The following is a 57,034-nucleotide window of genomic DNA, read 5'->3' as shown; positions in this document are numbered from 1 at the left end:
CCGGAGGGTCCCGCGGCAGAGGTGGTTGCCAGCGTGGCGTCGCTGGTGGTGTATGCCATAAACGACAACGCCGCCCGTGAGGGCGGCGTGTCGAGTTCTATAGCGATGGTTGCGGGGGCAGGATTTGGCCGCTGTAGAACGCGCATTCGGATTTTTGGCGTCGACTGGTTCTGCCCATGACCTAGCAAAGCCCGGATCAGCTGCGGATTAGCAGATCGCACGTTCGCCGACGACCTTAAGGCCATAGCCCTCCAGCGCAACCAGCGTGTGATGACTGTTGGTCAGCAGCACGATGTCCTCCGCGCCGAGTTTGGTGAGGATCATCGCGCCGACACCGTAATCACGTAATTCCTCCATGTCGGGGATCGGCGCGCCGCTGCGCGCATGGATCGCCAGCGTTAGGCCGTCGGAGCGGGGCCGATCGATCACGACGACGACCCCTGCCCCCTCCTCCGCGATGATCCGCATGGACTTGGCGAGCAGTCCGGCGCGTGGTCCGGTTTCGCCGAACATGTCGGTGAAGGGCGACAGCGAATGCATCCGCACCAAGGTCGGCTTGTCGGGCCGGATTTCGCCCTTGACCAGCGCGACCTGCTCGCTGCCCGTTGCCTTGTTCCAGAAGGTCATGGCGCGCCACTCGCCGCCCCATTCGCTTTCGAACACCGTCTCCGCGTGCTTTTCGACCAGATGATCGTGACGGCGGCGATAGGCGATCAGGTCGCGGATCGTGCCGATCTTCATATTGTGGAGCTGCGCGAAGGAGACGAGGTCGTCCATCCGCGCCATCGTCCCGTCCTCGTTCATGATCTCGCAGATCACGCCCGAGGGGTTCAGCCCGGCAAGGCGCGACACGTCGACGGCCGCCTCGGTATGCCCCGCCCGCACCAGCACGCCGCCTTCGCGCGCGACCAGCGGAAAGACATGGCCCGGCGTGACGATCGAGGCCGCGTCATGGTTCGCATCGATCGCCACCGCGATGGTCCGCGCGCGGTCGGCGGCCGAGATGCCGGTGGTGACGCCGTCGCGCGCCTCGATCGAGACGGTGAAAGCTGTTTCGTGGCGGGTGCCGTTGGTCTTGGTCATCGGCCCGATACCCAGCTGCTCGACCCGCGCCCTAGTCATCGCCAGGCAGACCAGCCCGCGCCCGTGCCGCGCCATGAAGTTGATCGCGTCGGGCGTCGCCATCTGCGCCGGGATGACCAGATCGCCCTCATTCTCCCGGTCCTCGTCATCGACCAGAATGAACATCCGGCCGTTGCGGGCCTCGTCGATGACCTCTTCCGGGGTGGAGAGAAAGGCGTGGCGGACGCGCGACAGTTCACATGTTTCCATGGACCTACTCCTTGACCAAAACGGGGGACACGGGGCGAAGCATCTCGAACGTATCGCTCTGGCGGCCATACCAGCCCGCCCCGTGCAGGCGGGAAATCAGGTTCATCGCGGCAATGTCGAAGTGCAGCCGCGTGGCATCGGAGACGAAGGCGTCGGCGATATGGGCGTGGACGATCTCCGCCAGCGCCGCGAACTGGTTCGCGCCGGTTTCGATGAGGTGGCGCGTCTCGCACTCGAACGCGACAGGCGCGCTGGCGATGCGCGGCGCACCGACCGCGGCGCCGGGCACCATGTCGAGACCCAGCAGCGCGCCTTCATCGACGCCCGCCGGATGGTCGATGCTGGTGTGGTTCATGCGTTCGGCATGGGCTTCGTCGACCAGATGGACGATGAATTCGCCCGTTTCGCGGATATTGGCGGCGGTATCCTTCACACCCTTGGCCGGATGCGACACCAGCCCCAGCACGATCATCGGCGGGTCGTTCCCGATGGCGTTGAAGAAGCTGTAAGGCGCGAGGTTGGGCACGCCCCCGGCCGATACGCTGGACACCCAGGCGATCGGCCGGGGCGTGATGCAGGCCCCAATGATCTTGTACCGGCTCGCCGCATCCAGTGTCCGCATGTCGACCTGCATCGGGGCCGCTCCCCTCAGTAACGACCGCTCAGCAGCGCACCCGCATCGGGCACGCGCCGCTCCAGCTCCAGCCGGTCGAGCATCTGGTGCGTCGTGCACACCGCCGCCGAGACAACCGGAATGCCGATCGCATCCTCCAGCCGCTGGATGATCGGCAGCGAGGGCATCTGGACACAGGCCGAGGCGACGAACGCATCCACGCCGGTCCGGTCGACGCGCTTGTAGATTTCCAGCAGCCGTTCGGGATCGTGCCGCCCGACCTCCAGATTGTCGGGGATTTCCAACGCGGTGAAGTCGTGGACCGTGATCCCCTCATGCTCGATATAATCGACCACCAGCTGGGTGAGCGGCTTCATATAGGGGCAGATGACCGAGATCTTCTTGGCGCCCATCCGCTTCAACCCGTCGACCAGCGCGCCTGCGCTCGTCACGACGGGCGCGGCGGCGTTGTTCTCGACCGTCCGGGCATGGAGCCTTGCTTCGGACTCGCGGTGATAGCCCTTGCCCATGCTCATGATCGCGACGAGGCAGGCATAACCAAGCACGTCGACCCGCGCATCGGACAATTCGGTGGCGCAGCGATCGCTGTCGCGGTCCATCGCCTCCAGCTCTTCCTTGACCACCTTCTTCATCCGCATCCGGCTGGAGTGGAAGGTGAAGCGTTCGGGCAAAATCCCCTCGCGCGTGCGGAGCATGGCGGGGATTTCGGTTTCCATGGTGGTGTTGGACGACGGCACGATCTGGCCGATGCGATAGCTGCGGGCGGTCATGGTGATCCTCTCAGACGTTTTTCGTTCAAGATTGGGCGTCGGCGCTCGGCTCGGGCTCGGCGGCGGGCGCGGGGCCCGTGTCGATCCGCACCGGCTGTTGCGGTACGGCGTTCACGCGCAGGTCGAACACGTCGAAGCGGTTATAATGGCCGATGATGTCGTGCATCTGCTTGGGCTGGATGCAGCGCGACAGGTCGATCTCGGCATAGACGATGCCCTCCTCGTCGATCAGCGGCTGGCCGACCACGCGCCCATCGGGGCCGAGGATGCCGGAAAAGGCGCTGTTCTTCCGCTCCAGCCGCGCGCGGGCGTCGGGGACCAACGTCTCCATCGCGGCGATGATCTCCCCCGACACGGTCGAGCAGGAGACGATGGTGAACAGCTTGCCCTCGAAACAATGCGCGGCGGCGCGCACCTTGATCGCCTCGGCCATATCGTAATCGGCGGGTGCGACGGGCAGCGCGATATAGCTGGCGACATGGACCAGTTCGCCCTGCGCCAGCAGGCTGAACCGCGCGAGCGTGTTGGTGTTCTCGCCGCACGCCAGGCCACCCAGCGGCCCGATCGCGGTGTGATAGACCTTCAGCGTCGACCCGTCGCCATGCGCCCAGGTCAGCTTCTCCGCCCAGGTCGGCACCAGCTTGCGATGCTTGCCCAGGATCGTGCCGTCGGGGCCGATAAAGACCAGCGTGTTGTAGAGCGTGCCAAGCGACACCGGGCTGCGTTCATTGACTCCGATGACGACATGCACCCCCCCCTCGCGCGCGGCGGTGCAGATCCGGTCGATCTCCGGCCCCGGTATCAGGATCGAGGCACGGGCCAGCTTTTCGAACCACGGGCTGCCCGACACCGGATCGGCGATCCAGCTCCAATAGGGATAGCCCGCGACGAACACTTCCGGAAAGGCGACCAGTTCGGCGCCGTTCGCCGCTGCCTCGCGAATCAGGCTGGCGGCCTTGTCCACCGTCGCGGCGGGATCGAGGAAAACGGGGGCGGTCTGGATCGCGGCGGCCTTGAAACGGGGCAGGTTCAGCATGGTGCTCCCTCACGGCATTCATTGCATTTGCAAGTTTTCTTTAACCCCGATTGACAGGGATTGGCAAGATATTTTAAGCCTGAACTAATTCGACGCGACAAGGAGATCGAACATGTCGACGGAGAGCTTTGACGCCTATCGCGAGGATGTCGCCGGGCGGGCCAATGTCAGCGACACGGCCGAGCTGGTGGACTTCTACCGTGATCTCGAAGACCAGCACGCGGGCGCATTGTGGACGGTCGCCAACAAGATTGAACCGTGGGAGCCCAAGTCGCAGTCGGTGCCGGTCGTCTGGCACTATGACCGCCTGCGCGACCATGTGCTGCGCGCGCTCGATCTCGTCAGCCCGGAAAAGGCCGGGCGCCGCGTCGTCTATCTCGCCAATCCGGGACGTCGCGACGTGTCGGCGGCGGTCGGCTGGCTCTACACCGGCCTTCAGGTGATGGGTCCGGGCGAGGTCGCCTCGGCGCATCGCCACTCCGCGTCGGCATTGCGCTTCATCATGGAGGGGTCGGGCGCGTTCACGAACGTCGATGGGCACAAGATGACGCTGGGCCGCAACGACTTCGTGCTGACCCCCAACGGCACCTGGCACGAGCATGGCGTGTCGGAGGACGGCTCGGTCTGTATCTGGCAGGACGGGCTGGACATCCCGCTGATGAACGCGCTGGAGGCCAATTTCTACGAGGTCCATCCCGATCTCAACCAGGCGGTCGGCTATGCGGTCGACGATTCCACCGCGACCTGGGGCAATGCCGCGCTGCTGCCGGCCGGGGAAAGCTGGTCGAAGCGTTACTCGCCGCTGCTGAAATATGAGTGGGAGCCGACCTATGAGGCGCTGCTCCGCTATGCCCGCGCCAGCGACGGGTCGCCCTTCGACGGTATCCACATGAACTATGTGAACCCGTTCAACGGCGGCCCGCCCATGTCGACGATCGGCGCGTCGATGCAGCTTCTGCGTCCCGGCGAGCATACCAAGGCGCATCGCGAGGTCGGCAGCTTCGTCTATCAATGCGCCAAGGGCTCGGGCCACTCGATCATCGGCGGCAAACGCTTCGACTGGAAGGAGCGCGACATCTTCGTCGTGCCATCCTGGATGTGGCACGAGCATGTCAACGGATCGGCCAGCGACGACGCCTGCCTGTTCTCGTTCCACGATCTGCCCGCGATGCGCGCGCTCAATCTCTATCGATCGGAAGCCTTTGCCGACAATGGCGGGCACCAGCCGGTCCTGTCCTGATCCCCCTATTTTCAGAAAGGAATGCCATGCGTCTCGTTACCTATCGCGTCGATGTCGAAGCCGAAGGCCGCTTGGGCGTTCTGGTCGATGGCCTGGTCATCGACGTCGCCAAGCTTGGCGCGCGCGCCGGTGTGCCGTTGCCGTCGCGGATGCTCGACTTCATCGATCTGGGGCCGGTCGCGGTCGCGGAGCTGAAGCTGCTGCTCGACGAGGCCAAGGGCCGCTGGCCGGTCGATGGCGCGCGTCCTCTCGCCAGCGTGAAATTGCTCGCGCCGATCCCGCGCCCGCGCAAGAACGTCTTCGGCATCGGCCTCAATTATATCGATCACGTCGCCGAGAGCGCCGCCGCGCTCGATACCTCGGCCGATCTCCCAAAGAAGCCGGTGATCTTCTCCAAGCCGCCGACCAGCGTCATCGCGCCCGGCGAGCCGATCGTCCACCGCGCCGACATCACCCAGCAGCTCGACTGGGAAATCGAACTGGGCGCGATCATCGGCACCACCGCCAGGCGCGTGGCGCGCGAAGAGGCACTGAATTACGTCTTCGGCTACACCACGCTGATCGACATGAGCGCGCGCGATTGTCGCCGGGCGGGCCAGTGGATTTATTCCAAGGGGCAGGACAGCTATTGCCCCATGGGCCCGTGCATCGTGACGGCCGATGAAATTCCCGACCCGCAGACGCTCGACCTTTGGCTGACCGTCAACGGCGTCGAGAAGCAGCGCAACAACACCAGCCACATGCTGTTCAAGGTCGATGAACTGATCGCCGACATCAGCCAGGGCATCACGCTGGAGCCCGGTGACATCATCGCGACCGGCACCCCCGAAGGCGTCGGCGCAGGCCGCTCGCCGCAGGAATGGGTGTGGCCGGGCGACGTGATCGAGGGTGAAGTGGTCGGCATCGGCAAGCTGCGCCACTCGATCGTCGCGGGGTAAAGCCAAACCGACCTTCACGGCCCCCGCCCCGGCTCAATCCGGTTCGGGGGCCGTTCCACGTTGATGCGTGGCCGCAACTCGCGCCGCCTGTTCATACATGCCCGACAACAGGTTCAGCATCTGCGCGGCCTCTTGCATCCGCTGGTCCACGCCCGTGACGACTTGTGTCGATTCCACCAGCAGCCGCTGGCGCAATTCCGCATAGCGGTCAGTCAGTTCCGTCCCCAGTGGCGTAAGCACATAGACCGCATTTCCACGCCCCCCGCCCTGTCGAATCAACCCCAGCCTTGCCAGTTTGCGCAGCGCATATTGGATGTTCGGCACGTCGTCCCGGTTCGCCAGCCGCAGCAAATCCTTGAGCGGCTTGGGCCTTTCGTGCAGCCGGACCAGGTGGAGCAGCGCATTCTCCACGCCCGATAGCGATAGCCCGCTGACGGCCGCAAAACACTCCCCCTGCCAGCGATCGAACGACTCGCGTACCCGCATCAGCGCGAACTCCAGTTCGGTCAGATTCACCTCATGCTCGGTCGTCGCCAGATGCCAGCGCCGATCGAACGCTTCGCCAGCAACCCTCTGTTTTTGCGTCGATTCTACCATCAGGCCGCCTCCTTCAAATTTATTATAGACTTCAAATGATTTCCTGAACATCATGATCCACGCTTGAATTTCAAACGTGATTTCTCGAAGCGAAGGAGAGGACCATGACGCGATCCATGACGCGTGCCAACCATTTCAAACTGGGCACGTTCGCAACCAACTGCTCGGGCGGCATGTCGGTGACGACCGTGCCCGAACGGTGGGAGGCATCGTGGGAAAACAACCTGCGGCTGGCCGGAATGCTCGATGCGGCGGGGATCGACTTCATGCTGCCGATCGCGCGCTGGGTCGGTTATGGTGGCAAGACCGACTTTCATGGCTCGGTGCTGGAAACCATGACCTGGGCCGCCGCCCTGCTCGCCGCGACCCGGAACATCAACATCTTCGCGACCGTGCATACCGTGGTCAATCACCCGGTCGTCGTCGCCAAGCAGATCGCGACCATCGATCGGATCGGTGGCGGCCGTGCGGGCCTTAATATCGTCGCGGGGTGGAACGAGCCCGAATATCGCGCCCTCGGCCTGACGCTGCCCGACAATCACGAGACGCGATACGGCTATGCGCAGGAGTGGTTCGACATCGTCGAGGCGCTATGGACGCGCGAAGAACGGTTCGACTGGAAGGGGCAGTTCTTCAATCTCGAACAGGTGCACAGCGATCCCAAGCCGCTGCCCGGACGTCCGCCCATCATCAACGCCGCCGGGTCCGCACAGGGACGCGACTTCGCGGTGCGCAATGCCGACTTCCTCTTCACCCCGGCCATAGACCTGGCGCGCTCGATCGGGGAAATCGCGCAGTTGCACCAGGCGGCGGACGCCATCGGGCGCAAGGTCGACGTCATGACGTTTTCCCATGTCGTCTGCCGCCCGACCGAACGCGAGGCCAAGGACTATGTCGCCCATTTCACCGGCGATGCGATCGACCACGCCGCCGTCGACAATCTCGTCCGGCTGCAATTCGCCCATGCCCAGTCCTTCCCGCACGACCTTCTGGCGCTGATCCGTGACCGCATGGCGATGGGGCATGGCGGGATGCCGCTGATCGGTATGCCCGAACAGGTTGCAGAGGGCATCATCGGGTTGCACAAGGCGGGCTTTGGCGGCTCGACCTTGTCCTTCGTCGATTATGCCGAGGAGTTTCCCTATTTCAGGGACGCTGTCCTGCCGCTTCTGGAGCAGGCGGGTATTCGTCAACCGATCGGCTGACGGACCATGAGCGGAAGCCGCTGGCGGCTTCTGCTCTCCCTTGGTCAGGCCGCAACGCTCAGCGCCTGCGGGCGCATATCGGCGGGCCACTCGGCCGAGCGGCCTTCTTTCAAATTCATGCAGACCAGCACCACGGTCGCGCGGAAGCGCAGTTCGCCGCCGCATTCCACCTGCACCGACATTTCCGCCGAGCTGCGCCCGACCCGCACCGGCGCGATCAGGAAGTCGAGCATGTCACCCAACCGGCTGGGCATGGCAAAGTCGGCCTCCAGCCGGACGGTGGGCACGCCCAGACCCCGCTCGCCATGCATCTCGGCGAAATCGACGCCGACGGCATGGGCGAAATAATCCTCCATCGCCGCGTTCAGCATCTCGAAATAGCGCGGATAGAAGACGATGCCCGCGCCATCGACATGGGCGAACCGGACCTGTTGGGTCGAACGGAATGTCATTCGCTTTCCTCTCCTTCGGACCCCAGCGACCGTTTCAGGATCGCCAGAAGGTCATAGAGTTCGGCCATCTGCGCATCGGGCACGCGGTCGAACATCGCCCCGATCCAGCCGTGATGCGCGGCGGCCAGTTCCTCGAAATGCGCCCGCCCTTGCGGCGTCAGCGCCACGATATAGCGACGGCGATCCTCGGGCGCGGGCTGGCTGGAGACATGGCCATCGGATTCCAGCTGGCGAACCAGTGCGGTGACGTTACCGTTGGACACGAGGAGCGAGCGGGACAGCTCGCCCATGGTGACGCCCTCATGATGCCGCTCCAGCGCCGCCAACACGTCGAAGCGCGGCAGGGTCGTGTCGAACTGCTCGATGAAGCGGCGACGCAGCCGCTTCTCGATCGTCATCGAACAACTCAGCAGGCGCAGCAGGACCTTGATGTCCAGCCGATTGCCCAGGGCCCCGTCATGCTTTTCGCGAATGCGATCCGTCAAAATCACTGTCTCCATAGGCGCCGTCACGCCGTCTCGGAATGGCGTTGGACGTTGCGCATAAGCTGTGCCTGGCCAAGGGCATAGGCCGAAGGTACCGACATCTTGTGCCCGGCCGCCGCCGCCGCATGGAGCGTCCAGTTGGGATCGGCCAGATGCGGGCGGCCCAGCGCCACCAGATCGGCACGCCCCGCTGCCAATATGCCATTGACGTGATCCGCCTCGTATATGTTGCCGACCGCCATGGTCGGGCAGTCCAGCTCATTGCGGATACGATCGGAGAAGGGCGTCTGGAACATGCGACCATAAACGGGTCGCGCATCGGGCGCGGTTTCGCCCGCCGATACGTCGATCAGGTCGGCGCCCGCCTCGCGCAGCGCCGCGGCGATCTCCACTGCCTCGGCCGGGGTCACGCCCGCCTCGCCCGCCCAGTCATGGGCGGAGATACGCACGGCCAGCGGTCGGTCTTCGCCCCACGCCGCACGCACCGCGCACACCACTTCCAGCGGAAAGCGCAGACGGTTTTCCAGGCTGCCGCCATAGTCGTCGGCCCGCTCGTTCATCAGCGGGGTGATGAACGACGACAAAAGGAAGCCGTGCCCGGCCTGAATCTCGATCATGTCGAACCCGGCCTCGGCGGCGCGCACGGCGGCGGCGACGAAATCCTCGCGCACCCGGTCCATATCGGCGCGGGTCATGGCGGAGGGACGCTGGCTTTCCGCCAGATAAGGCTTGTCAGACGCGGCGAGCAACGGCCAGCCGCCTTCGGGCAGCGGCCGATCCGGCTGGACCGATCCCGGCAGCGTCGCGCCGCGCGGGCCCGCGTGGCCGAGCTGAATGCACAATTTCCCGGAGCCTTGCGCATGAGCAAAGTCGGTGATCCGCCGCCACGCCGCCGTCTGCTCGTCATTCCACAGGCCAGGGCAGGACGGCGTGATCCGCCCCTCGGGCGACACGGCGGTCATCTCGGTCACGATCAGCCCCGCCCCGCCCATAGCGCGTGCGCCGTAATGGACCAGGTGGAAGTCGCCCGGAACCCCATCAGGCCCGGCGGCATAGGTCAGCACCGGCGACACCACGACGCGGTTCGGCAGGGTCAGCTCGCGCAGGCGATAGGGTGCGAACATTGGCGGCACCGCTTCGTTGCCCCCGGCACGGGCGGCGAACCATTGCTCGATGCTGCTCAGCCATGCGGGATCGCGCAGGCGGAGGTTCTCATGGCTCACCCGCTGCGACCGGGTGAGCAGCGAATAGGCGAACTGCTTCGGGTCGAAGTCGAGATAGCGGTCGAGCGTCTCGAACCATTCGGTCGAGTTACGCGCCGAATTCTGGATCTTCAGCACCTCGACATGGCGTTCGTTGCGATACTCGGCGAGCGCGACGGCCATGCCGGCGCGGTCCTGCGCGACATGGTCGCGGCTCATCACCTCGGCCAGCTTGATAGCATCCTCCAACGCCAGCTTGGTGCCCGAGCCAATCGAGAAATGCGCGGTGTGCGCGGCGTCGCCCAGCAGCACGACATTATCGAACGACCACTCCCCGCACAGGATACGCCGAAAATTGATCCATGCGCCCGAACCGCGCTGATGCGTCGCATTGGTCAGCAGCGGCTCGCCGTTCAGGTGGCGCGCGAAGATGCGCTCGCACGCCGCGATCGCATCGGCCTGTTCCATCGTGTCGAAGCCCAGGCCCCTCCAGGTCGCCTCCGAACATTCGACGATGAAGGTCGAGCGCGTTTCGTCAAACCGGTACGCATGCGCCCAGATCCAACCCACCTCGGTCTTTTCGAAGATGAAGGCGAAGGCGTCGAACAGGCGCGGCGTGCCAAGCCAGATGAACTTGTTGGCGCGGGTGTCGATATCGACGTCGAACTTGTCCTCATTGGCGGTGCGGACCCGGCTGTTGATGCCGTCCGCCGCGACGATCAGGTCGTAATCGGCCCATTTCGTCAGGTCGGCGTCGAAGTCGGTCTCGAACTGCAACCGCACGCCCAGCTCGCGCGCCCGGTCCTGCAGGATGTTGAGCAGCCGCTTGCGCCCGATGCCGATAAAGCCGTGCCCGCCGGAGCGTTCGACATGGTCGCCCACGACCACCTCGATATCGTCCCAATGCGCGAATTCCGACTCGATCGTCGCGGCGCTGACCGGATCGTTGGCGCGCAAATTGGTCAGCGTCTGGTCCGAAAACACCACGCCCCAGCCAAAGGTATCCCCGGCCTTGTTGCGCTCCACGACCAGCACGTCATGCGACGGATCGCGCAGCTTCATCGAGATCGCGAAGTAGAGCCCGGCAGGCCCGCCACCCAGACAAACGACACGCATCGGCATCTCCTCTATTTGTTTTAGACTTAAAATATATGGACCCGCCAATCAAGGGGTTTCGGGCGATCAGCCCTCCAGATTGCGATAGACGCGGTCGAGCAGGGTCAGCAGCCGGTCGAAGTCGCGCGCGGAAAGTCCCGTGATTACCTGCTGATAGATGGGCGACGTGGCGTGGCGCGCCTCGGCCAGTTTCGATTCGCCGGTGGCCGTGAGTGCAACCATGGTGACGCGTGCATCGTCCGCGCTGGGGGTCAGCGTGACGAGGTCGGCGGCGGCCATGCGCTGGACGATGCGGGTCATGGTGGACAGCGGAATCACCGCCGCCTCCGCGATGTCGCGCACCCCGCGCGGGGCGTGTTCGCCCAGGATCATCAGCACGCGCCAGTTGGGAATGTCGAGGCCGATGGCCCGCAGGCGCGGCTCGATCGTCGCATTGTAGCGACTCGCCAGCCGGTTGATGAGGAAGAAGGGATAACGCTCGACCTGGAACGCGGCCGTTCCGGGGTCGCCCTGACGACGATGGTCCAATTCGATAGCTCCCAATTCCCCAGGGCCTTATCCCCTGCCCCGGCGGCTCGCAACCGGGGCCGAAAGAATTTAGTTGCATATGCACGTTTTATTCGGCAGCTTTCGGTCAAGAAATACAAAATCGGAGAGCGACTATGGCCGAATCCGCCTTGTCTCGTTTCGCGGCCGCCCTGACCGGCGGGTCGATCGAGATCGTCGACCTGACGCAGGAGCTGTCGGAGGACACGCCGGTGCTGATCCTGCCCGAACCATTCGGCCAGACCGCAAGGTTCAGCCGCCAGGAAATCTCGCGCTACGACGAACGCGGTGTCGCCTGGGCGTGGAGCAACTTCACCACCGGCGAGCATACCGGCACCCATTTCGACGCGCCGCTCCACTGGGTGACGGGCAAGGACCTCCCCAACAACAGCGTCGACACGATCGACCCCGCCCATTTCGTCGGCCCGGCGGTCGTGATCGACGCCTCGGCGGAATCGGCGGCGGACCCCGACTTCCTGCTGACCGTCGACGTCATCACGACTTGGGAAGCCACGCATGGTCGCATTCCGGCGAAAAGCTGGGTGCTGCTGCGCACCGACTGGTCGAAGCGCGAGGGCGATGCCTATACCAACCGGCGCGAGGATGGCCCGCACACCCCCGGCCCGGACCCGGACGCGGTACGCTTCCTGATCGAAGAGCGTGACGTGATCGGCTTCGGCGTGGAGACGATCGGCACCGATGCGGGCCAGGCCCATGGCATGACTCCCCCCTACCCGGCGCATACGCTTCTCCACGGCGCGGGTCGCTATGGTCTGCAATGCCTCGCCAATCTCGACCGACTGCCGCCGACCGGCGCGGTGATCGTCGCCGCGCCGCTCAAGATCCGTGGCGGCTCGGGCAGTCCGCTGCGTGTCCTCGCGCTGGTGGAGCGCTGAGCCATGGCCGAACGCTCGTTCAAAAAGGAAGTCGAGAAGCTCCGCCTGGGCGCGGGTGAGGTGTTCGAGGGTGAAGGCATCCTCGCCGTGACCAAGGCGCTGCTCCAGGCCGGGGTCGCCTATGTCGGCGGCTATCAGGGATCGCCGATCAGCCATTTGATGGACGTGTTCGCCGACGCCGATCCGCTGCTGCGCGAACTCGGCGTGCATTTCGAATCCAACGCCAATGAAGCGGCGGCGGGGGCGATGCTGGCGGCGTCGGTCAACTATCCCCTGCGCGGTGCGGTCGCGTGGAAATCGGTGGTCGGCACCAACGTCGCCTCCGACGCCTTGTCCAACCTCGCCAGCGGCGGCGTGACCGGCGGTGCGCTGGTGATCGTCGGCGAGGATTACGGCGAAGGCTCCTCGATCATGCAGGAGCGCACGCATGCGTTCGCCATGAAGAGCCAGATGTGGCTGCTCGACCCGCGCCCCAATCTCCCCACCATCGTCGGCATGGTGGAGAAGGGCTTCGAACTGTCCGAGGCGTCGAACACCCCCGTCATGATCGAGATGCGGGTGCGCAGCTGCCACATGACGGGCAGCTTCGTCGCCAGTGACAATCGCCGGCCGACGATGACGGTCGGACAGGCCGCCTTGAACCCCCGCCGCGCACTCGACCGCATCGTCCTGCCGCCCGCCATCTTCCAGCATGAGATCGAGAAGGTCGAACAGCGCTGGCCCGCCGCGCAGACATTCGTGTGCGAGCAGCGGCTGAACGAATGGTTCGGGCCGGAGCGCGATGATGTCGGCATCATCGTACAAGGCGGCCTCTACAACACGCTCAACCGCGCTCTGGAGCTGGCCGGGCTGTCCGACACGTTCGGTGCGACGCGCATCCCGATCTATTGCCTCAACGTCGTCTATCCCCTGATCCCCCAAGAGGTCGTCGCCTTCTGCGCCGGAAAACGCGCGGTACTGGTGCTGGAAGAAGGTCAGCCCGAGTTTATCGAGCATGAACTCAGCACCCTGCTGCGCCGCGCCGATATCCAGACGAAGCTGGTCGGCAAGGACGTGATGCCGCGCGCGGGCGAATATTCGGGGCAGGTGATCGGCGACGGCCTCGCCAAGTTCCTGCGCGACCACGCCCCCGAGCGCGCGCCCGAACCCCGCGCCGTCGTGCCCGTCCCCGCCGATGTCGCCGCCACCGTGCCGCAACGCCCGGCGGGTTTCTGCACCGGCTGTCCCGAACGCCCGATCTTCGCCGCGATGAAGCTGGTCCAGCGCGAACTAGGCGAGATGCACGTCTCGGCCGATATCGGCTGTCATCTCTTCTCGATCCTGCCGCCGTTCAACATCGGCAACACGACGATGGGTTACGGCCTGGGTGCCGCCGCCGCGTCCGCGTTCAAGCCGGAGGGCAAGCGTGCCCTCGCCGTGATGGGCGATGGCGGCTTCTGGCATAACGGGTTGACGTCGGGCATCGGCAATGCCGTCTTCAACCAGGACGAGACCGTCACGGTCATCGTCGACAATGGCTATTCGGCGGCGACCGGCGGGCAGGACGTGCTGTCCTCGCGCGCGAAGAACGACACCCGCGTCACCAACCACCCGATCGAGAAGGCGGTGCGCGGCATGGGCGTCAAATGGGCGCGCACGCTGACCCGCACCTATGACGTGGCGAAAATGCGCGATCTGATCCGCGAGGCGATGACCAGTCCCGAGAAGGGCCCGAAGGTCATCATCGCCCAGTCGGAATGCATGTTGAACCGCCAGCGCCGCGAAAAGCCACTGCTGGCCAAGGCCGCCAAGGAAGGCCAGCGCGTCGTGCGCGAACGCTTCGGCGTCGACCCCGACACCTGCACCGGCGACCATGCCTGTATCCGCTTGTCGGGCTGTCCTTCGCTCAGCATCCGGGCGAACCCCGATCCGCTGCGCCAGCATCCCGTCACCCATATCGACAATAGTTGCGTCGGCTGCGGCAATTGCGGCGAGGTCGCGCATGCCGCCGTGCTGTGCCCCTCCTTCTGGAAGGCCAGCATCGTCACCAATCCCGGCCGCTGGGAAACATGGCGTCACCGCCTGAGCCAGCGCGTCATCGGCTGGCTGCAACAGCGCCATGGCCGCCACCTTGCCGCGAGGGCTTTCTGATGGAACTGGTTCTTCCCGATCGTGACCGGATCACCATCGCCATCTTGGCGCTGGGCGGCGAAGGCGGCGGCGTGCTCGCCGAGTGGGTACAGCATATCGCGCGCGCCAACGGCTATGTCGCGCAAGGGACGTCGGTCCCGGGCGTCGCGCAGCGCACCGGATCCACCGTCTATTATATCGAACTGGTCCGCACCCGCCCCAGCGGCGGCAACCGCCCCGACCCCGTGCTGGCGATGATGCCGGTGCCGGGCGACGTCGATATCGTCATCGCGTCCGAACTGATGGAGGCGGGCCGCGCCATCCTGCGCGGCTTCGTGACCGAGGATCGCACCACGCTGATCGGCTCGACCCACCGCGTCTATGCCATTTCCGAAAAGGCCGCGCTGGGCGACGGCACCGGCGCCAGCGAACGCATCCTCGCCGCCGCCGAGCGTCGGTCGCGGCGTTTCATCGGCTTCGACATGGCCGCCGCTGCGTCGAAGTCGGGCAGCGTCATCAGCTCGATCATGCTGGGCGCGCTGGCGGGCAGCGAGGCCCTGCCCTTCCCACGCGAGGCGTTCGAGGATGCTATCCGCCACGGCGGCAAGGCGGTCGAGACCAATTTGAAGGGCTTCGGCCTGGGCTTCGACTCCGCGCAGAAGGGTGAAGCCGCGAAGGATGCGCCCGCCGGGCCGCCGGTGCCGACCACCGCCGCCGGGCGCGCGTTGGCCGCGCGGATCGCGAACACCCTGCCCGCTCCCGCCCAGGCCACCGCGACCGAGGGCGTTCGCAAGCTGATGGATTATCAGGACGCCGATTATGCGGGCGACTATCTCGACCGGCTGGCGGCGTTCGTGCCGCTCGACGGGCCGGACGGCGCGCTGACCGAGGTGGCGGCGCGGCATCTGGCGCTCTGGATGGCCTATGAGGATACGATCCGCGTCGCCGACCTGAAGGTCCGCGCCAGCCGCAGCGAGCGGGTGACGCGCGAGGTGCGCGCCAAGGACGACCAGTTGCTCAGCGTCACCGAATATATGCATCCGCGCTTGCAGGAGGTGTGCGAGACGTTGCCTGCCGGGTTGGGACGCTTCATCCTGCACCGCGACTGGCTGCGGCGGCGGCTGGAGCCGTTCTTCACCAAGGGCCGCCATGTGCGGACGACCGGGCTGCGCTGGTTCCTGATGCTGCGCCTGCTGGCGGGGATGCGCGGCATGCGCCGCCGGAGCTTGCGCTATATCGAGGAGCAGGCGCGGATCGCCGCCTGGCTCGACCTCGCCCTGCAGGCCGCGCGCACCGATCGCGCCGCCGCCATCGAAATCCTGCGCTGCCAGAACCTCATCAAGGGCTATTCGGACACGTTCGAGCGGGGATTGGCGCATTTCCAGATGGTGATGGCCGCCGTTCCGGCCGCACTGCGCGGGCCGAATGCGGCGGCGCGGATCGCCGCGCTCCACGATGCGGCGCTGTCCGACGAAAAGGGCGAGGCGCTGGGCTGCGTGCTGGCGGCGACCGGATAATCCAGCAGCCAGCGAACAGGCCCGGCACTGGCTGCATAACGCGAGCGCGCCGCCGGGCCATAGACTGCCACGATAGATTGCTGGGAAGAGGATAACCGCATGGCCATGCTGGACGGAAAGGTCGCGATCGTCACCGGAGGCGGCGCGTCGATCGGCGGCGCGATCACGCGCAAACTGCATGCCGAGGGCGCGAAAGTGGTGATCGCCGCGCGCAACCAGGATCAGGGCGCCAAACTCGCCGAGGAACTGGGCGAAGCCGCCCTGTTCGTCGCGACCGACATCACCGACGATGCCGCCATCGCGCATCTGGTGGATGCCACGATCACGAAGTTCGGGCGGATCGACGTCTTGGTCAACAATGCCTGTTCCTATGGCGATGACGGTCCCGCCACTCCGCGCGAGACCTGGCTACAGACGTTGAACGTCAACGCGGTGTCGGCGGCGATCCTGGGCGAAGCGGTGCGCCCGCATCTCGCCAAGTCGCGCGGCAACATCGTCAACATCGGCTCGGTCTCGGGCAAGTTCGCACATATCGGCCGGTGGGCCTATCCGGTGTCGAAGGCGACGCTGGCGCACCTCACCCGCTCGCAGGCGATGGACTATGCCGCCGAGGGCATCCGCGTGAACATGGTGACGCTGGGCCATATCTGGTCCGACCCGTTCGACGGCCTGACGGCGGGCGACCGCGCCCATGCCGACAAGGTGGCAAGCGACCTGAACCTGATCGGCCGCGTCGCCGATGCTGCCGAAGTCGCCAATGTCGTCGCCTTCGTCGCTTCCGACGCGGCCTCCTATATGACCGGCAGCGAGACGTCGGTCGATGGCGGGTACGGAATGCTCGGGCCGGAGCGGCGGGTGCCGTTGATGCCGCTGCTCGCCGCGCACGGCTAAGGCCATGGCCGCGCCCAACCGAGACGCCGATATCGTCATCATCGGCAGCGGCATCAACGCGCTGGTCTGCGGCGCACGGCTGGCCCTGAAGGGCAAGCGTGTCGCGCTGTTCGAGCGGGAGGCGGTGGCAGGCGGCTGTATCCGCACCGAGGAGCTGACGCTTCCGGGCTTTCGCCACGACACGCTGTCGACGCTCTATCCGCTGTTCGTCACCTCGCCCCATTATGCCGAACTGGGGCCGGAGCTGGCGCGGCATGGCTTGCGCTTCCGCAATACGCAAACGCCCACCGCCTCAGTGATGGATGACGGCCGCAGCGTGATCTTCCGCACCGACCGCGCCGCCAATATCGCCGCACTCGACGCCTGCGCGCCGGGCGACGGACAGGCCTATACCCGTGCCATGGCCGAGGTCGAGGAAATCGCGCCAATGGTCTTCGGGCTGTTGGGAGGCGAACTCTGGTCCTGGCCGACCGCCAAGCTGTTGCTTGGTGAGGTGAAGCGGCGTGGCCCCAAGGGGCTGGGTCGGCTGTTCGGCGGCATGTTGCGCGCCTCACGCGACTGGTTGCGCAGCGAATTTGCCTCGCCGCTGTCGCAGGCCCTGTTCGCGCCCTGGGTCCTGCATGTCGGCCTGTCCCCCGAAAGTAGCGCGTCCGCGCTCATGAACCGGCTGGTCCTGATGTCGCTGGAGGCGGCGGGCAGCCCGATGGTCGAGGGCGGCAGCGCCCGGATCGTCGAGGCGTTCGTCCGGCTGATCGAGGAAAAGGGCGGGCGAGTCCACACGAACGCCGATGTTGCCGAAATCCTCGTCGAACGCGGCCGTGCCACCGGCATCCGGCTGGGCGATGGCGAGATCGTGCGCGCGCGCAAGGCGGTCGTCGCCTCGGTCACGCCGACCCAGCTTTACGAACGGCTGCTTCCCGCCAGCGCCACGCCCGAGCGCGCGCGGAGCGAGGCCAAGGCCTATCGCTATGGTCGCGGCGAGATGCAAATCCACCTCGCTCTGTCCGAGCCGCCGCAATGGCCCGACCCGACCTTGCGTGACGTGGCGATGCTGCATCTCAGCAACGGGCTGGAGGCGGTGTCGCGCGCGGTCAACGAAGCCGAACGCGGCCTGCTGCCCGCCGAAGCGAGCATCGTCGTCGCGCAACCCATCGCCGTCGACCCCAGCCGCGCGCCGGACGGCAAATGGATTTTCTGGATTCAGCTGCAGGAACTGCCCCGCGATGGTGCGATCAAGGGCGATGCCGCCGGGCTGATCCCTACGCCCGAGGATGGCCATTGGACGCCCGAACTGCGCGAGGCTTATGCCGACCGCATCGTGGATCGGTTGTGCAAGCTGATGCCCAATCTGCGTGCGAGCATCCTCGGCCGCCACGTCATCAGCCCGGCTGATCTGGCCGCGCTCAACATCAATCTGGTCGGCGGCGATCCCTATGGCGGTGATTGCTCACTCGACCAGTTCATGCTCTGGCGACCGCGTGCGACGCCGGGCAATCACGAGACGCCGATCAAGGGCCTGTACCAGATCGGTGCTTCGACCCATCCCGGACCCGGTTTGGGCGGCATGTCCGGCTCGATGGTCGCCAACCGGCTGACGTAGCGATATTTCCTCCCCTGCAAAGGGAGGTAGCAGTCCGAAGGACTGACGGAGGGGTGTCACGCTCTCGATAGCGCGACACCCCTCCACCATGCTGCGCATGGTCCCCCTCCCCTTGCAGGGGAGGAATAGAAAAAGGGCGCCCCGCTGGATGAGCGGAGCGCCCTGTCGACCAGAGCCTGTCAGCGACCGATCGGGATGACCGCCTTCAACCAGAATTTGTCGCCCTGCGGGCGGTTCTCGGCGTGGAATTCATGCTGCCAGGTGCCGATCAACTGGACCTTGCCCGCCTGATAGCTGGCGGTCGGGCCGACGCCGATCACCTGTCCCTTGAAGCCGCGCATCCGCTCGATAAAGGCCTGCGCGGTCGGGTCGGACACCTGATCCTTGCTGGTCTGCTTATAGACATAGCCCGACGCGCCCAGCTTCCACTTGCCGATCTGCTGGCCGACCGCGATATCGGCGTGCAACTCGTTGCCGCTGCGATAGCTGGCGCCCGTGGGGTTGAAGGGTGTGAACACCGCCTGGTTGTTGCGGGTGTTGATGTCGTACATGACCTTCACGTCGAGCGAGAAGCCCTTCTTGCCATAGTAAGCAAGCGCCACGACCGGCTCGAAGTTCAGATAGTTGCGGCCGATGTTCGACAGCTTGCGCCGGTCATAGGCGCCCAGCGGCAGGTTGATGTCGACGCCCGCGCTGACATGCACGCCGTTCTGGAAATGCCAGCCCAGCAGGATCGGGTCGATGGTGATGTCACCCAGCCCGGTCGTCTCGTCGCCCAGGCCCGCCGCGCCGACCTTCAGCTTCACGACCGGCACGATCGCCTGCATGCCCCAGGTTGCACCCAGGATCTTCACCGGCGTCATGTGCACCATCCGCACGATCGCCGCGTCCGACCGCGCGCGGAAATTGGGCAGCAGCCCCGCCTCGCCATCCGGCCCGTTGAAGCGATCCGCGTCATAATGCTGGAGATAGCCGAGCAGATAGGTGCCCGGCGGCGGCATGGCGGCGCCGGAAAAACCCTCCGCGCCATTGGGATAGACACCGCCGCCCAGTTCCGACGCCAGCGCCGGGCCCGACACCCCCATCGCCAGAGCAGCCGCCATCGTGGCGAAAACTTTCCGCATATACTCCCCCTTTTGTTGATCGTTATCGGATGCCGGTGGCCGCCCGATCAGGCGGCCATCTCGTGCAGTTGGCGATACGCGCCGCCGTAGAAGAGCAGCGGCGGCGTCGACTCGTCCTCATGGCGGTGGTCGACGACCTCGGCCACGAACAGGCAGTGGTCGCCCGCCGGGAATACGTCCTTCACCCGGCACGCCAGATGCGCCATCGCGCCGCGCACCAGCGGAATATCCTCATGCCAGTCGAAGTCGATCGGCTGGTCGCTGGGGCGGCCAGCAAAATGGTTGGACAGCGCCATCTGCTGCTGGGACAGGATGTTCAGGCCATAATGCCCCGCCTCGCGCAGCCGCGCGGCCATCTTGGCCTTGTTGTCGATGCTGATGAGCACCAGCGCGGGGTCGAGCGACACCGAGGTGAAGGAGTTGGCGGTCATGCCGTGCACCCCCTCATCGGTCGAGCAGGTGACGATCGTGACCCCGGTGGCGAAGCGGCCGAAGGTCCGGCGAAGAGCCATGCGGTCCATGTTATGCAGCCTCCTTGATGAAGTCCTCGGTCAGTTCGGGCGCGGTGATCGTCGGGAAGAACCGCCGCGGATCGTCGAAATTGTTCGCGAACCAGTGGGCCACGCGCGGCTGGGCCGAGGCGGCACCGAGCAGCTGGACCATGTGCGGGGGCGGCGGCTGCAACATACCGTTGGTCCAGCCGACTACGAACTGCGCATAGTCCCAATAGCGGTCGAAGGTCGCCTGCATCCAGGCGCTATCGAACGGCTTGCCCTCGTTCGCGATGATCGAGTCGAGATAGATGGCCGCGCTCTTGGCGGCGTTGTTCGCCCCCTGCCCCGTGATCGGATCGTTGAGGCAGACCGCGTCGCCCAGCCCCAGCGCCTTGGCGCCCGACGGCAGGGTCAGCACCGGCTTACGCACCGTCGGCGGAAAACGCCCGGTCAGCCAGCCCTGCTGGTCGGTCAGCGTACAGTTGCGAGCACGCTCGAATTCCTCCGGCACATAGCGCTTCAGGATGTGCAGGCTGGTTTCCAGATGCTCCTCGGCCGAGGCGCGCGGGTCCCACAAATCCATCGGGCCGCCGGGCAGCGACTCGAACACCATGATCTCGCACGGCCCGTTCAGGGTCAGCGCCGGGAAGACGAAATACTCGCCCATGCCGGGGATCAGGTTGAAGTTGACCGCACTATGCTCGGCGCGCGGGGTCATGCCGTTGACATAGGTCAGCGCCAGGCTGCGCATCGGCTTGTCGAAGGGCGACTTGTCGGCATCGCGTTCGAACAGCTTGCCGATCTCTCCCTTGCCCGAGGCGACAAGGACCAGATCGCATTCGCGTGCCAGTTCCTCCAGCTCGGCGATCCCGGCGTCACAGATACGCAGCTCGCCGCCGCGCGCCTCGAACTCCGCCAGCCAGCGTGGCATCTTCACCCGCTGATCGACCGACTGGGCGGGCGCATCGAGGCGCGAGGCCCAGGACATTTGCGAAGCGCCGTCCTCACCGACCAGCGAGAAGGCGATGCCCTCCACCGGCGGACAGGCATCGTCCCAGAAGTTGATGCCCAGCTTGCGCTCATGCTCGCGCGCTTGGTCGAACATGCACTGGCTGGAGGTGACGCGGCCGCCCGCAATCTGCTCGGCCGTCTGGTTGGACAGCATGATGACCTCATGCCCCCGCTCCAGCAAACCCATGCCCAGTTGCAGCCCCGCCTGGCCCGCACCGACGATCCCGATCCGCGTCATCTCTCCGGTCTCCAAATGCCTTTTATAATGGAGACAGGATAAGTGCGGGTGCCCCGCCGGGACTATGCTGCGACCGCCGACGCTGTTCGCGGATTGCATATTTTAGGTTTGAAATGTTATGGTCGGTCATGAGCCGGGCCAACCGGCCGAAACTTGCAGGCGTACACGACTCATGGCTTAATTCGCCGGTGACGGCGGGACCGATGGAGAGGCGATGCTGGACAGGATGACGCCATCAAAGGCCAAGGCGCAACCACTCGACAAATGCCGCGTGTTCGGCTCGTCGGACGTGGACGAGACGCGGGCGCATGTCGCGCGCCTCTATTGCGACCACCGACTCAGCCCGACCTCGCAAGACGCCAAGTTGCAGGCGTGGCAGAATGCCGTGACCATCAAGCAATCTTGCCTGGCGACGATGGGCTATGGCGCCGAAGTCCAGATCGATCCGGGCAAGCTCCAGAACTTCTATCTGCTGATGCTGCCCTATGCCGGACAGGCGCTGGTCGATGCGGGCGGACGCACGGTGCAGGCCTCCCCTACCCTGGGCAGCTTGTTGTCACCCGACGATCTGGTGACGATGCGCTGGTCGCCCGACTGCGCCAAGTACATGGTGCGGATCGATCGCGAGGCGCTGGAACAGCATGTCGCGGCGCTGCTGGGCCATCCGCTGCGCCGTCCACTCAACTTTCGCCTCGCCATTCCACGCGAAGGACTGGGGGCCCAATGGTGGCGGCTGACCGAGCTGCTGGTCGGCCTGGTCGAGTGCCAGGATCGCGCGCATCCCCAAAGCCTGGCGATCGAACAGCTGGAACAGGCGCTGCTGCTCAGCCTGATCGAGGGGCAGGAGCATAGCTACAGCGACGTGCTGCGCGACCGCGACCGCTCGATCGCGCCGCGCCATGTCCGGCTGGTCGAACAATATATCGAGGAACATGCCGCTGACCCGATCTCGATCGAACAGCTGGTCGCGGTGAGCGGCGTCAGCGGGCGGGCGCTCTTCGACGGCTTCAAGCGCTTCCGCAACACCTCGCCGATGGCGCATCTGCGTGCGTGCAGGATGCGGCGCGTGCGTGAGGCGCTGCTGAAGCCTACACCCGACGTCACCGTGTCACGACTTGCGCAGGACTGGGGTTTTTACGAATTGGGACGCTTCGCGGGCCAATATCGCAAACTCTATGGCGAGACACCTTCCGAGACACTCCGCCGCGCGCGATGATGTCACGACAATCGGTGGTGTGACAGGGGTATTTGGGTCAAGTGCCCCACGACCGTTTGACTTGCTTTAAGCTGCTGCCGGTTCCGTGGACACCGAGATAAGGTGTTTTTGGAACTGGAGGATGGGAATCCAACGACGGAAGTTCAGCCGCGAGTTCAAGCTCGAGGCAGTGAAGCTGGTGCGGGAACGCGGGGTATCGGTATCGCAGGCCGCCCGCGATCTGGATCTGCACGAGAACGTGCTGCGCAAGTGGGTGCGCGAGCAGGCGGCGGGCCTGGGGTCGGCGTTTCCCGGGTATGGCGTGATAAAACCGGACAGCTAAGAGATTGGGCGGCTGCGCCGCGATCTGGCCAGAATGAAGGCAGAGCGCGACATCTTGAAAAAAGCGGCGGCCTAGCATTACAGTTGCGTTTTGATCGTATTGTGAATCAATGGGTCAGCATGACGAGGAGGTCGTGGTGACGGGAGCATCGATCGAGGCGACGCTGGAGCTTTGGGCATCATCGCTGCGCGAGGTGAAGGCGCGGATGCGGCCCTTGTTCAGCCAGGCGCGTGTGGCGGCATCGGCGAACAGTTTTCTGGACGGCCTGCTGGGCGACGAGCGCCGCAAGACGGGGTGGATGCGTGCCGAGGCGGCCGGCGATGCGGGCCCATGGCGACAGCAGGCGATCCTGGGCCGCGGACGGTGGGATGCGGATGCCCTGCGCGACGTCGTGCGCGACTATGCGCTGGAGCACCTGGGCGCTGATGATGCGGTGCTGGTCATTGATGAGACCGGATTCCTGAAGCAGGGCAAGGCATCGTGCGGCGTGGGGCGCCAATATACCGGGTCGGCGGGCAAGGTGACCAACTGCCAGATCGGCGTGTTCGCCGCTTATGTCTCGGCCAAAGGCCATGCTTTGGTCGACCGTGCGCTCTATCTGCCGAAGAACTGGACCGCTGACCCGGCACGCCTGGCGGCCGCGCATGTGCCGGAAGGCACGGCATTCGCGACCAAGCCGGCGCTGGCGGTGGAGATGATCGAACGCGCGATTGCGGCCGACATGCCGTTTGCCTGGGTCGCGGCGGATGCGGTCTACGGCGTCGGCGACATCGAGCAGGTGCTGCGCCGTGCCGGCAAGGGCTATGTACTGGGCGTGAAGGGCGACCATCGCTTCGGCTCGTGGGGCGACAAGCCGGTCGTCGCGGGCACCGCCGCGCAGATCGCAGAGGATCTCGATCCTGCTGCCTGGCAGCGCCTGTCGGCGGGTCAGGGCACCAAGGGCGAACGCCTCCATGACTGGGCCTATTTCGAGCTCGCCGACCTCGAAGCCGACGAATATGGCGATGGTGCAACCGGAACATGGACCAGGGGCCTGTTGATACGCCGCCACGTCGCCGGTGATGACCTTGCCTTCTTCACCACCTGGTGTCCGGCCGGCACGACCATCGAAACCCTGGTCGGGGTGGAGGGACATCGCTGGGCCATCGAGGACAGCTTCGAGACCGCCAAGAATGAACTCGGCCTCGACCACAACGAAACCCGCTCCTGGCATGGCTGGCACCGGCACGTCTCGCTCGTCATGCTCGCCTTCGCGATGCTGGCGGCCATCCGCACCCGCGCCAATGCCGCGCCCCCAAAAAGAGCCTGGACGAAGCCATCGACCTGATCCGCTGGTCCGTCCAGGAAATCCGCCGTATCGTCATCAGGCTGGCACAGCGACGCATCGAGCCTCGTCACGTTATCGCTTGGTCATGCTGGCGACGCGCCCATCAAGCCGCCGCACAACGCTCACATGTCCAATCAAAAACGCAACTGTAATGCTAGTTTGCCAGGGACTCGATATGAGGTTCGAGTTGGTAGCCAAGCACCGAGGGATCTGGCCGGTATTGTGGATCTGCGAAGCGCTCGGTGTTTCGCGTAGCGGCTTTCATGCCTGGCTCATCGGCGCGCCAAGTGCCCGCGCCCGCAGCGATGAGGCGTTCGGCGCCAAGGTCCGCGCCAGCTTCATCTTCAGCTATCGGACGTACGGTGCGCGCCAGGTCTGGCACGATCTTCTAGCCGAAGGCCTGTCATGTGGCTTGCATCACATCGAACGACTGATGCGCGTGCAGGCCTGAGGGCGCGTCCGCGACGTCGTAGGCTGTCGAAGGACGATGGTCTGCGGTCGGTCATCGCTGACAACCTCCTCGACCGCCAGTTTACCGCCGAGGTCCCCAACCAAAAATAGATCGCAGACTTCACCTACATCTGGACCACGGAAGGATGGCTCTATGTCGCCGTCGTCATTGACCTGTTCTCGCGCCGTGCGGTCGGCTGGTCGATGAGCGACACCATGACCGCCCAGCTCGTGACCGATGCGCTGATGATGGCGATCTGGCGACGCGGCAAGCCCACGCTCTGCTGCATCACTCGGATCAGGGCAGCCAATATACGAGCAAGCAGTTCCAGCGGCTGATGGCCGATAATGGCGTCACCTGCTCGATGAGCCGGTCGGGCAACGTCTGGCACAATGCGGCGATGGAGAGCTTCTTCTCGTCAATGAAGACCGAACGGATCGGCCGGAAGACATATCGCACGCGCAATCACGCGAAAGTAGACATGTTCGATTACATCGAGCGCTTCTACAACCCGAAACGCAGGCACTCGACCTTGGGCTATCTCAGCCTCATGGACTTCAAGCGGCAAGCGCAGGTAGCTTAACCTCGTGTCCATCGGACCGGCAGCAGCTCAAAACGGTAGATTTGACTGACAAGCTGCTTGAGGCGGCGGTTGACGTCGAGCGCGCCGCGCGCCTCGACCCGCCGCACCATCGCCAGCACATCAGTCGGCGTGATGACGGACAGGCTATGGAAAAGCCGTTCCCATACACCGGCATGTGACCAACGCCGGAACCGGGCATGCACTCCTGTCCACTTGCCGAACACCTCCGGCAGGTCACGCCAGCGCGCCGCATCGCCCGCCATCCACAGGATCGCGTCCACAAACAGCCGATTGTTAACGCCGCTACGGCCCCGCGTCCCCTCCCGGCCGGGAAGATACCCCGCGATCCGTTCCCATTGCTCGTCCGTCAGCGTCCGTCTGCTCATGGCATGCCCCCTTCGACAGCCTTGAATCAGAAATCAGCAGCAGCAAACGGAATCTATTAAATGCAGACGCCGCCTAAAGGTTGAGCGTCAGCCTTTATGAAGAGCCCACATTCAGCGCTCGTTCGCGCGACGTTGGGCTACGCCAACCACTTCTCGAAGATGGAACAAGCCCACCACCTGAATATGCACTTGGGATGGCTGATATAACGGTCGGCATATACTGCCGTTCGTGCTGCCTCGCCAATTTGATTTGGAACGGAGCATCTCACATATCCCGCGTGAAAAATACGTCGCTGAATAAACAACGACACCTCCAACGGCATGAGACAAACTAAAAATTTTTTTTCTGCGGGCTGCACGCTGAAACACATCATCGCATCTATTGGAACAAATATTTGCTTGACGCCGTGTCATTATTGCTGCTGCAGGAGCGTTGCTGCGACATGGCCGTTTACGGTTCCCCGGAACCGCGCAGCGTTTTAACACTCCTGCCACTCCCATCTGGATAGACCATGGCTGACGAAACCATCACCGACACCGCGCATGCGGTCGAACTCGCCACTGAACTGACCATTGCCTGGCTGGGCAATCCCAACACGCGCATCGACGCCGAGCAGGTGCCGGCTTTTCTGGGCAGCATGCACAGCGCCATCCTGAAGCTGGCCGGCGGCAGCGAGACGGCGGCAGCAGACGCGGTCGACACCACCGAATACACGCCTGCTGTCTCGGTGCGGAAGTCGCTGGCTTCGAAGGAGCACATCCTCTCGATGATCGACGGCAAGCCCTACAAGACGCTGCGCCGTCACCTCGCCACCAACGGCCTGACGCCCGAGCAATATCGCGAACGCTATAACCTCAAGGCCGACTATCCGATGGTCGCCGAGACCTATTCGGAAAGCCGCCGCGCAATGGCCAAGAAGATCGGCCTCGGCCGCAAGCCGGGCACCAAGGTCGCAAGCGCAGCCAAGCCCAAGGGTGTGAAGGCGGCCAAGAGCGCCGCAGCCGCGCATCTGTCGGGCGAATAACCGGTCAGGCAGGGCTGCCTTCAAGACAGCCCTGCCTATCACTCTGCACTAGACCCAAGGCGTCATCGACCGCTGGCACGGCGTTCAGATGGCTCTGGATGAACCGGGCCCAGTCCTCGAGCATGCGCCGGCGCGGGGAAAGATAGAGCGCGGCGTTATAGGCCCCCTCACCTCGTCGCGCTCGAGATGGGCGAGCGCCATCTCGATCCAGTCGGGCTGGTAGCATTCGGCCTCATTGGCCCAGGTCGAGGCGAGCCCACGAAAACCATGCACGGTCTGGCGGCCCCGATAGCCCATCCGGTAGCAGGCATAGATCATCGTATTCTGCGAAATTGGCTGGTCAGGCTTCTCGCCTGCAAAGACATAGTCCGCTGAACTATAGACCCGCACATCCTTGAGGAGCGCGACGACCGCCGGTGCCAGCGGCACGACATGCTCGCGCGCCATCTTCATGCGCTCGGCAGGCACCCGCCAGAGCGGCGCAGGCCCGTCGAGATCCTCGAACTCCGCCCAACGGGCATGGCGCGTCTGTTGGTCCGCGCCCAGGTCAGCAGCGTAAACAGCAGCGCCGCGCGGGTGACCGCGCGACGCCGCGGCGTTTCCTCGCCATCATAGCCGTCAATCGCCCGGATCAGCGCTGGCAGCTCGCTGCGGCCAATCCTTGGCATATGCCGGGTACGCGGCTTGGGCTTGAGCAACTGGCCGAGATGCTCGGCCGGACCACGCTCACCCCAGCCATGCGCGATGGCAAAACGGTAGATTTGACTGACATTCTTCTTGAGGCGGCACTGACGTCGAGCGCATCACGCGCCTCGACCTTGCATAACGTGCCGCAATCAAACGCAACGCGCCGCTTCACATGGAAATTTTTTCCAGCGCGAATGTATCTTTGATGCACGCGGCATAGCGTGCTTCCCATAACCCCGTCATGGATCAAGCTCTTTCCGTGTCATGGTGTCTGCGGGCACTGCCTACCGACCCGCCAACCCGTGCGGGTCATCACCCGCGCGAGTTCGCGCACAGTCACATACCACCTATCGCGCAGGTGGCGCGCAGCATGCAGCGGAACCCGCAGCATGTCGCGTAAGCGCTTTCTGATATCCGAGGTCCAGCGCGACGTACAACGAGCGACCCTGGAGGATCGGGCGTCGCCGCCGCAGCGCGAGTGCTCGCTCGCCGACGTGGTCCGCGCGCTATGGTCGGGTATCAAGGGCCGGCGCCAGGCCGGGCATTCGTTCGACCGCATCGCGGCATGGCTCGAATCACTCGGCTATCCGATCTCGGGTGCAACTCTTTGTGTCTATTGGCATCGTTTCTCGCGAGACGCCGACCACGCTGCGGCGGTGATTGCCCTGCCGCCCAGCGGACAGCCGCCGCCCTCGGAATCACCTAGCCCTACCCCAGCTACGCAGGCAGCATCACCATCGGCGCCCTCCGCCGCTGCGGCACCGCCCGTACCAACACCGATCACACCACCACGGCCTCCAGCCGACAATCCACAACCGACATCCCCCTCGAGCACGCGGCGACTGCCCCGCTCCGAGGCATAGATAATTATAGGACATTCCCATGACCGACCAGCAGGATTACATCGTCATAACGACCGACGTCGCAACCGCAGCGCGTCCGACCACGACTGTTACAAGGACCAAGGCCAAGCCCGCTGCTGCCACGCCGCCTGGCAAGACGACAATCGCCGCGCTGACCGACAAGGGCGGCGTCGGCAAGAGCACGATCACGCGCGCGACCATCGAGGTTACGCGCCACCACCTCACCGTGCCAGGCAGCTACCGCGTGCTCGGCATGGATGGCGACAGCGAGAACGGCCAACTCGTGGCGTTCCTGGGGGATCGTGACGCCGATGGCCATCTCTTGCCCGAGCAAAACCCTTTGACCGGGATCGATTATTTCGATGCGCGGTCGCCGCGCGACCGCGGTGTGCTGCTCGACATGGCCGAACGCGAGGAAGAGTTGCTGGCGTTTGATTTACCCGGCGGATCACTGTCCGACTTCGCGGAGCTCAACGAAAATTTGCGGCCGCGCGATCTCGTCGACGTCCACCGCGAAAACGGGCGACGCTTCGTTGTCCTGCTGCCCATATCGCCGCTGCTGGCGTCCATCTCGTCAGTGCTAACCGCAATCGCGATGTTCGGGCCCGACGCCGATTACCTAGTGGTCATGAACGTGTCCGCTGGCCGGACCGAGGACTTCGTGCTCTGGCACGAGGGTATTACCGACCGCCACGGCCGCCACATCGGTGGGAAGGCGCGCGCCGCACTCGAGGCCGCGGGGGGACGCGTCCTGCTGATGCCAGCGTTGGCCCCCGGCATCTATGCGCGCATTGATGCGGTGGGTCTCGCGTTCACCGAGGCCTTGTCTTCGCCGCTGCTGCCGCTCAGCCAGCGGCTGTCGTGCCGACGGTGGCTTCACGACTGGACCGAGCAGTTGGACACGATCGCAGACCTGCTGGCCTTGCCCACCGGCTATAGCTGGACGATCTAACATGGTCACATCGTCCAGTTCGCACGACCATCCGCTCAACCTACTGCTTGGGCTACTCGCAGAACCCGAGCAGAGGGCGGTGCTAGAGTATGTTGGCCGGCACCAGTTGCAGCGCGACGACGATATGTTCGTGCTGCTCGCCCTACTCAAGATCGGCGCCGTGCTCGTGCTGCAGGTCGCCGATCGCGTCGAAGCGCAGCAGCATATCTTTGGCGACCTGTATGACATGCACGACCGCCATTTCAATGCGCTGGCGCGCCTGCTGGCTGGCGAGCGCGAGGCGCTGCTCAACAAATGGGGCGACATCCTGGGGCTCGAGCAGATGATCGCCGACATGCTCGCTGCGCACCATACGGCACTTGCAAAGGGGGTTTCGAACTTCGCCCGCCTGATCAAGGCGCTCGACCAGCGTGTCGAGACGCTCCGCCCGCTGCTCGACCTGCTACGGTCGCCGGATGGCAGCGGGTTCAGCCCGACCCGCCTCGTGCTCGACGAGATAGGCAAGGCCATTGCCGCCGGAATCAGCGAGGTGCGCGGGGAGCAGAGCACGCGCCGCTGGTTCCGCGCGCTGATCTGCGGTTACCGGATCACGATGGTAGCAGGCATTTCGGCCATGCTCTACCGCGTCTGGACCTGACCGGTGTGAGCACTTCATCCTGCGACGCGCTACGGCATGTTATGTCATGTTGCGCGTCATTTGACTGTGATGGCGCTGATGACGTCACGTCACCTTCCGCCATGCTGTGATCGACAGCGTCATGCTGCGCTTCGGGGACGTGCAGAATGGTAGCCGATGCTGCGGCCACCGGGGTTTTCTGACACAGGATGGGGGCCATCGCCGGTGGCGACGTCCCCGGGGAACGGTCGCTCGATGCTGATGCATCTCGCAACCGCTTGAGGGCCCGCGCACGCGGACCCGGCAGCATGACCTGAACAGGTCCTGGAGACAGACGATGATCATCAAAAACATCGATACTAAGGCCACGACACAGGAAGCGCCTCGCTATGCCGAGCTGCTGAGCGCCTATATGGGTGAGGGCAAGGAGGCGCAGCGCAATGCCTTGCTACGGTTCGAACCGTCGGGTGCAATGGAACATGGGCTGATGCTGGCGACGTATATGACTGGCAGCGACGATGCCGACGAAGGTCACCCCGCGCGAAAAGCAGCGAAGGAGGACGACGAGCGTACGCGCGTCCTAGCGCGCGGCGCTGTCACCGGCGGTACCCCCCTGAACTGGCAGGAAGGCCAAGCGGACATGCGGCAGCGGCTCAACCGCAAACTACCGGCGGGCGCAAAGCCTGTACGCCATGTCGTCCAGTCATTGCGTGCCGGTGCGACCCGGCCGAGCGAGGAGGAATGCCACGAGAGCTTGCGCCTGCTGCTGGAGGAACTTGGCTGTCCCGAGGCGCTTGGGTTGTGGGCGCTGCACGGTGATACCGATAACCTCCACCTGCACCTCCTCATCGTCACGGTGAAACCTCACGAAGCAGCCATGACCCGCTTCGGCAACAGGTCCGGTTACAAGGATGCGATGCAACGCGCGATCGCGCGCATCGACCATGCGCTCGGGCTGACACCAGAGGAAGGCACGCGCTATGAAATGCGAAAGGGCACCGTCGTACACCGCGATCAACCGCCTGAGCGAGAAAGGCGGGCACCGCCTATCAGCGCGCATGTCCTGCAATGGGAGCGCGATAGCGGCCTCGCAAGCTTCACGCGCATGGCGCAGGAGCGGGCCGCACCGGTCTTGCGCGACGCACGGTCGTGGGACGAAGTACACCGCGCGCTGGCGGCTGCAGGCATGGTGATCCGCCCCAAGGCCGGCGGTGGCGAAATTCAGTCCCGAGACGAGCATGTTAAACTCGCGCATGTCGGGCGCGATCTCACGTGGAAGAAACTGTCCGCCGAGGGGCGGCTGGGCCGATACACGCCGCCGCCCGCCGACCTCGAGATCGCCGACTATCAGCCCCGCATCGACGACCCCGACCGCTTCCAACGCTGGCGTAAGCAACGTCAACGTTGTGCTGCGCTAGCAGCGGGTACGGAACGACGGATCGGCGCGCTACGGGCAGCGCGCGACATGGCGATCGCGCAGGTTCGCTGCGAGAGCAAGTCGCTTCTGTTGAGCCTGACGCCGAGCGCGCCCGCCTATGTGCGCCGCCAGATTCGCGAGCGCCTGCGCGGCGCGCGCGACGTTCATATCGCCGGTCTGAACGCGATTTTCGGCGCGCGGATTGCCGCAGTTCGTTCGCTGCGCGACGCTGCCTCGTTGTCGATCGACGACGCGCGGTTCGATGTTGCCGCCTTTTCGGCTCCCGACGCGATTATCACCGGCGGGGCGATGACCTTGCCCGGCGCTCATGGCGCCGAGGTGCTACCGGGCTATCGGCTACGGCAGGTTGGCCAAGCCCTGCAATATTGGGAAGCCGAGCTCAATACCGCCGCTCGCGCGACGCCGGCGTTCACCGACCATGGCGAGATATTTTTTGTGAACGCGCTCGATCCGCGCCACATCGAAACGGTCTTGGCTCGAGCGTCCGACCGGTTCGGTCGTGTCACCGTCGCGGGCACGCCGGAGTTCGTCGCCGAGTGCCGCCGCGTGGCAGCCAATCTGCGGTTAACGATCGACGTTGGCGCGCATCATCTGGCGCCCTCATCGCGCCCTGACCGCGACGTTGGCTGGCGCCACCTGCCGGATGACGCGGGGAAAAAGAATGCCCAGCCCGCCGACATTCGCAAAACGATCGATCCGGCCAGACTGCGCAGCGATGATCCCGGCATGAAGATTGAACGCTGATCGATCGTGTTAAGGTCAGAACCCGTTGATGTGAGAGGCGCGATCAGCTTCGGGCTGCGTGAAGAGAGCGTGGATGACCGGCGGGTGCTCAGCGGCATCGTCTTCGTCAATCGCAACAGGCTGCGCTGGTGTGATGCGTCGAGGGACTATGGCCCGCACAAGACGCTCTGCAATCGCTGGAAGCGGTGGAGCGACAGGGGCGTCTTCCTGCGCATAATGGAGGGACTTGCGTCAGCTGAAACTGTACCAAAAAACGGTCATGATCGACGCGACCTACCTGAAGGCGCACCGCACCGCATCAAGCCTGCAAATTACAAAGATCCCATGGGCGCGGGCTGGCGCTGGTTGAGGCAGACTGAGCTTCCCGCTTAATCGTGAAGGACGTCGCCCATATCCGTTCCGTCCCATGCCGCGGTCAGCACGCAGCTGAACGCCATCTTCGTGTCACTCGAGCTGAGCCGCTCCACTTGGCTGGTGCCGCCACTATCACCGTGTCCCGGTGAGCGCATCTCGCAACACCAGGTGAAGGGAGGCGACGTGGCCGCGCTCATGGACCGGTTCGCGCAGTTGCAGGCGAAGTCGTAGGCGCGGACGGGCGAGCAGTACCTGCTGGTCGTCTTCCAAGGAGCGAGCCTCGACGGCTTCTGGATACACCGCTGCTTCGTGTGCGAGGGTATCGAGAGCTACGTCGTCGACCCCGCCTCGATCGCGGCGTCGCGGCGCAGCCGGCGCGAGAAGGCGGACAAGCTCGACGACGAGGCGCTGTTTCGCACGCTGCTGGCCTACAAGCTCGGAGAGCTGCGGGTCTGCGCGATGGTGACGGTGCCGAGGCGTCGCAGCGTCGCTACATCAAGATGGTCGTAATGCGCATGGCTCAGCAGCACGACATCGATCGGCGGCAATTCGTCGAACGCGATCCCCGGCACGGTCACCCGCTTCGGCCCGACGCGGCGGAACGGACTGGCGCGCTCCGACCAGACCGGATCGGTGAGGATGTTCACCCCTGCCGCCTGGATCAGCAGCGACGCATGGCCTACCATCGTCACGCACAGGCCATCGACGCGCGCCTCGGGCCTAGCGGGCGTGACCGGCACCGACTTCGGCCATTTGGCAGCAGCCCCCGCCAGTTTCCAGCGCAGGATGGCGCGCAAGCCTCGTTCGGTACTGGGCTGGCCCGGATTGAAGAAGCGTGTACCGTCGAAATGATTGCTCGGCGGTCCGTCATAATAGCGATTGCAGGCCATGATCAGGCGACGCTCATCAGCTGTGACGGATAGGCGGTCAGCAAGCTGAGCGCCTCCTCCACCGGGGCGGTCAGCCAGCGTTCCTGATCTTCGGCCAGGAGGATGACCGGCATCGCCTTGGGATGCTTGGGCGCAACCAGCGGATTGGGCTCGGTCGTGCAGAATGCATAGACCCGGTCATGATCCTGGTCGACCTTCCAAAGCCCGGCGAAACACGGCGCTGGCTGATCCTCGACGGTGAACCACCAGTTGGTGTCGCCGGGTGCCTGCCGATCGGCAGCAGCTTTCGGTTCGGAGAAGCGGGTGAAGGGCACGAGACAGCGATGCTCGGCCTTCATCAGCCACGGCTTCCACATATTGCTCTGCATGTTCCGGGCGTTCGTCCACCAGTCGTAGAGAAAGGGCAGTTCCCCCTCGCGCGCTGGCCGCTTACGCGGTTTGCGGGTCGGGAAGCCCCAGCGCATCGTGCTGAGCACCCGTCGGCCCTCCTCGACACGAACGACATAGCCGGGTTTGCCGGGCGCCGCGTAATCCTTCTCGACCTCCAGCGTGTTGGCCGTGTCGTCGACCGCCATAAGCGCGTCGAAATAGCTCCGGGGATCGACCTTGATATTGTAAAGATTACACATTGGCCTGTTCGATCACGACCGGTAGCGCGAGACAAGCTTCTTCCACGTCGCGGCGTCTGGATAGGGCAGAGCAGCGCCGGTGGGCTCGTCCCGCCCGATCGCCACACGGGGACGCTGGGTGCGTCCTTCCGCCTGGCATGCCGAGCAACATAATCGCCGTCCCACCAATCCGAGCGTGCCGTCCCATCCTCGCCGGTAAAACATCCACCAGAGCGCAACCGCGTCGAGGACGCGGACGTGACCGCATTTTGGACAGGTGAGACGCAACGTACGCTTGTGCAGGGCACACTCCTCCAACGTGCGCAGACGCCGCCCGATATGATCGTGATCGGCCCCTGCCCCGCCTTCTTGGCTGCCCCTTTTGCGGCCCTCTACCACGCCCCTGTCCCGTTCCGATTATCGATCCGCTTGCGCAACGCCTTGACCCGCCAGTGGAATCAACGGAACATATAGCGAACATATGAGTCGCAGCAATGATGTCTTCCACCGCCCCACCCATCGAAACACTGGCCCGCCTGCGGGGCGCCATAGGCGCTGTGCGAAGCGGTGAGGGTGCAGTCCTGCCTTTCGGCATCGAGGCGGTAGACACGCGATTGACGGGCGGCGGCCTGGCGCTCGGCGGTCTGCACGAGACGTCTTCGGCGACACCGACCCTTACAGATGATGCAGCTGCCACGCTGTTCGCGGTCGGGATTGCCGCGCGCGCAGCAGCGCTGAGCGACCGCCGGGTGCTCTGGGCGCTCACCCGGTTCGACCTCTATGCGCCGGGTCTCGAACAGGCCGGGCTCAGCCCTGCAACGCTGTTCTTCGCCGAGGTACGTGAAGACAAGGACGTTCTGGCCGTCATGGAGGATGGCTTGCGTCATGGCGGGCTTGCAGCGGTCGTCGGCGAGGTAAAGCGCGCCGACATGGTTGCGACCCGACGACTGCAGCTGGCGGCAATGACGGGAAATACCCCTGCCCTGCTCTCGCGTCGCTGGCGCCGACAGGGCACCTGCCCACTGACCGAGCTGTCGGCGGCCATGACACGGTGGCGGATCGCCTGCGCGCCTTCCGCGCCGCTCCTCGCCCCCGGGGTCGGCCGCGCGCGCTGGATGGTCGAGCTGGCACGCCAGCGCGGTGGCCCGGGCTTCACGATGGACTTGGAGGCATGCGATGACACGGGTCGCCTCGCTCTACCTGCCGCATCTCGCGATCGAGCGAATGCGACGGCTGGAGCGGCCGCGCGCGCTGCCTGAACCAAGGCCCGCGCCTATGCTTCCCATCGACGACGACCCCGGTGCCTGCTCGGTGCCGCGGGGCGGCGGCTGGCGTCCCGGTGCGCGCTGGGCGCAAGGCGCTGCGCGTGCAACGGTGGAGAAGCAGGTAGCGGCACTGCCGCTGCACCAGCGACCGCCGATGCGCGAGCTGGGTCGTCGGTCTGAGGCGGCGGACCATCCGTTCAGACACCCCAGCGCACCGGGTCAGCACAAGGCAGTATCAGGGCCAGCACCCGCGTTGAACCTCGTGCCGATGGTATTGGCTGAGCAGATCGGACAGCGACAGGTGATCTCCGCCGCTTGCCCGGCGGCGATGACGCTCGGACTGACCCCGGGCATGGCGGTGACGCAGGCGCGGGCGCTAATCCCGGATCTCGACATCCGCCCCGCCGACCGGGCGGCAGATATGGCGTTGCTGGCGGATCTGGCGCTGCATGCCGTGCGCCATTGGACACCGACCGCCGCGGTCAGCGGATCGGACGGGCTGTGGCTGGACCTGAGCGGCGTCGCGCATCTGCACGGGGGCGAGACCCGCTTCTGCCAACGACTGGTCGGGTTCTGCCGACGCTTCGGCCTGACCGCACGAGTCACGGTCGCCTCCACGCCGGGCGCAGCTCATGCGCTCGCCCGTTTCGGTCGCGATGCCATCCTGCTGGTTCCCGGCGGACAAGAGGCACAGGCGCTGGCTCCCTTACCTCCTGCCGCACTCCGCCTGACCCCGGAGGCAACAGCGGCGGCGAACCGGTTTGGGCTCGACCGGATCGCCGATCTCCTGCCGCTGCCACGCGGGCCGCTCGCCCGGCGGCTAGGCATGGCGAGTGTCCGCCGCCTCGACGAGGCACTGGGGCGTGTCCCCGAACCGATCGTGCCGGTCGTGCCCGAGGAGACGCCGGTCGCAAAGCGCCGGCTGCTCGAGCCGATCGGCACCGCCGAGGCGATTGAGCAAGTGATCGCCGACCTGCTCGCCGACATGATGCTGCTGTTGCAGGCGCACGGGCGCGGTGTGCGCACATTGGTGCTGCTGCTCGACCGGATCGACGGCAGCGAGCAGCGGCTCGCGATCGGCACCGCGCGCGCGACCCGCGATGTCGTGCATCTCGCCCGCCTCTTCCACCTGCGCATCGAGCGGATCGATCCGGGTGACGGGATAGAGACGATGCGCCTCGCCGCGACGCGGACCGATCCGCTGGGTGCTACCGCGGTGGCGGGTGACCTGACCGGCGAGGCGGCGGTGCCCGACGTCGCGACGCTTGTCGACCAGATCGCCGGCCGGGTCGGCGAGGCGGCGCTGTTCACCGCCGCGCCAGTCGAGAGCGACGTGCCCGAACGCGCGGTACGCCGCGCGCCGCCGCTCGCCGCGCCGACTGGCTGGCCGGCCTGGCGCCGGCCGGTAAGGCTGCTCAGCCGGCCCGAGCCGCTGACCGGCGTGCTCGCCCTCCTCCCCGACGCACCGCCGCGCCGCTTCACCTGGCGCGGGCAGGTCCATGCGGTGGTGGCCGGAGATGGTCCGGAGCGCATTCACGGCGAATGGTGGCGGCGCGACGGCGAGGTCTGGGCGGTGCGCGACTATTTTCGGGTCGAGGACGACACCGGCGCACGCTTCTGGCTGTTCCGCCGCGGCGACGGGGTCGATGCCGCAACCGGTGATCTCAGCTGGTACCTCCACGGGCTATTCGGCTGATGGCTGCCCCCACCACGACCTATGTCGAGCTTCAGGTGACGAGCCATTTCTCGTTCCTGCGCGGCGCCTCCAGCCCCGACGAACTCTTCGCCGCAGCCGCGCTGCAAGGCCACACCGCGCTCGGAATCGTCGACCGGGGCAGTGTCGCCGGACTGGTGCGCGGGTGGGAGGCGCAGAAGGCCACTGCCGTGCGGATGATCGCAGGCGCGCGCGTCGATCTCGACGATGGGCGGGCGCTGCTGCTCTATCCAACCGACAAGAACGCCTGGTCGCGGCTCACCCGGCTACTGACGCTGGGCAAGTCGCGCGCGGGCAAGGGCGGCTGCACGCTCGGTTGGGCGGATGTGGTTGCCTGGAATGAGGGGTTGATTGCGATCCTGCTCCCGCACGAGGCCGACAAGATGACGGACCGCCATCTTGTCGATCTGCACAAGACATTCGGCGGGCGCGGCTATCTCGGCCTTGCCTTCCGGCGGCGGCCCGACGACGCGCTTCGCCTGCACCAGCTATCGATGCAGGCGGCGGCTGCAGGGGTCGCGACCGTCGCCATCGGCGACATCCTGTACCATGCTCCGCAAGCGCGTCTGTTGCAGGACGTGGTCACCGCGATCCGCGAGAAATGCACCGTCGACACGCTCGGCTATGCCCGTGAGCGTCATGCCGATCGCCACCTCAAGTCGCCTGAGGAAATGGAGCGTCGCTTCGCCGCCTTCCCAGATGCGATCGCGGCCACCGCCGCGATCGCGCGCGCCTGCACCTTCGACCTCGGCGAACTCAGCTACCAATATCCGCAGGAGCGCGTGGTAGAAGGACTGACCGCGCAAGGCGCACTCGAACGGCTGACCGAGACGGCGGCGGCACGGATGTTCCCCGAGGGCCTGCCGCAAGCCTATCGCGACCAGATCGCACACGAGCTCAGGCTGATCGGCGAGCTGGGCTACGCTCCGTACTTCCTCACGGTGAACAGCATCGTCGCGGAGAGCCGCAGGCGCGGTATCCTCTGTCAGGGGCGCGGGTCCGCCGCCAACAGCTGCGTCTGCTTTGTGCTCGGCATCACCAGCATCGACCCGATCAAGCATGAGCTGCTGTTCGAGCGCTTCGTCTCCGGAGAACGCCGCGAACCGCCCGACATCGACGTCGATTTCGAGCATGAACGGCGCGAGGAGATCATCCAGTGGATCTATGACACCTATGGGCGCAACCATGCCGCGCTAACCGCGGTCGTCACCCGCTACCGCGCCCGCGGAGCGGTGCGTGAGGTCGGCAAGGCGCTGGGCCTGCCCGAGGATTTGACCAAGGCGCTTGCCGGCCTCATCTGGGGCTGGAGCCAGGAGGGCGTCGGCGAGAAACAGGTTTCCCAGCTCGGCCTCAACATGGATGACCGGCGGCTGCGCCTGGCGCTGGAACTGTCGCGCCAGCTGATCGGCGTACCGCGCCACCTGTCACAACATCCTGGCGGCTTCGTCCTCACCCATGACCGGCTTGACGATCTCGTCCCCATCGAGCCCGCCGCGATGGTCGACCGGCAGGTGATCGAATGGGACAAGGACGATATCGATGCGCTGAAGTTCATGAAGGTCGATGTGCTGGGCTTGGGCATGCTCGGCTGCATGAACCGCGCCTTCAACCTGCTGGAGGAAGCCAAGGGCCTGCGCGTCGGCATGGCCGACCTGCAGGACGACGATCCGAACGTCTATGCGATGATCCAGAAGGCCGACACGCTCGGCACCTTCCAGATCGAGTCCAGAGCGCAGATGAGCATGCTGCCTCGCATGAAGCCCGCGCGTTTCTACGACTTGGTTATTGAAGTCGCGATCGTCCGCCCCGGCCCGATCCAGGGCGACATGGTCCACCCCTATCTGCGCCGCCGCGAGGGGCGTGAGAAGCCCGACTATCCACGCCCTGAACTGCGCGCGGTGCTGGAGAAGACGCTCGGCGTGCCGCTCTTCCAGGAACAGGCGATGAAGGTCGCGATCGTCGGTGCAGGCTTCACCGCGGTCGAGGCCGACCAGCTCCGCCGCGCCATGGCGACGTTCAAGTTCACCGGCGGGGTCAGCCACTTCTACGACAAGCTGGTCGAGGGCATGGTGTCGCGCGGCTACCCCCGCGACTTCGCCGAACGGACCTTCAAGCAGATCGAGGGCTTCGGCTCCTACGGTTTCCCCGAGAGCCACGCCGCCAGCTTCGCCAAGATCGCCTATGCCAGTTGCTGGATGAAGCATCATCATCCCGACGTGTTTTGCGCGGCGCTGCTCAACGCCCAGCCGATGGGCTTCTACGCGCCCGCCCAGGTCGTCCGCGACGCGCGCGAGCACGGCGTCGAGGTACGGCCGGCCTGCATCAACGCCAGCCGCTGGGACTGTACGCTGGAACCGACACGCGGCCGCTATCTCGCCGTGCGGCTCGGACTGCGCCAGGTGCGCGGCCTTGCCAATGCGCATGGTGCGGCGATCGTCGCGGCGCGGGGAGACGCCTCTTTCCAGTCGGTCGAGGAGGTGTGGCGGCGTGCGGGCGTGCCCCGTGCCGCGATCGAGCGACTGGCCGAAGCGGATGCCTTCCATGTGCTAGGAGAGGATCGCCGTCAGGGGTTATGGAAGGTGAAGGGCCTGGGCGAGGCCCCCCTCCCCCTGTTCGCCGCCGCCGATGCGCGCGAAGCCTCGTTCAACCCGGAGGGACTGGAGCCCGACGTGTCGCTCCGCCCGCTGACCGAGGGCCGCGAGGTGGTGGAGGATTACCGTGCGCTGCAATTGTCGCTGCGCGCCCATCCCCTAGTCTTCCTACGGCAGGATCTCACCCGCCGCGGCATTGTCCGCTGCGCCGACCTCGCCCACATCAAGGACGGCCGCCACGTCGAGGTCGCCGGGATCATCCTTGTCCGCCAGAAGCCCGGCAGCGCCAAGGGCGTGCTATTCATCACCATCGAAGACGAGACCGGCATCGCCAACGGCATCCTCTGGCCCGATCGGTTCGAGGCACAGCGCCGCACCGTCATGTCGGCGGCGATGATCGGGATGAAGGGCCGGGTGCAGCGCGAGGGGCTTGTCATCCATGTCATCTGCGACCGGATCATCGACTATGGCGGGCTGCTCGCCCAAGTCGGACAGATGGACTTCCCCCATGCGACCGGCCGGGGAGACGGTGCGCGCCATGCCGGGTCGCCCGACCGGGGCGATGCCGGCTGGCGACCGGGCCCGCGCGACAGCTACTGGCCACCGCACGCCAATGGCCAGGATCCCGAACAGGTGGTGCGGATCAAGTCGCGCGACTTTCATTGATCGGCCATGTCGCGCCATCAGCGGATCATCATAGACTTGTCGCTCCACATCCTGCGCGCGGCCGCCGCCCGGTCGGGCAAAGGCAAGGTTGACACCATCGAGGTGCGCCTCGCGCTACGCTGCCTGATCGCGCATTGCCCGGAGCGCTGGCCGCTCGACATGTTTTGGAACTCGGCCGGCACCGACCACGACATCGGCCGCGCGCAGGGTTGCACGGCCGCGCTGAACGGCATCATCCGACAGATCGGCGGCGATCCTCGCTAGGCGCTTGTCCAGCGTGCCGAAGCCGGCACGCTGGACTGCCCCCAGCCAGACATCCATTTTCGCATAGGCCGAGTATGGAACGTGGCGATTATCGGCTCAGAACGGGCGTGTGTAACCTCACATTGTGATGTACCACTTGCCGTCGACTTTTCGTACCTTGCCGGTGTCGGTCTGCGTCGACCCGTCGCCAAAGCGGGTGACGGTGGTCACCAGTGCGTGATCCGCATCCGTTTGGTCGACCTTCTCGACCTCGACAGACGTCACGCCGCCCCGCTTCTGCGCATTCGCGGCCTTGCCTTGCAGCATCGGCGTGATGAAAATTCCGGCGGTCGCCTTGATCTCCGGATCAATGCGTTCGAGCGCCTCGGCGGTCTGACCGCGCCCGGCTGCCTCCATCGCGGCACGGGCAGCGTCACCCGGTCCCTGGCCGCAGGCGGTCAGTGCGAGAAGTGCGGCGGCTGCGAACAGCGGACGAATATGCATTCTCCCCTTCACGATCGTACCCATCACAGCACCGGCTTCTTGGCACGGGCGGCGATGAAGGCCTCAGCGGCCTGCTCGACCAGTCGGCCGGGTTGCTGGGCCGAACCTTCCGGTGGCGCGATCATTACCGTTCCGCCCTGCGGGCCAACATTCGCGCTGGCGCGGAAGCCACTGCCGTTCTTGCTCCACCGTGCCGTGAATGTATCACCCGGCTGCTCTTCGCGCGCCGTGCCCCATTTTTCGACCAGCATGTGACGCCATTCGGCGACCGACGTCCCTTGCGGCGCAAGGTACACGATCGACGACAGATGCGCCCCGTCCGGCCAGACCAGCGTCTTCAACACATAGCGTCCACCAGCATCGTCCTGAAGCGTGGCTTCGCCAAGCACGCTGCGCCGCGTTTCCACGCCCCCAGCGCCGCCACTAATGTTGATGGCGCTGCGAACCTGACTTTCGAAATCGACGAAGCGGGTCACGCCCCGGCTGGTCAGCTTTCGCGTCGCGATGACGGCGGAAACCTCCGCCTCGCTCATGCCGAGGCGAAAGCCGCCAAGATCGAAGGTGACCGGATCACCGGCAACGCTGCGATCGGCAGCGCGGGTCAGGCCGACGATCACCGGCGTGGCCGGCATGGTGATGGCAGGCTGCTTCGGCCCGTTGCCGAAGACGGATGGGATCTTGTCGAGCAGCTTGGTGATGGGTGCCCGCTGGGCGGCGGCGGGCACGGCGGCCAGCCCGATGACAAGTGCAATGGTCAAACGCATAAGTGTCTCCCTGTGATATCGATCGGATCAGAAGCCGGTGCGCCAGCCGACGAGCGCGGCGACGGAGCCGTCGGTGACGTCGTGCATGACGCCGAGGCGGAGCGGCATGGCGGTGCGGGTGACGTAACCCGCGGTCAGCTGGACACGGCGTTGCCCTGCAAGGCTGGCGCGGGTGACGCCATACAGGACCGAACGGCTGGCAAGGTCGTAGCCGGTGCCCAGCGTCAACTCCGCCGCGCCCGCCTCGATGGCGAGCGGCTGCGCGATACCGAGCGTCAGCAGGCCGCCGGGCACCGCACCGCTTGCCTGCACGCCGATCCGGCTGCCGAGGATCGGGGTCGCGCCGGTCACCAGCGACGCGGCGTCGATCTTGAGCCGGGTGATGCCCAGTGAGCCATAGACCTCCAGCGCCCAGCCATCGGTCACGCCGATGCGGTGATGAACTTCGACCATGACGGTGTGGGCACCGCGTCCCAGCCGCAGCGCGCCGCTGCCGGTCGGCATGCCCATCAGCGTGCCGTCTTCGTCGATGAACGACGCGCGCAGATCTAAGTCGTCCTGGTTCCAGCCCAGCGTCATCGCCTGCGCGGCACTCCCGCTGGCTCGCCCCGCCGCCATGGTCAGCCCGAGTCGTCCGCCACCGACCGCCCGGTCGAGGCTGAGGCTGGTCCCGGCCTGCGGCACATAGGCGAGCACGCCATCAGCGAAGGGGGCCAGCCCCATGACATCGGCCTGAAGCATGTCGCCGGTATTCCACGCCGCATGCATCCGGCTCGTCCCGTCAGTGTAACCGACGGTGCCCGCCGTCGCTTCGGCACGGACCTGATCCTGGCCGGGACCGAAGCGGGTGCTCGTAAAGCCCATCGTCCCGCTAAAGCCGCCGAGTGACAGGCTCGCCTGTCGTCCCATCTGCTGGACTCGCCGCTCGATCCGGTGGTCGGCCATCACCTGCGGCTGGACGACGCGCGCGGCGACCGAACCCGCGAAATCGCGGCCATAGGCGTCGAGTACGGTGACATGCGACAGCGCCGTCTGGATCGCAGCGGTGCCAACAGCCCCCGGCACGACCATCACCGACCTGGCGATGCTGGTCTGGGTGCTGCCGTTCGACAGCGTCGGATTGACCGGCGACAGCGCCGCCTTGAAGTCGACCAGACCCATGCCGAATACCTCGTCCGGCCCCGGCGCACCGATGTCCTTGGCGGTCTTCAGGATGACGTCGCCCGCTTGCTGGCCGCTCAGCTGGGGCCATTTGGACAGGATGTCGGCAGCGAGGCCTGCGACCACGGGTGCCGCCGAACTGGTGCCGGAGAAGACACCGACCGTGCCATCGACCAGCGTCGTCACATTGGAGCCGACCGCGACGACGGTGCGATCCTTCATCGACCCCGCCCGATTGGAATAGGCCTCAATCTCGTAGGCGTTCAGCGCCGGGCTGAGCGCACCGACGAACAGCACCGCGTTGCGATTGCCGGCGGTGATCCACTGGCTATTGTGGGGATCCGCAGCGCCGTAATTGCCGGTCGAGTTGACCAGCAGCCCGCCGGTTGCTGCCAGGCGCTCGGTTGCCGCGGTCCAGCTTGCGCTGCCACCGACCAGTGATGAACTGACGATCTTGATACCCTTATCCGCCACATAGCGGATCGCCTCGTCGGTATGCGACAGGATTTCCCCTTGCGTCTTCTCGTTCCAGTCGGCGACCCGGAGCGAGACGATCGTCGCGGACGGCGCATAACCCACTGCGCCACCGCCGTTGACACGGGCGGCAATGATGTTGGCGACCGCCGTGCCGTGATCGGACGCGGTGCTGCCCAACTCGTTGCGCTTGGTCCGGGTGCCGTCCGCGGCCACGATATAGCCGAAGTCCTTGGACAGCGTCTGATCGATGCGGCCCTCAAGCTCGCCGTTCACGTCCATCACGCCATCGTCGACCACGGCGACGGTGACGCCCTGGCCGGTGTGCCCGCTGTCGAGGGCGTAAAGCGAATTCATGAACTCGTTCGCACCATAGTTGCGGCGGAACTCGGGCGTGTCGTTGACCGAGCGGATCGGCTGGCGGTCCGATGGCGTGATGACATAGCCCGGCGGTGGCGGCACCGGCGTCGAATAGACCGGCGGCGTTGGCACTGGCGTTGGTGTGGGAGCTGGTGTCGGCGTGGGTGAAGGCGTCGGAGACGGCGTGGGCGTTGGGCTCGGCGACGGCGTTGGCGACGGTGTCGGACTTGGCGATGGCGTAGGCGCGGGCGTCGGTGTCGGCGCAGGCGTCGGTGATGGACTCGGCGTCGGCGTTGAGCCGCCAGTCGGCGGTGGCGTCGCTACGCTGCCCGAACTGCTGATCGCGCCGCCGCCCCCGCAGGCAGCGATCGTCATCGCCAGCATGCTGGCCGACGCTGCTCTGATCCCCCGTATTCCAACCATCATCATCCCCCGATGGGGATGCGCGCCGGACAGCCGGCGGCACCCCGTGAAATGGCGGGGTGCCGGCCCTCTGGAGACCGGATGTTCGAAACCAGCACTGAAACTGGCGCGGGCGCCTTTAGCCGGGTGGCCTGGACATGCGCGTCCGCCACCCGGTCACAAAGAGCTCTGCGACCGTGTTTGGTCTTGCGACCGGCTTTCAGTGCGGGGTTTCGACGCCCCGGTTCACGGACAAAATCCGCGAACCGCCCCAGGCTATAGGCCAATCCTTAACAAATTGCGACAGTCCGAAGGGGCACATCCATGCTGATGGCATGGAAAAGGGGCGCTGGTGGCGCTGATCCGTATGGGCAGATGAAGCGAAGGTTCTGAAAGAAGGGAAAAACAGGGTTGGCATCCGCCGGCTCGGCCTTCGGTCAGATTTTTCGTCGTCGATCGGTCCTGCCGGTCATCCCCCACCATCCACGCGTCTTAAACCCCGCCGCCTCACGCGGCGTGGGCGACAATGGCGCGTGCCTGGAGCACATTGCCTATGCTTCCCTCACCTATCATCACGGCCCTGAGCGTTGCCCGGCTCGACGTCGGTCATCGCCTGGGCGTCGACCGCCAGATCCCCATCGGTGCTGCCATTCTCACCGCCGAATTACGCGGCTCGCTCATTCACTTCACCCTCGGCAGCTGTGCCCTCCAGCCTTCTGATCCCGCCGAGTGGCTCCTGACCTGGCTCGACGAACAGCTGCTCCGCGATGGCGCAACGATCGCCGGATATGGCCTGGACGATGACGCCACACTCCTTGACCACTTGCCGGGAGCCGAATGGTCGCCCTGCATCCGCGCGCTCGCGGGATGCGGTCAACAATATGCGTTGAACCTGACCGCCAGCCATGACGACAAACGGCTGACCTTCGCGCAGGCCTGCGCGAACATGAACATTCTCCATGCCCCGGTCGATCGAGGTCGCCGCTTCGCCAACTGGCTACGGTCGGACATCAGTGAGATCGAGCGGGAGGTACAAGTCGATGCGATCGCCACCTTCCGGCTCGTCATACGGCGCTTCGCTGCTCTGAACCCGGTCGGACACAGCATCGCCGCCGTCCTCAGCGACCATCTCTCCGCCTGGCTCGGCGAAAGCGATCATGCCGCAGCACAAGCGCACGTCGCTGACCTGCTGTCCGCCGCCGACTGATCCCACTCGGCCGCCATGCGGCCAATATTCAAGGAAATGCCTATGTCTCTCGTCGACCTGTCGGTCGAGGCGCGAGGTTTTGCGCCCTCATCGATCGCACTCGCCATCCGCACCATCGGGGCTTGTCCCGCCGCGCGCAACAGGCCGGATGCCCGCATTCTCTGCGGGATCGGCGTGCTCACTGTCACCCCGGATCATGACGGCTACCGCTTCTCGACCGAGGCTCGCTGCCTAGGCGAAGGGGATACCGTCCTTGATCTGCTCGACTGGCTGGAGCCGCACGTCGCATCGCCCGATGCCGTGATCAGCAGGCACAATTTCGGCGCCGTCCCCTACCGTCTGCTCGCGCTGGCCGATCCGGCGCGCCATCCGCAGATCATTGCGGCCGCCGCCGACACCGCGGGACGATGGCGGGCCCTGCCGCTCGGTCACACATGGCACCTTCGTCAGGCACGCGCGCATCTCATGCCCTGCATGTGCCCGCCGCAAACGCCAGTTGACGAGTGCGCTGCAGAGATGCCGACCGTCCTGCTGCCGAATCCGGCGACCACTGCGGTCGAACTGATCGGCGAGGCGATCGCCGGATGGCGATGCTGGGCTCAAGGCTTCGGCGACTTCGATGACGCCGATCACCCCGCACAGGCTGCACTTCGGGCGCTGGACCGCTGGCGGGGCGAGCAACGCACCGACCTCTGAAGCCCCCTCCCCTCATCCCGGACCTTCCTCCGACAGGAGAATTACCATGCATATCGATCCCGCTCGCCTCTGGAAGAGCGAAACCCCTGCTTATGTCGTCGTCCTCGATGCGGAATGCCGCTACGATCGTGAAGTCCATGGTCGCTATCTTGCAGCCGAACGCTTTTGCCCCGCCGACGTCGCCGACATCGAGCCGCGCGAGCGCCGCTATGACCCGCGCGTGACACCGCGCTGGCCGTGCCAGAAGATCGTGACCCTTTCCTGGCTCATCCTCACCGACGGTGACGACGGCTTGCGCCCGGTGCGAATGGAGACACGCGGGTGTCCCGAACTCGACGAGGCTGGCATCGTCGCTGCCTTTCTCGCCGACGTGGCGCAACTGGGTCATGTCCAGATCGTGACCTGGGGCGGATTCCACTCCGATATGCCGCAGATCATGCTCGCCGCCGTCGCCGCGGGGCTGCGCCTGCCTCCTCGACTGGCAGGCCTGCATTCGCCATGGCGGCGCGAGGCGTCGGGACATCTCGACCTGATGAGCGAGATGTGTGGCGGCGCCAAATCCGCCCACCTCGCCGAGGTTGCAGCCAAACTCGGCGTGCCCGCCAAGATCACCTGCCGCCCGGATCAGGTCAGCAAGCTGATGGATCAGGGCAAATGGTCGTCGGTCAAGGCGGTGGCGGAGGGAGATGTCCTCTCAACCCTGATGCTCCTCATGCGCTGGCGGCATCTGCTCGGCGGAAGCGTGTCGACTCTGGAAGCGACGCACAGGGTGACCACCTTCGTCGCCGAACACCTTTCTCACCGCCCCTATGCCGCCGACTGGGTACGCTACGGCACAGAGGTCCTGAGCCAAGCCTTCGCGCTCGAAGCCGCCAAGGTCGAAGAGCTGATCCCGTCACCCTGACGATCGCGCAAAAGGCCCTGCGCCCGCGTTAACCATCGCCCGCATTTTTTTCAGCGCGCGCACTGGGACCAGGGCGGCTGATGCATTCAGCCGCCCATGGCCCATAAACATATATAAAGGCATTGTACGCTGAATGCTGAATTCCCGTCGCGCTCATCATGAGCCCGACCCGCAACCGGGATTGGCCAGCATGACCAAATCGAATGCCACACCAAGCGATCCGATGCATTCGGATCGCCGACCCGCGTCGGCGCATGCTGCGCCGACGAGGCGCTGGGACTCCCAGCCCGAGACCGACAAATGGCTGGCCAGCCACCATTTCGAGGACGCAACCCCGACGATCCCCTTCCGGATCGACGGCTGGCTGGCGGCCCAGGGCGCAGCCGTCTGGTTCGGCGCGGGCTCGACCGGCAAGACTCAGCTTCTGCTCTGGATGGCGGCGATGATCGCGAGCCGCCCGGAGCACCGGGCACCGACCTGGCTGGGCGGCAAGATCAACGGCACCGGCCATGTCCTGATCCTCACCGCCGAGGACGCCCGGCCGCAGATCGTCGGCCGTCTGCGCGACATCGTGCAGAACACGATGCACCAGAGTGCGGCCGTCGCGCACGAGACCTGCTCGCGCCTCCACGTCATGCCGTTCCTCAGCATGACCGAGGACGAGTTCGGCCACCCCAACGCCAGCCTGCTGCGCTTCGGCGAAGACCGCGTCTGGCGTCCCTCCGAGGTCATGGCCGAGGTTCGCCGCTACATCACCGAGTGGAACGCGCGGCACGACGATCCGGAGGACCGGATCGTCGGCGTGGTCATGGACTCCGCTACCAGCATGGCCGGGTTCGACGGCATGGAGGGCGAGGCCACCACCAACTTCTTTTTCTATCTCGGCCGCCTATGCGAAGCGCTCGGCGTCTTCTTCACGATCATCGGCCATGTCCCGAAGGCCGCTTTCGTCCCCAAGAAGGATCCGTGGGGGAGCGCCGCCTCCCGTCTGCGCGGTGTTGCCATGTGGACGACGGCACCGCGCATGGCGGTCGAGGTGCGCCTCCTTCAGGAGTGGCGCGAGAAGGGCCGCATCTATTACGAGGAGGAGGAGCTTCGCGACCTCTTCCCCGATATCGAGCGTAAGGACTTCCTCGTCATCTATGCCGCAAAGGCCAACTTGCTCGGGGTCTGCCGCGAACCACGCTACCTCATCCGCGACGCTCAGGGGGCATTTCGCGAGGTGAGCCTCCCTGCCCCCACCGATGACGAGGGCACTGGTGCTGGCGAACCGACGCCGCCGCAGTCTCAGGCCAAGCCGAAGTCCGGAGCCAAGCCGAAGACCTCTCGCACTGCGCCGTCCCGCGCTGACCGATCCCGACGTGTCGAGCAGGACTACACCCCGGGCACCGACCTCGTAATGCAGGTCATGGGCGTAACCTATCCTGACCTTGCCGATGGTCAGCGCGTCGCGGCCGACCGCGTCATGAAGACGCTCAAGGCAATGCATGCCGAGCAGCCCCTGCCCGCGCGGTCGCTGGTCGGCAGCGCCTCAGGCGGCGGCAAGACCGGCGCGCGTGCCGGCAGCATCGCCTGGCACTTCCAGAAACTTGAGGAGCGCGGCATCCTCATCAAGCGCAACAGCCGACATTTCTATGTCGGCCAGACAGATGCACCCACCGACCAGCCATAGAGCATGTCACGGCCATCAGGCCGCTCATCAGCCCTGACAGCGTCCCGGGCGAGCGTCGCCCCTTCTCCTCTTTTTCCCTCCTCAAAGTCGACCTGCAATCGATCGATTCTGAAGAAGATTGGCGAAAGCCAGAGAAAGGAAAAAAGGAGTATTTAGAATGAAGACGTTCGCAACTGACCTGCTTGAAGCCACGCTGGTCAATAAGTTCGATGCTGCCTTGCGCTCGGTTGAACTGGAAAACGGAACATCGCTCGCCACTGTCTTGGCATCCGCGATCATGGTCGATCTACGGTGCAGCGGGCGTGAGGATGGCGTCGATACAATCGACACTCTGGACGAAGACGCAATCAAGAAGCTCGGCGCCCTTTTGCTATTCGCCATTTACGGAGACGGCAGGCCATTCAGCCTTCCTCTCGGCACCGTCGTTCGGCCGTACCAGCCGGGTTCGGTCGAGATCGGAGCGGAAGTCTGGGTGATCCAGACGGGCAAGCCGGGCCTGTCTCCGATGGAGACCGTCCGGTACGATGCCTATGGCCGTAACCTCGAGTTGTTACGTGAATTCATCAGCAAATGGGTTCAAGGTCGCCCGTGGCAATGTATCGGTCTGCCCTCGCCCAGCAACATCTCGGATTACGGTCCGGTAAATCTGCTCGCGTTCCCGCCCTTTCACGACGCTGGCGGCGTGGTATTGCAGCGTGAGGTCAACAGCACCGGTGCGGCCTGCTTCGCCGCCGCCATGCCAGAGGACATCAAATTCCTGGCCTTGTCGATCGCTAACGACATGAGAGCCATGTGGCACCGTCGGCAGGACATAGCAGAACAAGCTCGCGCAGTGCGCCAGATCGCCGAGCGCAAAATCTCGAACGATGCGGTTGGCGTCGCGCTGCACGCGATCGCTATCGACCTTCACCGGCAACACACCGACAAGCACTTCGGCTTCTACGTCCACTATGACGCCATCGACGATGCATTCCGTCCCGGTGTGGTGCGAAACTTCATGCCCGCTCCCTTCGAGGGCGTGTATCCAAACCAGGGCGCCACCCACGAGATTGTCGGTCGCCGGGAAGCGCGCGACGTCGTGCGCGCACTTGGCGCAGACGGTGAGATCGACTCCTTCGCCGCTGCTGTCGTGCGCTACGCGCCAGAGGGTCAGGCGGAGGTACTTGCTCGTCTGGCGATCGACTATGACACGGTCGTGCAGTTCGTCACCCCGCTGGGGCCGGTCTATGCCACCCTATACTGGCGCGACGGTTGCATCGAGGCTGAGATTTCGGCCCCTGGCCGGATCGTCAAACGCGGCGAGTTCCTCGAATGGTATGAAGAGGATTTCGACGCAGACGACGCACAAACGCTGCTCGGCCTCACGCCGCTCGATGTCATGCCGCTGCCCTTCGATGCCAGGTGCACGATCAAGCAGGCCACCCCGCTGCGTCCCGGCGTGAAGATGCAACTCGACAGCAACTCCTTCCTCGTCAACTGTGCCAGTGGGTGCATCTGGGAGCGGTAATGGGTTACGGGGTCGGTGCCCAAGGCACCGGCCCCAAGGCATGCTTCGGTCGCCACCAGTATGGCGATGCGCTGGCGTTCTTTGGTCGCTGGCACTGTCTCCGTCCTTGAAGCGACGGGGCAGCTGTCAGCTTCATCGCCGAGCGCCGCGATCATCGCCCCACGCCGCCAAGCGGCTCCTATTCTGCATGATCGGCCAAACGGCGAATATTTGGCGAGAGCGGCCGCCCTGCCCTCCTGCCGCGACGACCCAGATGCGGTCATTCGCGGCCTCTTTTTGGCTACCCACCTTCTGCCATTCATTCATGTGGACAGCGGAGGAGGTGCCGAGGCTCAGCTCTAGCCGCGCCAAGTGTAATCGGAAGCGTCGCGACGATCATGTCAATTTCCCCGGTAGGTCGAATAGCCGTAAGGGCTGACCACAACCGGAACGTGATAGTGACCCGACTTGTCGGTGACGCGGAACGTCAGCGTAATCTCGGGGAAGAACGGCGAGGCCGAAGCGTCCGGGTAGCGCGACATGTCGAACTGGAGCCGGTAGATGCCGGTGTCGAAGGACTTGGCATCCCCGAAGCTGCGGACGCGCCCGTCGCCGTCGGTCGCTGCCGATCCGACCTTCTGCCAGCTCCCGTCCGCGCTGCGCTTCGAGAGCGTGACGGGCACGGCCTTGCCGCCCACGCCGCGGGCAAGATCAAGGACATGGGTCGAGATGTCGGCAGCGGCGGCAGGCGTGGCGACGACGCCGATCAGCAATGCGAGTGCAATGGTCTTCATGAGCGGGGTCCTAACTTGTCGAAGGAGGAAAGCTGGGTCTCGAACCGGGATGTCGGCGCGGCGATGGTCTACCACATCCGCACCCACGTGTTCGCGGGCGATAAGATCCACACCGACGACACGCCAGTCCTTGTGCTGGCACCGGGCACCGGCAAGACGAAGACGGGCAGGCTCTGGGTCTACGCTCGCGACGACCGGGGCTGGCAGGGTATCGGCCCGCCGGGTCCGGCCTACTTCTACACGCCCGACCGCAAGGGTGAGCGCCCACGCGCGCATCTGGCCAGCTTCAACGGGTTCCTCCAAGCCTACGGCTATGAGGGCTATGAGCAGTTCCACGATCGACGGCGACAACCTGGTCCCATCGTAGAGGTGGCGTGCTGGGCGCATGTCCGGCGTAAGATCTACGATGTGTGGAAGGCGACTGGCTCGACCACGGCCCGCACCGGCGTCAGTATGATTGACCTGATGTACGAGGCAGAGGAACTCGGCCACCGGCTACCACGGGAGGATCGGCTGGAACGTCGCCAGGTCGTCAGGATCGGCGTGGACGGCTTCTTCAACTGGGCCGAGGACACCATGCGCTGCATCTCCGGCAAGGGCGCGCTGGCGGACGCCATCCGCTATGCCTTGAAGCGGCGCGAGGCGCTGACCCGCTTCTGCGATGACGCGCGGCTCGAGGCGGACAACAACTGCGCTGAGAACTGCCTCCACCCCGTCGCGCTCGGCCGCAAGAACTACCTTTTAGCCGGTTCCGACAAGGGCGGCGAGCGGGCAGCGGCGATCTACACGCTTATCCAGACCGCCCGGCTCAAGTTCGTTGACGCCGAAGCCTGGCTGCGCAATGTGCTTACCCCGTATCGCTGATGGACATCTTGCCCAACCGCATCGGCGAACTCGCGCCGTGGCACTTTCTAGCGTTTGGAAATTCATAAGGGAGAGAACCGCTTTGCTCGGCTTCTCGTTCAAAGGTGCGCACTGCAGCCAGGCGCCAGTACTCAGGATATGAGTATAGGCGACGCTGCGCCGCTCCTACATTCGATGATTGTCCTCGTTCTTCCTGATACGCTCGGACGGGGAATGCGCGGCAGGCGCACACGCACGTTTTGGTCTACGCGCTCGGTTGAGACCGAGAGGCAATAGCGCGTGGAAGGATGACTATGCGCAGCTGCTGAAAGCGTTTCAAAGTCTAGCTTGGAAATGCCGAACCTTACGGAATCAAAACCGACAAGTTCAACATAGCGCCTCGCCCCACGTCCTATGCCCGCAACCTTGATGGGGCTCAAAACGTAGCGCGCCTCCTCAATCTGTTCTCGGAAAATGTAAAAATTAGCTAGGCGGTCAGCTAAGCCACTGCCCACAACGCTGTAAATTAATGCAAATGTCGCGGTCGACAGCGACAATGCCGCCTTCGAGAGGGGCACTCGAGATGAGCGCTGCGCGCGCTTGACCAAGGTGTACCCAAGCCCGGCTCCCACCAGCGTGCAGCTGGCAGTGACCGGGAAGCGCCACCAGAAGTACGTGCCACTTACCAACTCTGTCGAGGAGAATAGACTGCTAAGCCACCAAGCTAGAAACAGCAACGCGGAAACGGCGTAGATCCCGATCTCGGCGTAACGCTGCCAAGTTAGCTTGTTGGAACGTGACATCGTGCCAGCCGCAACTTTTCCTAATCCGTAGCGCATCCCGTGCAGGTTAACTGACAAAAATGTCTGGTTAGTTACCAACGCCCCTCATCCATCTTCCGACGAGAAACGGTGATGCCTGGACACTTACGCCACGGAGACCCAGATGCAGCCAATCATGGAGATCATCACGTCCTCCGAAACCTGCCGGTCATTCATCGATGCGCTTAGACGCTCGATCAGCGAGGTCAGAAACGAAGCCGCCATTCTTACGCGACGTGATCATGACAGCTTGTAAATAGAGCAGCATACCGCGATCGCCCGCCGGGCACGGAATGACGGCTTTAACGAGCGCGAGCCAACGACTCGATTTTCGTTGCCCAAAATTATGCGCTCGCGCTAACCCGGTGAGGCGATTGGGGAGGGAGAGCGGAGACGATGAATCGGGCCGAGCTGCTAAGGACCGTGGCGTACTACCTCACGCATTTACGCGTGTCCGTAGAAGCGTCTAATTCGCTCAACCTTCAAGATTTAAACGTGCATGCGGAAGCCTTTTTCCGCGACCTCCTCAACTTGACGCTGGATTATGGCCTCATCAACATCAACATCGTTGAGAAGAATGCCCGCGCGATTGACCTCGGCGATTTAGATAATCGTATCGCCATCCAAGTTACGTCAACGGCCGATTTTTCGAAAATTAAGCACACCGTGAACGGTTTCGTAAAAGCCAACTTGCAAGGCGATTATGATCGTCTCATCGTTTTGATAATTGGAGTGAAGAAAAGCTATAGAGAAAAATCGGTCGGAGAACAAAGCACATATTTGATGTCTGTTGCAGATGACGTATGGGATGTAACAGACCTTTTAAGAATGATAAGTGATCTTAACCTAGCAAAAATCGAGTCCTGCCAAAACTTTCTTAGAAAAGAGCTTCGATTATCAGAGCCTCGTCAGTCGAATGAGGTTCACACCCTAATGCGCCTCATTGAGGTGCTGAGCGCTTCAGAAGAAGGCATGCAGGCGGGTGATAACCGAGAAGACCCTGACCCTAATGGAAAGATCCGCGATCGTTTTGCCGATCATGCGAAGTTCCTTCAGGAAGAGTATGTGAAACTTTTCGAAATTTATGGGCGGGCTCTTAAAGAGGTTGAGGCTCACATCGATTTGGGTCCCGTTCGCGTCCGCAAACTCCAAGTCCATCTGTGGAACTGGAGTGATCGCGTTCTAAGGGAATTTATGGGCAATCCCAAGGCCGCGCTGGAGGCCTTGTGCGATCGGATAATGGGGATGATGGGCATCGGCGAGGCCGCGTTCGACGAAGGGGCCGTGCGTTATTATTTGATTAATCAACTCATTGCTTGCAACGTTTTCCCAAACAAGGCTGTGATCAGTGCCTAATATATTCTTGAAGGATGAGGCATTGGCGAAATCGCCTGCGATCGTTGGCTTTGAAATCGCAAATTTTATAAAGGCAAGCGGCAAGAGTCGCGTTAGCATTTTTGACGTGGTTAATCACTTCAAACGTAAGCCGTGGTTTTCATCGAACTCGTTCTTTTATGGCATCACGTTTTTATATGCTGTTGGCTTGATCGAATTTGATGAGCCATATTTGGTAGCCCCTGATGCTAATTAAGCGGCTCTATACTGATCCGGAGATCATCACAGCGATCGAATTCGGTTCGGGAGTGAATATCATTCTCGGCGAAAGCGACGAAACTAGCTCAAAAAACAATGGCGTTGGAAAGTCGCTTTGTATCGAATTTCTCAATTTCGCCCTATTAAAGAAGAAGTCGGAAAGTAGAGTCGCTAAGGTTCCCAAAGAGGTTTTCGATCCATCGACGTTCATCTGCGTCGATTTGGTTATCGAGAACGAACCTATTACCATTCGGCGGTCCGTTGCGGAAGCGGAGCGTCCTCGCATCACAGCTGAAGGTCGTGAAACAGTTTTCGCGAAGATGGACGATGCCACCGACTATCTAACTGATATTCTCTTCCGTGGTCGTACCACTCAAGTAGGGTTCCGCGAAATACTTGGACCACTGATCAGGGACGAACGGTCGGAATTTAAGTCGATAGTCGGGTGCTTTGACACGAAAGCCCGCGTTCCAGATAATTATTCGCCCCACCTCATGTTGCTAGGCGTCGACCTGAAAATTTATCGCGAGATCAAGCTTATCCAGCGTGAGCTAGAGAAAATCTCAGTCGAGGAGCAACGGATTAAAGACAGCGTCAAGCTGATTCGGCAGAAGAGCTTTGACGATGCTCGGTCTGACTTGAATGCGCTGGATGAGGAGGTGGAACAAATCCGTGAGGGCATTGATTCACTGGAAAACATGCCCGCCTACGACGTCGTCAAAGACGAGATTTTGGCGATTGAGGGTCAAATGGATGATCTCCGGCGGCGAAAAGAGGTACTTGCCCGGCGCGTCTCCAGCCTCACCCCAATCGCGGTAGAACCCGGAATCCCTGCAGACGAGATTCAGGATTTTTACAACCAGATGAAAGCTGGTCTTGGAGACAGCATAGTCCGTGAGTTGAAGGAGGTGCTTTCATTCAAATTTAAGATTGAACAATTTCAACGCCACCTCCTCGAAGAGAAAACGGGGGTGCTCGATGTTGAAATCCGCGATATCAACAAACATCTATCTCAGCTCGACCGTCGGTATGCCAAACTCGTGGGCGTGCTGAACCAAGACGGGGCATTACGAAATTTGCGGCAGACTTATGCCTCGTTTCAGGCGAAGAGTGATGAACTCGGGCAACTCAAAAGCTTTTTTGGTCGACACGACCAATTGCTTATAGATCGCCAAACGAAAAAGAGTGAAATCGAGGCCGAGCGACTCTTGCTGCAGGCCAGTGTGTTTGCAGCAGCGGAGGGGCTACGGTCTTTCGAAAAGACGATCCTCTCCATTCATCAATTTATTCAGGGCAGTAAAAAGGCGTCTTTCGACGTTCGGATAACCAATAAGAAGCAAGTCGTAGAAATAGTTCTGCGGATTGACGATGACGGTAGTCACAGCGTGGAGCGAGAGAAGGTTTTCATCTACGACGTGGCGCTGATGTCGAATGGCTATACGCGAGCTCGACATCCGGGTCTTCTCGTTCATGATAACATTTTCGACGTCGATGATGACACGTTGCAACGTAGCTTAGAATACGTCCTCACGCGGGCTCCTTGGGATGACGAACAGCAATACATTCTCACGCTCAATGTCGACCGTCTCGAAAATTGCCGTGATGAAGCTTGGTTTTACGAACTTGAAGAAAGCGTGGTGGCGACATTCACAAAGAGCCAGCGTTTCTTAAAATCTCATTATCAAGAGCTCGGGTGATTATATTCGGGTTTGCATTTACCTCAAAGCGCCTTTGGGGGCTTAAAGTGCCTCACGGGGCGACGGCAACGTCTGCAAATGCGGCGCGCAGCCGTATGGCTCCTCGTTTGAGATTGAGTGATCGGTGCCATTGTGAATGACCATTCAAGCGGGAGGCGGGAAATGGCGGAAACTCGTCCATGGCTACCGTTGCATCCTAAGTGAACAAGCGGCCGCCATTGTCACTTGCGGCCCTAAAGCTGCCGGGCCGCTCCCCACCAGTTTTGAGCAGTCCTACCGACATCATGAGGTCGGTGGTCAAACTACCTCATAGGGCGATGGGTCGTTCATTTCTGATACTTGGGATGGATTGGTCGAACCCCGCCCCCTGCGACATTTGCCAGGACGGGGTGGGTGAAGACGATCACCCGGTCCTGTATCTCTATCGCCAGATAATCCGGGTGCCAGCCAAAGACCGCAGATTTACCGCCCTGCCCGCGTTCGATCCTCGATAGCTGCGACGCGGATATGCCGCTGTAGCGCGCCAGGTCCGACAGGCTCCATCCTAATGCGATGCGCCCTGCCCTCAATGCTCGGCAGAGATAGTCGCGCTGCATATCCTGCTGCGTGTCAGGTATCCACCGAGGTGGTGAGCGCGTCACACCGGGCTCGGCAACATCGAGCCAGTCAATCATGAAAATGTCCATGATCGCCACCAGCGTCTCGGAGCGTGGCCAGACACGGTCATGCTCAATCCGCGATAGCGTTACCCGGCTTATGCCGACGAGGTATGCAAAGACCTTGGGCGGCAGGGGCACATCGGTGCCGGTGCCGGCCAGCCGGTGCGCCCGGATGATCTGGCCGAGGTTGTCCTTGAGCCTGGCATAGCCAGGCGGGAGGCGCATCCGGGCGGGCTTTCGATGAGCCATCGAAATAGAATCTAACGATTGTGTATCCTTGATGCACGCCTGAATTTTGTCTTCCTATCACCGCCCCATGGCCATTGCGCGGATCTCATGGGTGAAAAATGCAAAAAGCGAGAAGGCGTTGGCCGAACTCGTGCAGCTGCTCGCCCGGCAGCTGGCGGCGGAACACCGCCACACCGCGTCTTCCGCGCGGCCCCCAACAGAAAAGGCTTCATCCTCATGACCATTTCCGGCCAACGTCGCGTCGCATTGTACGGCAGACATTCGACCGCCCTACAAACGGCCACGTCGTCCGACGATCAGGTTGCGGCGTGTGCGCCCCTCGTCAATCTCCTTGGTGGCAGGGTCGTAGCAACCTGGCTCGATCCAGAGATTTC

The 57,034-nt window shown here is 64.1% G+C and carries 50 protein-coding genes and 6 pseudogenes; 34 read left to right on the top strand and 22 right to left on the bottom strand.

The features are described from left to right. The coding region (locus ABDV78_RS13465) for a hypothetical protein (RefSeq protein WP_343527899.1) at positions 1–180 on the top strand (180 nt) is incomplete at its 5' end. Between the two features lie 27 nt (positions 181–207). On the opposite strand, the gene ribB is transcribed toward ABDV78_RS13465, so the two are convergent. The 4 genes from ribB to ABDV78_RS13445 are packed head-to-tail and all read right to left on the bottom strand — an operon-like array spanning position 208 to position 3,772. Then, entirely contained in the window at positions 208–1,332 is a 1,125-nt protein-coding gene (ribB, locus tag ABDV78_RS13460) for a 3,4-dihydroxy-2-butanone-4-phosphate synthase (RefSeq protein ID WP_343527898.1), read from the bottom strand. Between the two features lie 4 nt (positions 1,333–1,336). Further along, positions 1,337–1,966, bottom strand: a complete 630-nt coding sequence (locus tag ABDV78_RS13455; protein ID WP_343527897.1) for a flavin reductase family protein — start codon at positions 1,964–1,966, stop codon at positions 1,337–1,339. Between the two features lie 14 nt (positions 1,967–1,980). Continuing rightward, on the bottom strand, positions 1,981–2,736 hold the full coding sequence (locus ABDV78_RS13450; protein ID WP_343527896.1) for an Asp/Glu racemase: 756 nt from the start codon (positions 2,734–2,736) through the stop codon (positions 1,981–1,983). A 25-nt stretch (positions 2,737–2,761) separates the two neighbouring features. Continuing rightward, complete coding sequence (locus ABDV78_RS13445) at positions 2,762–3,772, bottom strand: carbon-nitrogen hydrolase family protein (RefSeq protein ID WP_343527895.1); 1,011 nt, start codon at positions 3,770–3,772, stop codon at positions 2,762–2,764. A 112-nt stretch (positions 3,773–3,884) separates the two neighbouring features. On the opposite strand from ABDV78_RS13445, the gene ABDV78_RS13440 reads away from it, so the two are divergent. Both ABDV78_RS13440 and ABDV78_RS13435 read left to right on the top strand, forming a co-directional pair. Then, on the top strand, positions 3,885–5,012 hold the full coding sequence (locus ABDV78_RS13440) for a cupin domain-containing protein (protein WP_076715533.1): 1,128 nt from the start codon (positions 3,885–3,887) through the stop codon (positions 5,010–5,012). A 26-nt stretch (positions 5,013–5,038) separates the two neighbouring features. Beyond that, entirely contained in the window at positions 5,039–5,950 is a 912-nt protein-coding gene (locus ABDV78_RS13435; RefSeq protein WP_343527893.1) for a fumarylacetoacetate hydrolase family protein, read from the top strand. A gap of 33 nt (positions 5,951–5,983) precedes the next feature. On the opposite strand, the gene ABDV78_RS13430 is transcribed toward ABDV78_RS13435, so the two are convergent. Then, positions 5,984–6,601, bottom strand: a complete 618-nt coding sequence (locus ABDV78_RS13430; protein WP_343527892.1) for a winged helix DNA-binding protein — start codon at positions 6,599–6,601, stop codon at positions 5,984–5,986. A gap of 50 nt (positions 6,602–6,651) precedes the next feature. Here ABDV78_RS13430 and ABDV78_RS13425 point away from each other — a divergent pair, with 50 nt between their 5' ends. After that, on the top strand, positions 6,652–7,752 hold the full coding sequence (locus ABDV78_RS13425) for an LLM class flavin-dependent oxidoreductase (RefSeq protein WP_343527891.1): 1,101 nt from the start codon (positions 6,652–6,654) through the stop codon (positions 7,750–7,752). 44 nt (positions 7,753–7,796) lie between these two features. On the opposite strand, the gene ABDV78_RS13420 is transcribed toward ABDV78_RS13425, so the two are convergent. From ABDV78_RS13420 to ABDV78_RS13405, 4 genes are all read right to left on the bottom strand, one after another. Further along, positions 7,797–8,204: a thioesterase family protein gene (locus ABDV78_RS13420; RefSeq protein ID WP_343527890.1), complete on the bottom strand. Its 408-nt coding sequence runs from the start codon at positions 8,202–8,204 to the stop codon at positions 7,797–7,799. Next, entirely contained in the window at positions 8,201–8,695 is a 495-nt protein-coding gene (locus ABDV78_RS13415) for a MarR family transcriptional regulator (protein ID WP_343527889.1), read from the bottom strand. The genes ABDV78_RS13420 and ABDV78_RS13415 overlap by 4 nt, the downstream gene beginning before the upstream one ends. Positions 8,696–8,712: 17 nt before the next feature. Then, positions 8,713–11,007 carry a bifunctional salicylyl-CoA 5-hydroxylase/oxidoreductase gene (locus tag ABDV78_RS13410; protein WP_343527888.1) on the bottom strand — a complete coding sequence of 765 codons (2,295 nt, stop codon included), beginning with the start codon at positions 11,005–11,007 and terminating at the stop codon, positions 8,713–8,715. 66 nt (positions 11,008–11,073) lie between these two features. After that, the gene (locus tag ABDV78_RS13405; protein ID WP_343527887.1) at positions 11,074–11,535 is read right to left on the bottom strand and encodes a MarR family winged helix-turn-helix transcriptional regulator; all 462 of its coding nucleotides are present in this window, start codon (positions 11,533–11,535) and stop codon (positions 11,074–11,076) included. Positions 11,536–11,669: 134 nt separating this feature from the next. Here ABDV78_RS13405 and ABDV78_RS13400 point away from each other — a divergent pair, with 134 nt between their 5' ends. The 5 genes from ABDV78_RS13400 to ABDV78_RS13380 all read left to right on the top strand — a co-directional run bounded on the left by ABDV78_RS13400 (position 11,670) and on the right by ABDV78_RS13380 (position 18,566). Next, positions 11,670–12,449 carry a cyclase family protein gene (locus tag ABDV78_RS13400; RefSeq protein ID WP_343527886.1) on the top strand — a complete coding sequence of 260 codons (780 nt, stop codon included), beginning with the start codon at positions 11,670–11,672 and terminating at the stop codon, positions 12,447–12,449. A 3-nt stretch (positions 12,450–12,452) separates the two neighbouring features. After that, positions 12,453–14,579 (top strand): indolepyruvate ferredoxin oxidoreductase subunit alpha, encoded by a 2,127-nt coding sequence (locus ABDV78_RS13395; protein ID WP_343527884.1) that lies wholly within the window; start codon positions 12,453–12,455, stop codon positions 14,577–14,579. After that, positions 14,579–16,075, top strand: a complete 1,497-nt coding sequence (locus ABDV78_RS13390) for an indolepyruvate oxidoreductase subunit beta family protein (RefSeq protein ID WP_343527883.1) — start codon at positions 14,579–14,581, stop codon at positions 16,073–16,075. Before ABDV78_RS13395 ends, ABDV78_RS13390 begins: the two co-directional genes overlap by 1 nt. Before the next feature lie 99 nt (positions 16,076–16,174). Next, entirely contained in the window at positions 16,175–16,966 is a 792-nt protein-coding gene (locus ABDV78_RS13385) for an SDR family oxidoreductase (protein ID WP_343527882.1), read from the top strand. Between the two features lie 4 nt (positions 16,967–16,970). Continuing rightward, positions 16,971–18,566, top strand: a complete 1,596-nt coding sequence (locus ABDV78_RS13380) for an NAD(P)/FAD-dependent oxidoreductase (RefSeq protein WP_343527881.1) — start codon at positions 16,971–16,973, stop codon at positions 18,564–18,566. 179 nt (positions 18,567–18,745) lie between these two features. Here the strand turns inward: ABDV78_RS13380 and ABDV78_RS13375 are convergent, their stop codons facing one another. Genes ABDV78_RS13375 through ABDV78_RS13365 form a run of 3 tightly spaced genes read right to left on the bottom strand, consistent with a single transcriptional unit; the run spans position 18,746 to position 21,433 of the window. Continuing rightward, on the bottom strand, positions 18,746–19,690 hold the full coding sequence (locus ABDV78_RS13375) for a transporter (protein WP_343527880.1): 945 nt from the start codon (positions 19,688–19,690) through the stop codon (positions 18,746–18,748). A 47-nt stretch (positions 19,691–19,737) separates the two neighbouring features. Next, positions 19,738–20,211 (bottom strand): flavin reductase family protein, encoded by a 474-nt coding sequence (locus ABDV78_RS13370; protein WP_343527879.1) that lies wholly within the window; start codon positions 20,209–20,211, stop codon positions 19,738–19,740. A 1-nt stretch (position 20,212) separates the two neighbouring features. Next, positions 20,213–21,433 (bottom strand): styrene monooxygenase/indole monooxygenase family protein, encoded by a 1,221-nt coding sequence (locus ABDV78_RS13365; RefSeq protein WP_343527877.1) that lies wholly within the window; start codon positions 21,431–21,433, stop codon positions 20,213–20,215. A gap of 214 nt (positions 21,434–21,647) precedes the next feature. Here ABDV78_RS13365 and ABDV78_RS13360 point away from each other — a divergent pair, with 214 nt between their 5' ends. The 4 genes and pseudogenes from ABDV78_RS13360 to ABDV78_RS13345 all read left to right on the top strand — a co-directional run. Then, positions 21,648–22,649, top strand: a complete 1,002-nt coding sequence (locus tag ABDV78_RS13360) for an AraC family transcriptional regulator (protein WP_343527876.1) — start codon at positions 21,648–21,650, stop codon at positions 22,647–22,649. A gap of 127 nt (positions 22,650–22,776) precedes the next feature. Beyond that, positions 22,777–23,034: pseudogene (locus ABDV78_RS13355) on the top strand (transposase); the annotation flags it as partial. Between the two features lie 56 nt (positions 23,035–23,090). Beyond that, positions 23,091–24,298: pseudogene (locus ABDV78_RS13350) on the top strand (IS701 family transposase). Between the two features lie 154 nt (positions 24,299–24,452). Then, positions 24,453–25,332 (top strand): annotated as a pseudogene (locus tag ABDV78_RS13345) (IS3 family transposase); the annotation flags it as partial. A 137-nt stretch (positions 25,333–25,469) separates the two neighbouring features. On the opposite strand, the pseudogene ABDV78_RS13340 reads toward ABDV78_RS13345, so the two are convergent. Beyond that, positions 25,470–25,718 (bottom strand): annotated as a pseudogene (locus tag ABDV78_RS13340) (transposase); the annotation flags it as partial. A 512-nt stretch (positions 25,719–26,230) separates the two neighbouring features. On the opposite strand from ABDV78_RS13340, the gene ABDV78_RS13335 reads away from it, so the two are divergent. Then, on the top strand, positions 26,231–26,743 hold the full coding sequence (locus tag ABDV78_RS13335) for a MucR family transcriptional regulator (protein WP_343527875.1): 513 nt from the start codon (positions 26,231–26,233) through the stop codon (positions 26,741–26,743). Positions 26,744–26,827: 84 nt separating this feature from the next. On the opposite strand, the gene ABDV78_RS13330 is transcribed toward ABDV78_RS13335, so the two are convergent. Next, positions 26,828–27,196 carry a hypothetical protein gene (locus ABDV78_RS13330; protein ID WP_343527874.1) on the bottom strand — a complete coding sequence of 123 codons (369 nt, stop codon included), beginning with the start codon at positions 27,194–27,196 and terminating at the stop codon, positions 26,828–26,830. A 215-nt stretch (positions 27,197–27,411) separates the two neighbouring features. On the opposite strand from ABDV78_RS13330, the gene ABDV78_RS13325 reads away from it, so the two are divergent. The 6 genes and pseudogenes from ABDV78_RS13325 to ABDV78_RS13300 form a co-directional block, all read left to right on the top strand. After that, entirely contained in the window at positions 27,412–27,636 is a 225-nt protein-coding gene (locus tag ABDV78_RS13325) for a hypothetical protein (protein WP_343527872.1), read from the top strand. Positions 27,637–28,312: 676 nt separating this feature from the next. Beyond that, a complete protein-coding gene (locus ABDV78_RS13320; protein ID WP_343527871.1) occupies positions 28,313–29,245 on the top strand; it encodes a hypothetical protein in 933 nt (310 codons plus the stop codon). A 106-nt stretch (positions 29,246–29,351) separates the two neighbouring features. Beyond that, positions 29,352–29,882 carry a hypothetical protein gene (locus ABDV78_RS13315; protein WP_343527870.1) on the top strand — a complete coding sequence of 177 codons (531 nt, stop codon included), beginning with the start codon at positions 29,352–29,354 and terminating at the stop codon, positions 29,880–29,882. Between the two features lie 316 nt (positions 29,883–30,198). Next, positions 30,199–32,043, top strand: a complete 1,845-nt coding sequence (locus tag ABDV78_RS13310; protein ID WP_343527869.1) for a relaxase/mobilization nuclease domain-containing protein — start codon at positions 30,199–30,201, stop codon at positions 32,041–32,043. A 69-nt stretch (positions 32,044–32,112) separates the two neighbouring features. Continuing rightward, a pseudogene (locus ABDV78_RS13305) lies at positions 32,113–32,362 on the top strand (transposase); the annotation flags it as partial. 71 nt (positions 32,363–32,433) lie between these two features. Beyond that, positions 32,434–32,862: pseudogene (locus ABDV78_RS13300) on the top strand (IS110 family transposase); the annotation flags it as partial. On the opposite strand, the gene ABDV78_RS13295 reads toward ABDV78_RS13300, so the two are convergent. Beyond that, on the bottom strand, positions 32,826–33,083 hold the full coding sequence (locus tag ABDV78_RS13295; RefSeq protein WP_343527900.1) for an MBL fold metallo-hydrolase: 258 nt from the start codon (positions 33,081–33,083) through the stop codon (positions 32,826–32,828). The pseudogene ABDV78_RS13300 and the gene ABDV78_RS13295 overlap by 37 nt on opposite strands. Positions 33,084–33,289: 206 nt before the next feature. Beyond that, positions 33,290–33,916, bottom strand: a complete 627-nt coding sequence (locus ABDV78_RS13290; RefSeq protein WP_343527867.1) for an SOS response-associated peptidase family protein — start codon at positions 33,914–33,916, stop codon at positions 33,290–33,292. A gap of 473 nt (positions 33,917–34,389) precedes the next feature. On the opposite strand from ABDV78_RS13290, the gene ABDV78_RS13285 reads away from it, so the two are divergent. Genes ABDV78_RS13285 through ABDV78_RS13270 form a run of 4 tightly spaced genes read left to right on the top strand, consistent with a single transcriptional unit; the run spans position 34,390 to position 40,395 of the window. Beyond that, a complete protein-coding gene (locus ABDV78_RS13285; RefSeq protein ID WP_343527866.1) occupies positions 34,390–35,154 on the top strand; it encodes a protein ImuA in 765 nt (254 codons plus the stop codon). Next, positions 35,072–36,856 carry a DNA polymerase Y family protein gene (locus tag ABDV78_RS13280; RefSeq protein WP_343527865.1) on the top strand — a complete coding sequence of 595 codons (1,785 nt, stop codon included), beginning with the start codon at positions 35,072–35,074 and terminating at the stop codon, positions 36,854–36,856. The genes ABDV78_RS13285 and ABDV78_RS13280 overlap by 83 nt, the downstream gene beginning before the upstream one ends. Continuing rightward, on the top strand, positions 36,856–40,131 hold the full coding sequence (locus tag ABDV78_RS13275; RefSeq protein ID WP_343527864.1) for an error-prone DNA polymerase: 3,276 nt from the start codon (positions 36,856–36,858) through the stop codon (positions 40,129–40,131). Before ABDV78_RS13280 ends, ABDV78_RS13275 begins: the two co-directional genes overlap by 1 nt. A 6-nt stretch (positions 40,132–40,137) precedes the next feature. After that, entirely contained in the window at positions 40,138–40,395 is a 258-nt protein-coding gene (locus ABDV78_RS13270) for a hypothetical protein (RefSeq protein ID WP_294213413.1), read from the top strand. Positions 40,396–40,512: 117 nt separating this feature from the next. Here ABDV78_RS13270 and ABDV78_RS13265 read toward each other — a convergent pair whose 3' ends face one another. The 3 genes from ABDV78_RS13265 to ABDV78_RS13255 are packed head-to-tail and all read right to left on the bottom strand — an operon-like array spanning position 40,513 to position 43,769. Next, positions 40,513–40,902 (bottom strand): DUF4878 domain-containing protein, encoded by a 390-nt coding sequence (locus ABDV78_RS13265; RefSeq protein WP_343527863.1) that lies wholly within the window; start codon positions 40,900–40,902, stop codon positions 40,513–40,515. After that, positions 40,902–41,642 carry a hypothetical protein gene (locus ABDV78_RS13260; RefSeq protein WP_343527862.1) on the bottom strand — a complete coding sequence of 247 codons (741 nt, stop codon included), beginning with the start codon at positions 41,640–41,642 and terminating at the stop codon, positions 40,902–40,904. The genes ABDV78_RS13265 and ABDV78_RS13260 overlap by 1 nt, the downstream gene beginning before the upstream one ends. A gap of 27 nt (positions 41,643–41,669) precedes the next feature. Continuing rightward, positions 41,670–43,769 carry a S8 family peptidase gene (locus ABDV78_RS13255; protein WP_343527861.1) on the bottom strand — a complete coding sequence of 700 codons (2,100 nt, stop codon included), beginning with the start codon at positions 43,767–43,769 and terminating at the stop codon, positions 41,670–41,672. A gap of 823 nt (positions 43,770–44,592) precedes the next feature. Between ABDV78_RS13255 and ABDV78_RS13250 the strand changes: the two genes are divergently transcribed. The 5 genes from ABDV78_RS13250 (at position 44,593) to ABDV78_RS13230 (ending at position 50,025) form a co-directional block, all read left to right on the top strand. Beyond that, positions 44,593–45,246, top strand: coding sequence for a hypothetical protein (locus ABDV78_RS13250; protein ID WP_343527860.1), 654 nt, complete (start codon positions 44,593–44,595; stop codon positions 45,244–45,246). 42 nt (positions 45,247–45,288) lie between these two features. Beyond that, positions 45,289–45,942, top strand: a complete 654-nt coding sequence (locus tag ABDV78_RS13245; RefSeq protein ID WP_343527859.1) for a hypothetical protein — start codon at positions 45,289–45,291, stop codon at positions 45,940–45,942. Between the two features lie 46 nt (positions 45,943–45,988). Next, on the top strand, positions 45,989–46,846 hold the full coding sequence (locus ABDV78_RS13240; RefSeq protein ID WP_343527858.1) for a hypothetical protein: 858 nt from the start codon (positions 45,989–45,991) through the stop codon (positions 46,844–46,846). A gap of 133 nt (positions 46,847–46,979) precedes the next feature. Then, the gene (locus ABDV78_RS13235) at positions 46,980–48,518 is read left to right on the top strand and encodes an AAA family ATPase (protein WP_343527857.1); all 1,539 of its coding nucleotides are present in this window, start codon (positions 46,980–46,982) and stop codon (positions 48,516–48,518) included. Between the two features lie 157 nt (positions 48,519–48,675). Next, a complete protein-coding gene (locus tag ABDV78_RS13230; protein WP_343527856.1) occupies positions 48,676–50,025 on the top strand; it encodes a hypothetical protein in 1,350 nt (449 codons plus the stop codon). A gap of 380 nt (positions 50,026–50,405) precedes the next feature. Here ABDV78_RS13230 and uraH read toward each other — a convergent pair whose 3' ends face one another. Next, a complete protein-coding gene (gene uraH / locus ABDV78_RS13225) occupies positions 50,406–50,798 on the bottom strand; it encodes a hydroxyisourate hydrolase (protein ID WP_343527855.1) in 393 nt (130 codons plus the stop codon). Positions 50,799–50,813: 15 nt separating this feature from the next. Between uraH and ABDV78_RS13220 the strand changes: the two genes are divergently transcribed. Then, positions 50,814–51,662 (top strand): IS66 family transposase, encoded by an 849-nt coding sequence (locus tag ABDV78_RS13220; RefSeq protein ID WP_343527854.1) that lies wholly within the window; start codon positions 50,814–50,816, stop codon positions 51,660–51,662. Positions 51,663–51,793: 131 nt separating this feature from the next. Here ABDV78_RS13220 and ABDV78_RS13215 read toward each other — a convergent pair whose 3' ends face one another. Then, a complete protein-coding gene (locus ABDV78_RS13215; protein WP_343527853.1) occupies positions 51,794–52,522 on the bottom strand; it encodes a hypothetical protein in 729 nt (242 codons plus the stop codon). Positions 52,523–52,858: 336 nt separating this feature from the next. Here ABDV78_RS13215 and ABDV78_RS13210 point away from each other — a divergent pair, with 336 nt between their 5' ends. The 3 genes from ABDV78_RS13210 to ABDV78_RS13200 are packed head-to-tail and all read left to right on the top strand — an operon-like array spanning position 52,859 to position 55,752. Beyond that, entirely contained in the window at positions 52,859–53,818 is a 960-nt protein-coding gene (locus ABDV78_RS13210) for an SMEK domain-containing protein (protein WP_343527852.1), read from the top strand. Further along, on the top strand, positions 53,811–54,053 hold the full coding sequence (locus ABDV78_RS13205) for a hypothetical protein (RefSeq protein ID WP_343527851.1): 243 nt from the start codon (positions 53,811–53,813) through the stop codon (positions 54,051–54,053). Before ABDV78_RS13210 ends, ABDV78_RS13205 begins: the two co-directional genes overlap by 8 nt. Next, positions 54,043–55,752 (top strand): DUF2326 domain-containing protein, encoded by a 1,710-nt coding sequence (locus tag ABDV78_RS13200; protein WP_343527850.1) that lies wholly within the window; start codon positions 54,043–54,045, stop codon positions 55,750–55,752. The genes ABDV78_RS13205 and ABDV78_RS13200 overlap by 11 nt, the downstream gene beginning before the upstream one ends. A 326-nt stretch (positions 55,753–56,078) precedes the next feature. On the opposite strand, the gene ABDV78_RS13195 is transcribed toward ABDV78_RS13200, so the two are convergent. Beyond that, entirely contained in the window at positions 56,079–56,636 is a 558-nt protein-coding gene (locus tag ABDV78_RS13195; RefSeq protein ID WP_343527849.1) for a helix-turn-helix transcriptional regulator, read from the bottom strand. 91 nt (positions 56,637–56,727) lie between these two features. On the opposite strand from ABDV78_RS13195, the gene ABDV78_RS13190 reads away from it, so the two are divergent. Further along, positions 56,728–56,880 carry a hypothetical protein gene (locus ABDV78_RS13190; protein WP_343527848.1) on the top strand — a complete coding sequence of 51 codons (153 nt, stop codon included), beginning with the start codon at positions 56,728–56,730 and terminating at the stop codon, positions 56,878–56,880. Positions 56,881–57,034 lie beyond the last annotated feature (154 nt).

The sequence above is a fragment of the Sphingomonas sp. genome (assembly GCF_039594485.1).
GTDB lineage: Bacteria > Pseudomonadota > Alphaproteobacteria > Sphingomonadales > Sphingomonadaceae > Sphingomonas.
The sequence above is the reverse complement of the archived record's forward strand: the minus strand, read 5'-3'. Positions and strand labels throughout refer to the sequence as shown.

Excerpts from the sequence above, each read along its gene's own strand:
- ribB (WP_343527898.1), bottom strand. The coding sequence starts at position 1,332 with ATGGAAACATGTGAACTGTCGCGCGTCCGCCACGCCTTTCTCTCCACC.
- ABDV78_RS13455 (WP_343527897.1), bottom strand. The coding sequence starts at position 1,966 with ATGCAGGTCGACATGCGGACACTGGATGCGGCGAGCCGGTACAAGATC.
- ABDV78_RS13450 (WP_343527896.1), bottom strand. The coding sequence starts at position 2,736 with ATGACCGCCCGCAGCTATCGCATCGGCCAGATCGTGCCGTCGTCCAAC.
- ABDV78_RS13445 (WP_343527895.1), bottom strand. The coding sequence starts at position 3,772 with ATGCTGAACCTGCCCCGTTTCAAGGCCGCCGCGATCCAGACCGCCCCC.
- ABDV78_RS13440 (WP_076715533.1), top strand. The coding sequence starts at position 3,885 with ATGTCGACGGAGAGCTTTGACGCCTATCGCGAGGATGTCGCCGGGCGG.
- ABDV78_RS13435 (WP_343527893.1), top strand. The coding sequence starts at position 5,039 with ATGCGTCTCGTTACCTATCGCGTCGATGTCGAAGCCGAAGGCCGCTTG.
- ABDV78_RS13430 (WP_343527892.1), bottom strand. The coding sequence starts at position 6,601 with ATGATGTTCAGGAAATCATTTGAAGTCTATAATAAATTTGAAGGAGGC.
- ABDV78_RS13425 (WP_343527891.1), top strand. The coding sequence starts at position 6,652 with ATGACGCGATCCATGACGCGTGCCAACCATTTCAAACTGGGCACGTTC.
- ABDV78_RS13420 (WP_343527890.1), bottom strand. The coding sequence starts at position 8,204 with ATGACATTCCGTTCGACCCAACAGGTCCGGTTCGCCCATGTCGATGGC.
- ABDV78_RS13410 (WP_343527888.1), bottom strand. The coding sequence starts at position 11,007 with ATGCGTGTCGTTTGTCTGGGTGGCGGGCCTGCCGGGCTCTACTTCGCG.
- ABDV78_RS13400 (WP_343527886.1), top strand. The coding sequence starts at position 11,670 with ATGGCCGAATCCGCCTTGTCTCGTTTCGCGGCCGCCCTGACCGGCGGG.
- ABDV78_RS13395 (WP_343527884.1), top strand. The coding sequence starts at position 12,453 with ATGGCCGAACGCTCGTTCAAAAAGGAAGTCGAGAAGCTCCGCCTGGGC.
- ABDV78_RS13390 (WP_343527883.1), top strand. The coding sequence starts at position 14,579 with ATGGAACTGGTTCTTCCCGATCGTGACCGGATCACCATCGCCATCTTG.
- ABDV78_RS13385 (WP_343527882.1), top strand. The coding sequence starts at position 16,175 with ATGGCCATGCTGGACGGAAAGGTCGCGATCGTCACCGGAGGCGGCGCG.
- ABDV78_RS13380 (WP_343527881.1), top strand. The coding sequence starts at position 16,971 with ATGGCCGCGCCCAACCGAGACGCCGATATCGTCATCATCGGCAGCGGC.
- ABDV78_RS13375 (WP_343527880.1), bottom strand. The coding sequence starts at position 19,690 with ATGCGGAAAGTTTTCGCCACGATGGCGGCTGCTCTGGCGATGGGGGTG.
- ABDV78_RS13370 (WP_343527879.1), bottom strand. The coding sequence starts at position 20,211 with ATGGACCGCATGGCTCTTCGCCGGACCTTCGGCCGCTTCGCCACCGGG.
- ABDV78_RS13365 (WP_343527877.1), bottom strand. The coding sequence starts at position 21,433 with ATGACGCGGATCGGGATCGTCGGTGCGGGCCAGGCGGGGCTGCAACTG.
- ABDV78_RS13360 (WP_343527876.1), top strand. The coding sequence starts at position 21,648 with ATGCTGGACAGGATGACGCCATCAAAGGCCAAGGCGCAACCACTCGAC.
- ABDV78_RS13335 (WP_343527875.1), top strand. The coding sequence starts at position 26,231 with ATGGCTGACGAAACCATCACCGACACCGCGCATGCGGTCGAACTCGCC.
- ABDV78_RS13330 (WP_343527874.1), bottom strand. The coding sequence starts at position 27,196 with ATGAAGATGGCGCGCGAGCATGTCGTGCCGCTGGCACCGGCGGTCGTC.
- ABDV78_RS13325 (WP_343527872.1), top strand. The coding sequence starts at position 27,412 with ATGCCGGGTACGCGGCTTGGGCTTGAGCAACTGGCCGAGATGCTCGGC.
- ABDV78_RS13320 (WP_343527871.1), top strand. The coding sequence starts at position 28,313 with ATGACCGACCAGCAGGATTACATCGTCATAACGACCGACGTCGCAACC.
- ABDV78_RS13310 (WP_343527869.1), top strand. The coding sequence starts at position 30,199 with ATGATCATCAAAAACATCGATACTAAGGCCACGACACAGGAAGCGCCT.
- ABDV78_RS13295 (WP_343527900.1), bottom strand. The coding sequence starts at position 33,083 with ATGGTAGGCCATGCGTCGCTGCTGATCCAGGCGGCAGGGGTGAACATC.
- ABDV78_RS13290 (WP_343527867.1), bottom strand. The coding sequence starts at position 33,916 with ATGTGTAATCTTTACAATATCAAGGTCGATCCCCGGAGCTATTTCGAC.
- ABDV78_RS13285 (WP_343527866.1), top strand. The coding sequence starts at position 34,390 with ATGATGTCTTCCACCGCCCCACCCATCGAAACACTGGCCCGCCTGCGG.
- ABDV78_RS13280 (WP_343527865.1), top strand. The coding sequence starts at position 35,072 with ATGACACGGGTCGCCTCGCTCTACCTGCCGCATCTCGCGATCGAGCGA.
- ABDV78_RS13275 (WP_343527864.1), top strand. The coding sequence starts at position 36,856 with ATGGCTGCCCCCACCACGACCTATGTCGAGCTTCAGGTGACGAGCCAT.
- ABDV78_RS13270 (WP_294213413.1), top strand. The coding sequence starts at position 40,138 with ATGTCGCGCCATCAGCGGATCATCATAGACTTGTCGCTCCACATCCTG.
- ABDV78_RS13265 (WP_343527863.1), bottom strand. The coding sequence starts at position 40,902 with ATGGGTACGATCGTGAAGGGGAGAATGCATATTCGTCCGCTGTTCGCA.
- ABDV78_RS13260 (WP_343527862.1), bottom strand. The coding sequence starts at position 41,642 with ATGCGTTTGACCATTGCACTTGTCATCGGGCTGGCCGCCGTGCCCGCC.
- ABDV78_RS13250 (WP_343527860.1), top strand. The coding sequence starts at position 44,593 with ATGCTTCCCTCACCTATCATCACGGCCCTGAGCGTTGCCCGGCTCGAC.
- ABDV78_RS13245 (WP_343527859.1), top strand. The coding sequence starts at position 45,289 with ATGTCTCTCGTCGACCTGTCGGTCGAGGCGCGAGGTTTTGCGCCCTCA.
- ABDV78_RS13240 (WP_343527858.1), top strand. The coding sequence starts at position 45,989 with ATGCATATCGATCCCGCTCGCCTCTGGAAGAGCGAAACCCCTGCTTAT.
- ABDV78_RS13235 (WP_343527857.1), top strand. The coding sequence starts at position 46,980 with ATGCTGAATTCCCGTCGCGCTCATCATGAGCCCGACCCGCAACCGGGA.
- ABDV78_RS13230 (WP_343527856.1), top strand. The coding sequence starts at position 48,676 with ATGAAGACGTTCGCAACTGACCTGCTTGAAGCCACGCTGGTCAATAAG.
- uraH (WP_343527855.1), bottom strand. The coding sequence starts at position 50,798 with ATGAAGACCATTGCACTCGCATTGCTGATCGGCGTCGTCGCCACGCCT.
- ABDV78_RS13210 (WP_343527852.1), top strand. The coding sequence starts at position 52,859 with ATGAATCGGGCCGAGCTGCTAAGGACCGTGGCGTACTACCTCACGCAT.
- ABDV78_RS13200 (WP_343527850.1), top strand. The coding sequence starts at position 54,043 with ATGCTAATTAAGCGGCTCTATACTGATCCGGAGATCATCACAGCGATC.
- ABDV78_RS13195 (WP_343527849.1), bottom strand. The coding sequence starts at position 56,636 with ATGCGCCTCCCGCCTGGCTATGCCAGGCTCAAGGACAACCTCGGCCAG.
- ABDV78_RS13190 (WP_343527848.1), top strand. The coding sequence starts at position 56,728 with ATGGCCATTGCGCGGATCTCATGGGTGAAAAATGCAAAAAGCGAGAAG.